This is a genomic window from Caballeronia sp. AZ7_KS35 (assembly GCF_023631045.1).
Lineage (GTDB): Bacteria > Pseudomonadota > Gammaproteobacteria > Burkholderiales > Burkholderiaceae > Caballeronia > Caballeronia zhejiangensis.
In genome coordinates, this window is the sequence record NZ_JALQDV010000048.1 from 286,455 (window position 1) to 343,579 (window position 57,125).

The window sequence follows — 57,125 nt, forward strand, 5'->3', positions numbered from 1 at the left end:
CTTGCCTTATGACCTTGGCGACGCGCAAGCCGAACAGGCTTACGACAGCAACCAGACGTACAAGAAGGTGCTGCTGCAAGGCGTGAAAGTCGACTCGAAGGGCACGATGTACGTCAGCACCGCGCGCTGGGGCGGTCCTGACGTGCCCGCAACGCTGTCGAAGCTTGTTCACAAGAACGGCCGCTGGGAACTGCAGCCCTTCCCGAGCGCTGCAATGAACAAGGTCGGCGACCGTCAGGCGTTGCAATCCGTGCTTGGCTTCGAGATCGATCGGAATGACGTGATGTGGATTCTCGACCAGGGGCACATTGCCGGACAGCCATCGGCACAAGGTGCGGAGAAACTCGTTCTGTGGGACCTGAAGGCAGACCGCGAAATTCAGCGCTACGAGTTCAACGACGCCGACTCCGATAAGAAGTGCTCGTTCCTGAATGATGTCGTTGTCGATAACGATCGCGGCTTCGCGTATATCACCGACTCGGGAATCTTCTGCGACCATCTGCACGGCGGACTCATCGTGTATGACCAGAAGCACAATCGCGCGCACCGCGTGCTCGATCAGACCGTCTTCACGACCGACGAAGCCGACTTCCATTTCCGCATCGATAATGAGGCGGTGCTCAGCAAGACACCGATGCGCACAGGCGCCGACGGTATTGCGCTGTCGGGTGACAAGCGCACGCTTTACTGGACCAACTTGTCTGGCCATACGCTGTATTCGCTCGATACCGCGTTGCTGCGCGACTTTGATTCCAGCGAATCGACACTACGCACCGCCGTCAAAAGAGTCGCGTCGTTGCCCTCGAACACCGACGGCATGATCGCCGACCGCAAGGGCAACCTTTACATGACGGCGCTCGAATTGAATGGTCTCATGTTCCGCGACGCAAAGACAGGCGCCATCTCAACCTACGCGATCCATCCCGAGATGGCGTGGCCCGATACGCTCAGCTGGAGTCCGGACGGGTCGCTTTACGTCGTGTCGGGGCATCTGAACAAATGGGTCGACAACGCAATGGATTTCGATAACCCGGCCGTGCCGAATTTCCGTATCTGGAAGGTGCAGGCGAACGGCCGCAGTTATACCGCGAAGTAGACGGCGAGCAGGACTCACTCGATTGACACCCGATGCATTTTCCCGGAATGCAGCGTCAAACGACCGATTAGGTGTACTACAAACGAAAGGAGCATGACATGGAACTGGCAGAGTTGATCAAGGGTTTCGAGAGTGTGGCGACGGCCTCCGTTGCCGATGCGGTGGATCAGATCGCAGGCGTTCGCGGGTACATGGATGAGTCGATCAAGCCGCGTATCAACGACAAGAAGATCGTCGGGCCCGCAGTGACGATCCTAGAAGCTCCGACGCACGAGAAAGTGCCGCCGCAGCACGCGCTCGACGCGATCGACGAATCGCCCGCCGGTAGCGTGATTGTGATCGGCATCTACGGCGAGACGAACGTCGCGGTGTGGGGCGGGCTGATGACCGCGGGCGCGGTGGCGAACCAGCACGTCGGCGCGATTCTCGACGGCGGCGTACGCGATCTGACGGAAATCCGCCGCGACTACGACTTCCCGATCTATTCGCGGTCCGTGTCGCCAGGCACGACGGTCGGCCGTTTCACGACACTCGCGGCGAACGTGCCCGTCGAGTGTGGAAGCGTGAAGGTGCATCCGGGCGACATTATCGTGGCTGATATCGATGGCGTCGTTGTCGTGCCGCGCGTGCATGCGGAAGCGGTACTGAAGCTCTCGCAGGAAATCGATGAGCGCGAACTCGAACAGGCACGTCTCATCATCGGCGAGAAGTCGTTGCGCAAGGGACTGGCGAAGTATGGCCGCATCTGACATGGCAGCGGAAATCGTCGCGATTGGCGAGCCGATGATCGAGTTCAATCAGACGCAGGCCAATGCCCGCGACTACTTGCAGGGTTTCGGCGGCGACACATCGAACTTTTGCGTAGCGGCAGCGCGACAGGGCGGAAAGGTGGGCTACATCACACGTCTGGGAGATGATGCCTTCGGTCGCAGCTTCCTCGATCTATGGCGCAGCGAAGGCGTCGATACGAGCGGCGTCGCGACGGATCGAGAGGCGCATACCGGTGTGTACTTTGTCACGCACGACGAGCGCGGCCATGCGTTCAGCTATCTGCGCCGGGGATCGGCGGCGAGCCGTCTCTCGCCCGCGAACTTGCCACTGGACGTAATCGGCCGCGCGCGTTATCTCCACGTATCCGGCATCAGCCAGGCCATCAGCGAGAGCGCATGCGACGCGGTTCTTGCGGCCCTCGAGCATGCGAAGCGCGAAGGCATCGCGGTGACGTTCGATTTGAACGTGCGGCTGAAGCTCTGGCCGCTCGCGCGTGCGAGGGCGATCATCGATGCAACGGTGCGTTACGCCGACTACCTGCTGCCGAGTCTCGAAGACGCGCAAACGCTCACGGGTCTTTCCGATCCCGAAACGATCGTCCGGCACTATCTCGCGCTCGGTCCGCGAACCGTTTGCCTGAAGCTGGGCGGCGATGGAGTTCTCGTCGCCCAAGGGGAATCGCGCGTGCGCATCGAAGGGCACAAGGTCGATGTCGTCGATGCAACGGGCGCGGGCGATTGCTTCGACGGTGCGTTCGTCGCGCGTCTGGCGGCTGGCGACAGCGCCGAAGCCGCAGCGCGCTATGCGAACGCCGCTGCCGCGCTGTCGACGCAAGGCTATGGCGCGGTTGAGCCGATTCCGCGCCCCCACGACGTGCGGGCCATGCAGTCCGCGAGCTGATGCGGTGCTAGCCGGTCATTGCGTCTGCGCCGTGGCCGGCTTCTTCGATCAATAACACATCACCGATTCCGCCACAGGGCAGGCGAGGGGACATGTCATGAACGACCATAACGACAATCTTGCACTCGAAAAGCGCACGATGAGAAAGGTGACGCGACGGCTCTTGCCGTTTCTGATCCTGCTGTATTTTTTTGCATTCCTGGATCGGGTCAATGTCGGCTTCGCCGCGCTGACGATGAATAAGGACATCGGCCTGTCGTCGTATGCGTACGGCTGGGCGGCGGGCATCTTCTTTATCGGTTATTTCATCTTCGAAGTACCGAGCAACCTTGCGCTCGCTAAAACCGGCGCGCGCGTATGGCTCGCGCGCATTCTCATCAGTTGGGGCCTCATCTCGGCATGCGGTGCATTCGTCACCGGCCCCACAAGCTTCATGATTCTGCGCTTCGTTCTCGGGGCGGCGGAGGCAGGCTTTTTTCCTGGGGTGATCTTGTATCTCACCTTCTGGTTTCCGTCGCGGTATAGGGCGCAGGTCGTGGGACTTTTCATGCTCGCCAACCCGATCTCGACCGCGCTCGGCTCGCTCGTGTCGAGCTTCATTTTGCGCATGGACGGCCTGTTCGGTATCGCGGGATGGCAATGGCTCTTTGTGATTGAAGGCCTGCCGTCGGTGCTGCTCGGTTTCGTGACGCTGCGCTTTCTTGCCGATTCGCCGCGTCAGGCCGTCTGGCTCGACGACGACGAGCGCCGCTGGCTCGATGCGCGTATAGCTGGTGAAGCCGCCGAACGCGAACTTCATCACAAGGCGAGCGCTTTGCAAACGCTCGCGAATCCGCGCGTGTTGCTGCTCGGTGCGATCTACTTTCTGATCGTCACCGCGAACAATGGGCTCGTACTGTGGCAGCCGCAGATCATGAGGATGCTCGGTGTGGCCGATGAATGGATTGGCCCGGCAAACGCAGTGCCGTTCGTCATCGGCGCATTGACGATGGTCGTGTGGTCGCGCGCCGCCGACCGGCGCGGCAAGTACCGCCTGGATCTCGCATGTGCCTGCGTGGTCGCGGCACTGGGCCTGGCCCTTGCCGCCACTTCCTCTTCGTTGCCAGCGATTTTCCTCGGACTGACGATCGCCGCAATCGGCGGTTATGGCGCGTTGCCCTCGTTCTGGGCGTTGCCGACAACCTTCCTCGGTGGCACGGCGGCAGCGGCCGGTATCGCGCTGGCGAATTCCATCGGCAATCTTGGCGGCTTCGCGGGTCCGTATCTGCTGGGGTATGTACGTTCGACGACTTCCGGATATGCGGTGGGGCTCGGCATCCTGGCGGCCGCTGCGCTGCTCGCGGCGATCGTTACGCTGCTCTCGGGCCGTTCGCGCGAACGTCGGCAGGCATCGGGAATAGGCACGGACCCTGTCGAAGGCCGGCGCACGAACTGACAAGGGGACGACATGAACAACAGCGCTTCAAGCTTGGGCAAACCGGTGCCGCGTCGCCGCTGGTGGATCGGCATTTTCATCGGCATCGGCATTCTGGTGAATTACATCGATCGCGTGACGCTCTCGGTCGCCGCGCCGCAACTGAGCGAAGCCTTCAACCTGACGCCAGGCGATATCGGCATTCTGTTCAGCGCGTTCTCGTGGGCTTACGCGCTCCTGCAAATTCCGGCCGGGGTCGTCCTCGATCGTTACGGCGTGACGCGCGTGGGCCGCTGGGGGGCGTTTCTGTGGGCGGTGTCGTCAGTGATCACGGCGCTGGCGAGCGGCTTCGGCGGACTCGTCGCGGCGCGCTTTCTGCTCGGCGTCGCCGAAGCGCCCGGACTCGCCGCGAGTTCGAAGGCCACGGGCTACTGGTTTCCGCGCGGCGAACGCGCGCTTGCGACATCGATCTTCGACGCGTCCGCAAAATTCGCCAATGTGATCGGCGTGCCGCTGATCGCTTTCGTCGTCGTCACGTTCGGCTGGCGCTGGGGCTTCTGGGTATCGGCGATGCTGAGTCTCGCGTATTTCGCGGGCTTCTGCATCGTCTATCGCGATCCGTCGAAGGACGCGCGGCTCTCTCGCGAAGAGTTAGCGTACATCCAGCGGGGCGGCGCGACGCCGGAGGGACAATCGGCGTCGAGCACGGCCGGCATGCTGAGCTATCTGCTGACCAACCGGAAAGTCTGGGGGCTGACGATCGGCTATTCCGCATACGACTACGCGTTCTACCTGTTCCTGACATGGCTGCCGAGCTATCTCGTGACGACCATGCACATGAGCGTCTTGCACTCCGCGGGTTACGCGATGATTCCCTGGGCATGGGCGACGTTCACCGATGTATTCGTCGGCGGCTGGATCATCGACCGCATGATCGCCCGTGGTCACGACGAAAGCCGTGTACGCAAGGCGGTGCTGATCTTCGGCATGATCTGCGCGCTCGGCATTCTCGGCGTGATCGGTACGAGCGACCCGCGCTGGGCGATCGCGTGGATCTCGATTTCGCTCGGCGGACTTGCCATCGCGGGCGCGGTGACGTGGTCGATTCCTTCGCTCATCGCGCCGCGCGGCGGCGTCGGCACGGTCTCCGGCATCATGAACTGCGTCGGCAACGTAATGGGAGCGGTGGCGCCTGCGTTAACTGGCTTCATCGTGAGCGCAACCCATTCGTTCGAGAACGCGTTCTGGGTCGCGGGCATGGTGATCTTCGTGGGGATCCTGTCGATCGTCTTCGTGCTGGGTCGCATCGAGCCGATTCCCAGTCCGCCAGACGAGCGCGGGCAGGCCGCGGGTGCCGCGACTTGACGAAGCAGCACGACGCGGCGCGAGTCTCGCGCCGCGCAAGTCGGTCGAAAGTTGCGGAGAAGAAGGATCAGTCCACCGGATCGCCGTTTTGCGGACCCGGATAGCGCGCCAGCCAATACGCATATTGCGCGGGCAACAGCGACGACGACCGGGGCACGTTTAACTCCCGCGCCGCGCGGAACGGGTAATGAGGATCGGCCAGATGCGCGCGTCCCATCATCGCGATATCGAGCTGATGCGCGGCGATGGCGCGCTCCGCGTCAGCCGGATCGTCCATGCCCCACGCCGTCGCCACCGCGATTTGCGCTTCCTTGCGCACGCGCGCGGCGATCGGCGCCATGAACGCCGACGACCACGGCACCTTCGCCTGCATCGTCGAGAAGCCCATGCTGACGTTGAGCAGGTCGAGGCCGTCATGCTTCATGCGCCGCACGAGTTCGATCGATTCCGCGAGCGTTTGCTCGTCGCGGCCATCGAATTCGATCACGCCGAAGCGCGCGGTCAGCGGCAGGCGCTCGGGCCACACTTCGCGCACCGCACGCAGCGTTTCGATGAGAAAGCGTCCGCGTCCTTCGGCATTGCCGCCGTATCGATCCGTGCGACGGTTTGCGTGCACCGAAAAGAAGCTTTGGGCGAGATAGCCGTGCGCGAAGTGAAGTTCGAGCCATTCGAAACCGGCATCGCGGGCGCGGACGGCGGCGGCCACGAAGTCGCGCTGCACGCGCGCGATATCATCGAGCGTCATTTCGGAAGGCACCTTGTCGAGCTTGCCGCCGAACGCGATGGCCGATGGCGATATCGTCTGCCAGCCGCGCGCGTCACTGTTCGAGATGTGATCGTCGCCGTCCCACGGACGATTCGCGCTGCCTTTCCATCCCGCGTGGCCGATCTGGATGCCGGGCACCGCGTCCGCTTTCTTGATGGATGCGGCAATGCGCGCCATGCCCTGCGCCTGCGTGTCGTTCCATAAACCCGTGCACGCGGGGGTGATGCGGCCTTCCGGCGAAACCGCGGTGGCCTCGACGATCACGAGGCCCGCGCCGCCGCGCGCTAGGCCCGCGTAATGGACGTCGTGCCAGTCGTCGGTGACGCCATCGACCGCGCTGTACTGGCACATCGGCGGGACGGCGATCCGGTTGCGCAGGGTGATGTCCTTCAGTGTGAAAGGGCTGAAAAGCGCTGACATTGAAACCTCTCGAAAAAGGAAAGAAACCGCGTTCACTCGATCGACACGACTGGCTTGCCCGAGAACGCGCGATGCCTCAACGCATCGAGTTGCTGTGGCAAGGCATCGAACGGCGCGCTCAATATGTCTTCTGCGATGAAACGTCCGCTCGCGACGAGGCCGAGAATCTGCTCGCCGGCATCGACGAGGCGCGCCCAGTCGCGGTCGTCGCCATGAACGTGCAGCGCGCCGAGCGCGACTTCGTGCAACGAGAGCGTGCGGCCGAAGGGCGCGCAGGGCCAGGCATCGGCGCGGCCCTGAATGCAGACGAGATGCCCGCTCGCGCCGAGCGAGGGTGCGAGACGCGCCGCGTGCGGCCCGCTCACGCTGTCGACCACGGCGAAGAATTCGCCTGCGTGATCGTGCGACCACAGCGATGCATCGTCGAGCGGGCCTTCGAAACACATACGCGCCCCGAGCGCGCGCAGACGATCCCAATGCCGCGGATGACACATCACGCTGACATCGAAGCTGCGAAGCACCGCGAGTTGCAGCGCGTAGTGGCCGACCGCGCCGCCCGCGCCGCTGATCAACACGTGCGCCCCGGCACGCGTTGGCAACTTGTCGAGCGCGAGCCACGCCGTGAGCGCGGGGCACGGCATGCTCGCGGCCGTGGCGAGGTTGATCTCCGGCGGAACCATCAGCAGCGCGCGTGCCGCGACTGGCGTGCAATGCGCGAAACTGCCGGGCGTCGCGAGACTCGTGTGATAGGCGACGCGCTTGCCGAGCCATCCGCGTTCGACATCGCCGCCGACCGCCACGACCACCCCCGCGCCATCCACACCCGGCACTTTGCCCAGTTGCCAGTGGACGAGATCGCCGCCGAGCACTTTCCAGTCGACCGGATTCAGCCCGATAGCCGCGTTGCGCACGAGAACGTGTCCGCGTTCGAGCGGCGGCGCGTCGATGCGGTTCAGGGCGAGAGCCCTCGGATCGTCGCTGCCAGTGAATGTCCACGCGGGCCACGAGGGCGGAGGCGCATCGTGCGCCGGTGTCGGCGTATGCATCAGCGGTACGCGCCGGCGGAGTACGTCAACTCGTAACTATGGCTGTAAATCTCGACGATATTGCCGAACGGATCTTCCATGTAGACCATGCGATACGGCTTCTCGCCGGGAAAATATTCACGCACCGGCATGCGCTGCTTGCCGCCCGCCGCGACGATCTTCGCCGCGAGCCCTTCCACGTCCGGGTCTTGCACGCAGAAATGAAATACGCCCGTCTTCCAGTATTCGAAGTTGTTCTCGGGCTTCTGCGCATTCTTGAACTGAAAGATCTCGACGCCGATGCGATCGCCTGTCGAGAGATGCGCGATGCGAAACGACTCCCAGCCCGCGCCGAACACATCGGTGCACATGACGCCGATCGCGCTGTCGTCTTCGTTGATGGTCGTCGGGGGCATGATGAGATACCAGCCCATGATGTCGGTATAGAACTTGACAGCGGCATCCAGATCGGTCACCGAAAGACCGATATGCGAGAAGGCGCGCGGATAGGGTGTGGACATGTTTCGTTAATCCTTTGGGTTAGCGAGGGGGCGAAGCTAAAACGCAAGCGCCGATCGCGAATCAATCGATTGGCGATCGGCTTCAAGACCGCAGCGAGCAGCGTCATGCCGCTGATTGCAGTGGACGACCTTCAGACGATCGCCTGCAAGGTCAGACGCGCGGCCTCTTCGGACGAAGCCGGATTCTGGCCGGTGACGAGGCGGCCATCGCGAATCGCGTGTGCGTGAAAGTCCGGCGCTTTGCGATAAAGCGCACCGAGTTCGCGCAGGCGATCTTCGAGGAGGAACGGCACGCTTTGTGTAAGGCCCGCTGCTTCTTCCTCGCTGTTGCTAAAACCCGTCGCCTCGCGTCCTGCGACGAGCGGTGTGCCGTTTGCGTCCTTGACGTTCACGAGACCCGCCGGGCCATGGCAGACGGCGGCAAGCACTTTCTCTTTCGCCCACGCATCGGACAACAGGTGCGCGAGCGTCGCGCTCGCGGGCAGGTCCCACATCGTTCCGTGACCTCCCGGGAGGAAGATGGCTGCGTAGTTGGACGCATCGGCGGCATCGAGCTTCATTGAGGCTTGTGCCTTTTGCATCGCTTCGGGATCGTTCATGAAGCGGGTCACGCTGGCCGGACGCGCCTCCCCGGCTTCGATCGAATGAGGATCGAACGGAACCGGACCGCCTTTAATCGAAGCAATCTCGACATCAAGGCCGGCGTCCTTGAACACGTAGTAAGGCGTGGAAAGTTCTTCGAACCACACGCCAGTAGAGCGCCCGCTTTCGCCCATCGTTGCGTGCGACGTCACGACCATTAGAATCTTCTTCACGATCATCGTCGTCTCCTTAAGAACGGGCCGCGCGCGCCGCCGCGATCATTCCGTCGAGCCATTCTTGATGACCGTTGATCATGGGATTGGGTCGCGTGGTGGCAAGCGCCTTTGCCGGCGCGCCGTTCTGCGTTTCCTGCGTGAGCACGCGCATGCGTCCTTGCGGAAGGTCTTCGAGCAACCATGCGTGATGCACATCCAGACGGGATTGGGCATCGCCTTCCACCCAGCCGTGCCATGCCACGCGTGCGGGCTGGCCTTCGACGGGTGGCACATATTCGGTCACTTCGGCTTCGACGGGAAATCCGAAAGTCGTAAAGCGAAAGCGTGCGCCGGCAGCAAGTCGCGGACCGTTGGCATCGTGAAACCGGATGTCGGCGCAGTTGCTGTAGTACCTCGGCCACTGAGTCGTGTCGTCAAGCATCGGCCAGACATCGGAGACAGACAAGCCCGCGACGATGACCTCGTTCGACGCAAAATTGTCCGAAAGACCTGGTAGGTAGCCTTGCGGCCAGATGATGTCGTGCATGAGAGTTTGGCGTTCGTTATTTGACGAAACAAATGATGCGCGTGAGGCTGCAATAAATCCAATCGCATGTCATGATTACAGTCATCATGCAGACTGATATCAAAACCGTCGATCTGAATCTGTTGCGCGCGCTCGATGCGCTGCTTGACGAGCGCAACGTCACCAAGGCGGCGCGGCGTTTGTCGCTGACACAGCCCGCCGTGAGCGGCATGCTCACGCGCCTGCGCGAGAGCTTCGACGATCCGCTGTTCGTGCGCACGCAGCGTGGCATCGTGCCGACTGCCCGTGCGCTGGAACTTGTCGGGCCGCTCAAGCAGGTGCTGGGCGAAATCGAAGCGATGTTGCGCCCGCAGGCGTTCGAGCCATCGACAGCGGACGTGACAATCACCATCGCAGCAACGGATTACGCGTTGCAAGTGGTGATCGTGCCGTTGCTCGCGCGATTGCGGGCGCTCGCGCCGGGCGTGCGCGTGGCGGTCGTGCCGGTGCGCAATCAAACCTTGCACGCGCAGTTCGAGCGGGGCGAACTGGACCTCGCGCTCGTCACACCTGAAACCACGCCCGCCGATCTGCATGCGCGTACGCTCTTCAACGAGCGCTATGTTTGCGTGATGCGCAGCGATCACCCGGATGCACGAAGGCGCACGCTGTCGCTCAAGCGCTTCTGCGCACTCGATCATGCGCTGGTGTCGCACGACGGAGGCGTGTTTCGCGGCGTCACCGACGATGTGCTTGAACGGCTCGGCCACGCTCGGCGCGTCGCGCTGTCGGTGACGAGCTTTCTCGTATTGCCACGCATCCTTGCATCCAGCGATCTGATCGCAGTCGTTCCGCGCAGGTTAGTGCAATCCGGCGACGGACTCGTAATCATCGATGCACCGGTCGAGGTGCCCGGTTTTTCGAAGGTGGCTGCGTGGCACGAACGTACGCATCGATCACCGGCGCATCGTTGGATTCGCGAACTGCTGTCCGAGGTCTGCGCGAGGGTGGACTGATTGCGCGCGGGTTGCGGTGCGGCAGACATCTAGTTTCCCGTGACTGGACCGCCGAGCGATATTCCGTCGAAAAGCTCGGGCAGCACAATCGAGTAGGTGACGAAGGGCGCGGCCACGTTGGCTTGCCCGTGCGGCCGTGCGACGGGCTGTTTCACCGGGATATACAGCCGCCGATCGCGGCTGATGAACGAGCCATCGGGCCGGATCAACGTCGGATGCGACGCCAGCACCGCACGCTTGCCTTCGGGCGAAAGCACGGTGATGTGATGCGTCGCCGTTTCTGAGAAGTACATGTTGCCCCGTGAATCCATCGCGCAGCCGCCGGAGAAGCTGATTTCGAAGACGTGTTCTACGTGCGTGGAGAGTTGCGCGTCGGTGAGTCGCATCGCGGAGCAAACGCGTTTCGATGCGATAGAGCGGGCCGGTCGGCGCCGCCCAGAAGAGCCACTTTCCGTCCGCGGTGATCTCGATCAAGTCGCTGTTGGGCGGATGAAACACCTCGCCGCCCTTCACGTGCGCGAGGATCGCCGGCGGCTCGATGGAGGACGCCTTGACCTGCGGATATCCGGAGAGCCGTCGTAGGGTTTTGCCGTTCGATAGTTCATGCACGATCAGTCCGCCTAGACCCGAGTCGGTCAGATACATCGTCGAACCATGGAAGCGGAGGTCGTTAAGTTGCGCGCCGGCGGGCAGGATGGTGTCGTCGAAGCGCAGGACATCGAGCACGCGACCTGAGTGGGGGTCGAGCCGGATCAGCTTTTGCGCGCCTCGGTCGAGCGTCTCATTGACGTACGGAAAGGCTGCCGCGTTCAAGGAACCCTGATCGACACACCAGACGGTGTCGTCCGAGAAGACGTGCAAGGAATTCAGATAGACGAACGCGTCGCGGCCATCGTCGCCTGGCTTCCAAGCGTTCCATGCGTTGCCGGGAAAGGGCTGAAGGGAGCCGTTCGCTTCTCTGCGTGCGATGGACGGCGTCGGTATTTCACGCGCATATCGTGGCAAACCGAGGAACAGCAGATTGCAGCTCGTCAGCGCAACTTGATTCGCCATCCACGGCGAGCTCACGGCGACCTCGAGCGCAAGAGGCCACTGTTCCGCGCGAACTCGTGGGGCGAGACCTGTGCTGCTCGCAAGTGCCATTGCCAAAAAGATTCGACGGTTCATTAAAGGCATCGCCTTGGTATTCGAGGTGTCGAGCAAAAATTGTACGGGTTTTTTCTGATGCGTGAAGTCTGATGCATCAGGCATCATGCATCAATCAATTCACCGAAGCGCGTCGATGTCACTCAATTTCCGATCGCCCGAGGTCGTGCAGGCTTGCCGCAATCAACTCGGCGAGAGCCCGGTATGGGATGAGCGCACGCAGACTCTGCACTGGACCAACATCCACGCGTGTGAGATCTGGTCGTGGGAGGTGTCGGCGTCGGCGCCTGTCGTCCGCACAATGCCGGAGCGCATCGGCGCAATCGGGCTGCGTGAGGGCGGCGGACTGGTGATCGCGCTTGAAAGTGGCTTTGCTACGCTTAAGGCGGACAGCTCGCAACCCGTGCCGATTGCCTCGCTGCCCGATCCTGCCGCGCATACGCGCCTCAACGATGGCCGGGTCGCGCCCGATGGCCGCTTCCTCTGCGGGGGGATGAGCGAGGAACAGCCGCAACGCGCCAACGCCGCACTCTATGCGCTCGACGCCGATTCAAGCGTGCGCACGCTGTTGACCGACATCGCCTGTGCCAACTCCCTGTGCTGGAGCCCGAACGGCAGGACGCTGTACTTCTCCGACATGGCGACGCGCCGCATCGATGCATTCGACTATGCAGACGGCAAGATCGCCAACCGTCGCATATTCGCCGAGCTCACGACGCCGGGCGCCCCGGATGGCTCAATCGTCGACGAAGACGGCTTTCTGTGGAACGCGCAGTGGGGCGGCGGCAAACTGGTGCGTTACGCACCCGACGGATCGGTCGATCGCGAGGTCGCATTGCCGGTGTCGAACCCGACCTGCATGGTTTTCGGTGGACCTGAACTCGACATTATGTACATCACGACAGCGTGGTTCACACTCGATCCCGCGACCCGCGAAAAGGAGCCGTACGCCGGCAGTCTGTTTGCGTGGCGGCCGGGCGTGCGAGGTTTGCCGAGTCCGCGTTTTCAGGGTTGAGCGCGTGGCTGTGATAACGCCGCACGCGCAAACCAGACATATTCGAGGCTAACAAGATGAAGGTTTTCGACAGAGCATCGCTCAGCGAGCAGGTGGAGACTGCGCTGAAGGAAGAGATCATCGGCGGGAAGATGCGGCCGGGGCAGCGCATCAACGTCAGCGATTTTCAGACCGCATGGAAAGTCAGTTCGACGCCCTTTCGCGACGCGCTGCGCTCGCTTGAAATTCAGGGCTTCGTGACCGTCGAAGCACGCAAGGGCGTGTATGTCGCGCCGCTAGACCAGCAAACCGTCAACGAGATATTCGACCTGCGCATCGCGCTCGAATGTATGGCCGTGGAACGCGCAACGCTCGCCGTACCTACCGAGGAGGCCGAGCGGGTTCGCGCCGCTTATCTGGGCGCCGCAGAGGCGCTACACAGAGGCGACGTGGAGCCGATCGCGCAGGCTGACCGAAAAGTTCATGAACTCGCGCATGTGCACTGCGGCAATGTGCGGCTGCAAAAAGCCCTGTCATCACATATGGAACTCATTCGCTGGGCACAACGCGCCATCGTCGACAAGCTAACGGGCGCATACGAAATTGCGTTGCCTGAGCACATTGCCATCGTTGAAGCCGTGTGCCTGCGCGACGCGCAGGGCGCGGCGAGAGCCATGCGAGCGCATCTGGAAAACTCGCGCGACCGCTTGAGCGCCAACATCGATCTCGCGGACCTCAACTCCGAAAACTGAACGCTGACAACCTCAAATCACGACATGAAGATCAGGACAATTCGTTCCTACGTGCTACGCGTGCCGCTCGGCGACAAGCTGTTCTACTCGTCGCAGGCCGCGTTCCCTGAGCGCAATAGTTATCTCGTGCGCATCGAGACCGACACTGGCCTTGTTGGTTGGGGTGAAGGCGGGCAGTATGGCCCGCCGGAACCGGTCGCCGCGTGTATCGATCACGTGCTTGCACCGAAACTGATCGGCCGCGATCCGACCGAGCCGGTCCGCATCTGGGAGGAGCTGTACAACTTCTCGCGCGATTTCGGGCAGAAGGGCACTTACGTGGAGGCGATCTCCGCGCTTGATATCGCGCTCTGGGATATCGCGGGCCAATCCGCGGGGCTGCCGGTGTGGAAGATGCTCGGCGGACGCTTCCGCGACGCCGTTCCCGCGTACGCGACCGGCTGCTATTACCCACAGGATTTCACCCGTCTGCCCGAACTGCTGCGCAGCCTCGAAGAAGAGGCGTCCGGCTACGCCGATGCGGGCTTTGAGATGCTCAAAGTGAAAATCGGTCTGCTGAGCCTGAAGGATGATATTGAACGCCTGAGAGTAATTCGTGCAGCCGTAGGTCCGGATATCGGCATGCTGGTCGATGCGAACCACGCATACAACGCGACGTCCGCGATCCGCATGGGCCGAATGATGGAACCGCTTGACGTACGCTTTTTCGAGGAACCGGTAGTGCCGGAGGACAAGGCGGGGTATCGCCGCGTGCGCGCTGAGAATCCCGTTCCCGTGGCGGGCGGTGAATGCGAGTTCACGCGTTATGGATTTGCCGAACTGATTGGTAGCGGTTGCGTCGATATCGCGCAACCGGATCTGGCGGTGTGCGGTGGTTTCACTGCATTCAAGCAGATTCTCGCGTTCGCGAGCACGCACGGCGTCGGCGTGATTCCGCACGTATGGGGCTCGGGCATCGCGGTCGCGGCGGCGTTGCAGGCCATCGCCACCATTCCGCCGATTCCGCACACGGCCAATCCAATCGCGCTGCAGAACGAGCCGATCGTGGAATTCGATCGCAAACACAATCCATTGCGCGACGACCTGCTCGATCAACGCTTCGCGCTGGCGGAAGGGAAACTCGCCGTGCCGGATGCTCCGGGCCTTGGCGTAACCGTCAACGAAGCCGCGTTGCAGCGCTTCTCTGTTCAATGAAGGAGGACTTCGTGAGTCGATTTGTCAACCAGCGTGTGATTATCACGGGCGCGGCGGCGGGACTTGGGCAAGTCATCGCGACGTCTTTCGCCCGGGAAGGCGCCGATGTTGCCGTACTGGATTTTCAGCGAGCCGATCAGACGCGCGAACTGGTCGAGAAAGAAGGACGCCGCTGCCAGGTGTTTCATTGCGATGTCCGTGATGAGCACGCCGTCGAAGAAGGCGTGAGCGCCGCCGCCCGATTTTTCGATGGGCGCGTGGACGTGCTCGTCAACAACGCAGGCTTCAACGGCCATTACAACCTCGTCAAGGACATGCCGCTCGCGCAGTGGCGCGAGACACTCGATATCAACCTCACCGGCACGATGCTTGTCACACGCGCCGTGCTGCCGCTGATGATCGCGGCGAAGCGCGGCACGATTGTGACGACCGCATCAAACGTTGCGCGGCGCGGATTACCGTTGCGCGCGGATTACGTCTGCTCGAAATGGGCGCTGCTCGGGCTCACGCAGACGCTCGCGCTGGAAAACGCGGAGCACGGCATCCGCGTCAATGCGGTGTGTCCTGGTCCGGTAGAAGGTGATCGCATTGAAGACGTGATGGCGCACCACGCGCAGAAGGAAGGCAAGAGCATCGCGCAGGTCCGCCGCGAATGGGAAAGCGCCGCACCCATGAACCGTTTCGTCACGCCGCAGGAAGTCGCCAACACGATGCTGTTCCTCGCCAGCCCGGATTCCAGCGCGATGACGGGACAGGCGCTGAACGTGACCGGCGGATTTTTGATGACCTGAATCGGGAACTAAGAATACCCAATCAAAGGAGACTAAAAATGTTAGTACGACAAATGAATGCCGCGCGTGTCGCGTTGTCGATCGCATTGGGCGCGGCCAGTTTGATCTTCTCGATGCAGGCCGACGCAAGCAAGGGACTTGTCGCAATGTCGCAATCGGGCATGGAGAACGAATGGCGAGTCGTCAACACAAAGGACATGGAGAAGAGCTGGAAAGAAGCGGGATACGACTTCGTTTGGACCAACGCGAATTGGGACCCTGCCAAGCAGCTTTCCGACATCCAGGATTTGCTCGCGCGCAAGCCCAAAGTGCTGATCGTGGAGCCTGTCGAGTATGAGCCCGCAGCGCCCGTTCCCGGAATGGCGAAAAAGGCGGGGGTTCCGCTCATCGTCGCGGACCGCGCGATGCCAGGGCAACCGGGCAAGGACGGCTGGATCTCGCTTTTGACCATCAGCTATGAAGACACTGGCGTGCGCGTAGGCAACGACGTCGTCGCGCAGATGACAAAGAAAAACGGCAAGCCGCAAGGCAAGCTGCTGCACGTCACGGGCAATACGGGCGCGGCGCCGGTACTCGAAGAGCAGAAGGGACTTGACAGCGTCTTCGCAAAACATCCCGATATCAAGTTCGTCGCGAAGTGCGATGGTCGGTATAGCCGCGAGGGCGGCCGCAAGTGCACGGAAGACTTCCTGCAGTCCTTTCCGAAAGGATCCATCGACGGCATCGTGTTCGATAGCGACGATGAAATGATCGGCGGCCTCACCGCGATCAAGGCCGCGAATCGCGACGACCTGAAGGGCTACTTGTGGGGCAAGGACGGCACCGCCGACGGCCTGCGTGCGATCCTCGACGGCTGGGCGAGCTACACCGTGCAGACTCCGCCGACTTTTGGCGCCCTGGCGTTGAAAGTCTTCAACGACTCGCAAGCCGGCAAGCCCGTCGCGCCCGTCGTGTACTCGGACAAGAAGGAGTTCGATGCACATACGCCAGAGCATCGTGCGCTCATCGAGCAGCGTCTGAAAGAACTCAAGGCAATGGGCGTTGGCTGCTGCTGAAGCCGATGATGCCGCCTCATTCCGCTTAACGGAACGTTATTGTCATGAACCACGAGATTACGGTCCCGCTGCTGCGCATGTCGGGCATCGTCAAGTCGTATCCGGGCGTGCGGGCGCTCAAGGGTGTGGATTTCGATCTGCACGCGGGGGAGATCCATTGCCTGATTGGCGAAAACGGCGCCGGCAAATCCACGCTCATGCGCGTCATGTCCGGCGCGGAAAGACCCGACGCCGGCCACGTGTCGATGGCTGGACGCGAATTCGCCGCGCTGGACCCGGTGTTGAGTCATGAACTCGGCATCACGGTGATCTATCAAGAAACTGACCTTGTGCTGCCGCTCACCGTGACCGAGAACGTGTTTCTCGGTCACGAGCTGGCGAAGCGTGGCGGCCTGCTGGATCGAGCGGCAATGCGGGCGCGCGTCGTGGAGTTGATGGAGCGCTTCAACCTGCGCTTTCCCATCGATGAGCCGGTGCGCCATCTCGGCCCCGCGCAACGTCAACTTGTGCAGATTGTCAAAGCGATCTCGCGCGAAAGCCGAATTATCGTGCTCGATGAGCCTACGGCGTCACTGACGGACAACGAGATCGGCCACTTGTTCGAATTGCTGGATGTCTTCAGGAGGCAAGGGATCGGAATCGTGTATGTGTCTCATCGGTTGCAGGAGATCATCACCATTGGCGATCGCGTGACGATCATGCGCGACGGCACGCGGGTGGCGACGCATGACGTGAAGGACGTGAGCGAGGCCAGTTTGATTCAGGCAATGGTCGGCCGTCCGTTGGAAGACGCGATGCCTGCTCGGCCTGAGACGAAAGCCGGCGCGCAGGTCATCCTGGCGGCACGCAACCTGACAGTCGAAGGCCAGTTCGAGAACGTGAGTTTCGACCTGCGCCAGGGCGAAATTCTCGGTCTTGGCGGCCTGGTCGGCGCGGGGCGCAGCGAGCTGCTCGAGTGCCTCTTCGGCATCACGAAGCCGGATTCAGGCGAAATCATGATAGAGGGCAGGGTGGTATCGTTCGGCGCGCCGCGCGATGCGATTCGCGCAGGCCTCGGACTCGTGCCGGAAGAGCGTCGCGAAAGCGGCCTCGTGATTGGCCGTTCGGTAGAGGACAATATCGCCTACCCGATTCTTAAGCGCGTATCGCGTTTGTCGATGATGCGCCGGGGCCGCTTGCGCCAGATCGCAGAGGAACTTGTGAAGAGCATGCACATCAAGACGCCTTCATTGCAGCAGGCCGTGCGTACGCTCTCCGGCGGCAATCAGCAGAAAGTGGTGCTCGCCAAGTGGCTCGCGAACGATACCCGCATTTTGCTGCTCGACGAGCCGAGCCGCGGCGTGGACATCAACGCGAAGTTCGAGATCCATCAACTCATACGCAAACTCGTGGCCGAAGGCATGTCCGTGATCATGGCGTCCTCCGACATGCTCGAACTCCTCGCGTTAAGCGATCGCATTCTCGTGATGGCGGAAGGACGCGCGGCCGCCGTGCTCGAAGGCGAAGACGCAACACAGGTCGAGGTAATGCGCCACGCGGTGCCCCGATCGAACGCATACGTGGAGGCCGCCGCATGAGTCACGCCACATCTTCATCGAACGCGGCGGTCTCGTCGCATCACGCGCCCGCGCGGCGCGACGTCAAGCGCGTGCTCGCGCGCTACGATGTCTACCTGATTCTGCTGCTCCTGATTGCGCTTGCCTGCGCGGTGAGCCCGCAATTCCTAACGGCATCGAACATCGGCAACCTGCTCACGCAATCAGCGGTACTGGGGATTCTGTCGGTCGCACAGTTTATCGTCGTGCTGACTGGCGGCTTCGATCTTTCCGTCGCGGCCGTCATGGCGCTTTCATCGATCCTACTCGCGCGTTACGCGGACACGAACATCGTGCTGGCGCTCGGCGGGGCGCTGCTCACGTCCGCGCTTTGCGGATTGGCAAGCGGTGTAGCGGTAGTACGCGGACGCGTGCAGCCCCTCATCGCCACGCTCGCGATGATGGGCGTCGCGCGCGGGCTCGCGTTCAGCGTCAGCGAGAAGAGCGTGCTGACCAGCAACGCGCTGATTCAATCGCTCGGAAGCAGCGGCGGTTTGCTTACACCGCCGACGCTCCTGTGGCTTGTCCTCGTGGCGGTGGCCGCTGTATGGCTCGCGCAAACGCGGTCGGGTCTGCATTGTTACGCCGTCGGGGGCAACGAGACGACTGCGCGTCTCGCGGGCGTGCGATCCGACCGGCTGAAACTCGGCGTGTACACGATTGCTGGGCTTATCTCGGGCGTGGCGGGCATCGCGCTGGTCATCCGTTCGAGCAGCGGCGTACCGAATGGCGGCGCCGGCTGGGAGTTGGATTCGATCGCGGCCATCGTCATTGGCGGAGTGCGTCTGTTCGGCGGCGAAGGACGCTTGCTGAAGGCGATGGCAGGTGTGCTCATCTATCAGTTGATCGCCAACGTGATGAATCTCACGGGGATTGATCCGTATTACCAGAGCATCATTCGCGCGGGGGTCATTGTGATCGCCGTGGGGCTTTCCGTGCTACGGCAGGGACGGCAAGAGCGCCGCACGCTCGGCAACAGGGGATGATCATGACGACCTTAGCTCAATCCGCACACGATCCGTGGTGGCGCTCGCCGGTGGTGCGCAAGAACGCCATCGTCTTCGTGTTTGCGTTGTTTCTAATCGTGGGGACGGCCGTCTCACGGGGTCGTCTGGTGGAACCCGGCAATCTCTCGAACATTCTGTTCCAGAGTTCGGTGATCGGCGTGCTCGCGCTCGGCGAGGCACTGGTCATGCTCACCGGAGGCATCGATCTGTCGATCGTCGCACTGATGGTGGCATCGGCCATTTTCATGGGCGGCGCCGGTTCCGAGTTGCAGCAGCAGATGAGCATGTCCAACGCCCTGCCGTATGTCGGCTTTCTGCCGGCCATCGCCATCGCGATGATCGGAGCGGCGGCAGTGGGCCTAATCAACGGGCTGATGGTAGTCGTGCTGCGCATTCCCGCGTTCATCGCGACGCTCGTCATGGCCTTGGTACTTTCCGGAGTGTCGATGCTCTTTACGGGCGGAGCACCGATCTACAACCCAGACGCATTCTTCGCGGACCTGGGAGCCACGCGCATCTTCACGCTGCCGGTGCCGGTCTACATCTTTTTGGTGCTGACCGCGGTGATCGGCGTGCTGCTCGCGCGCAGCAAGCTCGGCGTCGTGTTGTATGCGCTGGGCGGCAACAGTCGCGCTGCGCGTTTGTCGGGCATCGCGGTAGAGCGCACGACAGTGGCCATTTACACACTCTCGGGTTTGCTCTCGGGACTCGCCGGTTTCCTGTTTCTAGCGCGCACGGGTTCGGTCGCGCCGACCTCCGGCGACAACTTCCTGCTAGGAACGATTGCGGCCGTCGTAGTGGGGGGGATCAGTCTCGCCGGGGGCAAGGGTTCGATACGCAACGCCTTCGTTGGCGTGTTGTTCCTCGCGACCTTGAGCAACTTCCTGAACATCCTGCTCGTGTCGCCGCACATACAAGATGCGATCAGCGGCGTCGTCATCATCCTCGCCATCGCGATCAACGCGCGGCTGGATCCGGATGCGTGAAGTCACGGTTGTGCCTGTGCGCCGCACGTCGCGCTAATGGGCACCACACGTGGAAAAGGCGGAGGCGGACATGACGAACTCTAGATGGTGGGGGAACGGCGGATCGCTGACGCTGGTAATGCGCGTCGCCTATCTCGATCGAACTACGCTTCGGGTTGGCCTGCAATTGATCGCGTAGGAGCGGGGATTCGCCGGCGAGCTCTTCGCGGTGAAGGAAGACCTGGCGCACAACCATCTCTAGTGGGGTATCCGGTGGAACGTGCCGGGCAGCGTTCTGACGCACAGGTTCGATCCGAAGTCGCTGGTCATCGGGGCCTTCGCGTTGTTCGGCTGGTCCGAGGAACCGGTCCCGCCCGAGGATCGCGAAGGGCATGTGCAAGTGAAGCGCGCGCTATCGATTCCGGTCGCGGGCGGCGAGTGCTAATTCACGCGCCTCGGCTTTCGCGACATGCTGATCGCACGAGCGCTCGACATCGTGCAGCCGACACCTGCGCGGCGCGCGGTCTGTCCGAGTGCAAGAAGTTTGCCGACATGGCGCAGGCTTTCAGCGTCCACTACAACCCGCACGTGTGGGGGTACGGGCATTGCGATGGCGGCAGCGCTGCAACCGCTCGCCGTGCTGCCGACACAAACGCCCACGTCGCTTGCGCCCATCGAGTCGATGCTCGAATTCGATCGAACCGAACACCCGATTCGCCGCACCTTACTAAAGAAGCCGATCGAGCACATGAACGGCGTCGTGCGCATTCCGGACGGGCCGGGACTCGGCATCGAAGTCGACAGGCACGCACTTGCGCGTTTCGCCGCGCAATGAAGCGGGCAGTACTGCACGATCAATAAACACAATATAGAAGGAGATAACGATGACGCAATCGAAATGGTGGAGCATAGGCGGCTCGCTGATGCTCGGGCTGTGCGTGGCTTATCTGGACCGCACGACATTGTCCGTGGGACTGCAATCCGTCGCGCAGGAGATGGGCTTCGCGGGGGAGCGCTTCGCTGTAACCGCAAGTCTTGCGCTGACGATCTTTCTCGTGGGCTATGCGCTCGCGAACGTGCTCGGCGGCATCCTCACGCGTCGGTTCGATCCGAAGCCCGTCGTCATCTGGACTTTCGCGTTATGGTCCGCCGCGACGGTGTATGTCGGCTTCACGAGCTCGCTCGTCGTGCTGCTCGCTTGCCGGCTGATTCTCGGCGTGGCTGAAGGCATATACTGGCCGCAACAATCGCGCTTCGCGAAGGCGTGGTTCGCACCAGACGAACGCACAAAGGCGAACGCGATCATTCAGTATTATGGACAATATCTCGCGCTGGCATTCGGTTTCATCGTGCTGACGCCGATCTATCATGCGTTCGGCTGGCGTTCGATGTTCTTCCTGATGGGCGGCATCGGCCTGGTCATCGTCGTGCCGCTCTACATGGCGAAGCTGAAGCCCGAATTCGAAGCGCCGTATCGCACGCCGCCCGCGCAATCGGCCGCGGCGGGCAAGCTCACATTCGCGTCGCTCGGTGGTGCGCCGTTTCTGCTGCTGCTTCTAAGCTATGTGACGCAAGGCATGCTGTTCTGGGGCGTCACGTTGTGGATCCCGCTCGCGGTGCAGTCGGTGGGCTTCACGGGCATGTCGCAGGCGTTCGCGAGTTCGCTGCCGTATATCGCTGCAGTGTTGCTCGCCTTGCCGATGTCGCGCATCAGCGACCGCACCGGTAAGCGGGTACTGATCGCTGCGCTCGGCCTGCTGATTCCCGGCGTGCTGATGATGCTTCTGCCGATGGTGTCGAGCGGTTATGCGAAGCTCGGGCTCATTACCGTAGCGCTGGGCCTTTATGCGAGCAGCTATACGCCGAACATTTGGTCGATCGTGCAATCGTCCATCGAGCCACAGGCGATCGGCCCGGCATCGGGCATCATCAATGGCATCGGCGCGGGTGGCGGCGGGACGATCGCGGGATTTCTGGTCGGACTGCTCTATCGTTCGACGGGCTCGTACATGTCGGGCTTCGTGGTACTCGGCGCGCTCGTGATACTCGGCGGCATTTCGTTGCTGGCGTATGGACGCGTGCAGAAGTCGCGATTGCATCGCGATCAGGCAGCTCGCTTCGCGCACGGAACTCGAGAAGCAAACTGAGCATGGACCGGCGCGCAGCGTGCCGATCCATCCTGCTATCAGTGTCTTGCGGTGAACGTCGCGCCCGACATCGACCAGGAAAGCAGCACATTAAAAGTCACGATTGCGTCACGGCAACTGGCGGGCGACAGCGGACCATAGAACGGGTGGGTGCGCGCATCGCTGCGCCGGTGCAGACGCATGAACTTTGGGAAGCAGTCGCCACCTTGGTGCCTTGCCACGGCTGCGCAGGCTGCGGCGGCGTCCAGCGCAGGGAGTTCGTGGGGCTGCTCGAAAAGGGCTGCCCTTGAAGAACGCGCCAGGGTCGCCGGGCGGCCGGGGACTTCGCGGTGCCCCTATTGCTTTTCGGTACAACGGGCGCTTCGCTGTTGTAAAACCCTGATGAACATGCTCGTGCTGCGATTGCGGATGCCAGCCCTGGTGCCATTGGCGCCTTCATATTCGATGGCCTGCCCGACGGAGGTCATATGTGTGGGCGCGAGCCGCCGGGCCGTACAGCATCCTTGAATTCAGACGGTTTCCCTCCAAGTGCCGCCTTGTCTAGCTGCTATCAGAAATGACGTGGCGGCAAGAAGTCTCGCCAAAAAGCCGATTCGTACTTAAGAGGAAGACGGCGCCCATCAAGGGACCCGACGCTTCGGACGGGCGTGATTTCGCCTAAGCAAAAATCTATCGCCAAGGCTGTTTTTGAATAACAAGGCGTAGTTCGCCCCGCCTACACTGGTCTCCGATCACTCGCTGAACTGCCGCGAAAGGCAAGTTTCACGCAACTCGAGGTCCCGCGTCGTGCAGTCCGCGTGGACACCGGAATAACAGAGATTGGAGACTCGAATGAAGAACCTGATGCTCGTCGGCACGGCGGCTACGCGCCCCGACGCACTTGGCACGATGTTCACGCTGCGTCCCGGCGGCGAATGGGAAACCGCGGACGGTATTCCTCACGACGCGTCCGTGCAGGCGATCACGCCGCATCCCGAACAGGAGAATCTGCTCTTCGCAGCCACACGTAAGGGCGTTTATCGCTCGACCAACGGCGGCCAGTCATGGGCGCGCTTGAACGTCACCGCCGACAACGTGCAGTTCTGGTGTGTCGTCGTCAGCCCGCACGACCCGCAGACATTGTTCGCGGGCACCGCGCCGGTCGCGTTCTATTGTAGCAACGATGGCGGCGATACCTGGACGAAATGCAATGCGGATTATCCCGAGCGCTTCAAGATTTCGTTCGGGGCGTCGCGCGTGATGCGCATTGCATTCCATCCCACCGACGCGAACGTGATGTACGCCGTCAGCGAGATCAACGGCTTCCTGCTGAGCGAGGACGGTGGTCTCACATGGCGCGGCGAAAACGACGGCCTGATCGCGCTTTCGAAGCATGCGCACCTCAAGAGCAAGATCGAAACCGACGACGACGCCGAAGGCATGTTCGACGCGCACTCCGTCGTGACGACGCCCGCCGATCCCGACGCGCTCTTCTACATCTGCCGGCTCGGCATCTTCGAGAGCCGCGACAAGGGCAAGACCTTTAGGGACATCGAAGTCGGCAAATTCGCGCCGTTCGCTTATACGCGCGATTGCCGCTTTGTAGCGGGCATGCCCGAGAAGATGTACGCGTGCTTTAGCATCTCGTCGCGCAGCAACGCGGGTGCGCTCTACGGAAGCGACGATCTCGGCAAGACGTGGTATCGCGCGGATGCCGCCGTCGATCCGCAAAGCACGATGCTGGGCTTTGGCGTGCATGCCACGGACCCGGACGGCATCGTCACCGTGACGCGCGGCGGACAAGTCTTCTATACGCTCGACGGCGGGTCGAACTGGACCGAGAAGCGCCTTCCTCAACAAGCCGGCGACGCGTTCTGCGGCGCGATTCTCTAAGCGAGAGGAGGCAGGTCAGACATGGCAGAACGACTCAATGGCGTCATCCGCGCGCTGGAATCCGGACGACGCATCGCCTTCACGTCATTCATTCAGGCCGAAGTGGAGAACGCGGTCAGCTTCGCGCAATCCGCGAACGACGGCGTGGTCTTCGAGATGGAGCACACGCCCTGGGACATTCGGGCATTGCGTGAAGCGATGCAGTTCCTGCTCCTGCGCCAGAAGATCGCGCATGCCGGTTCCGTCGCGTGCCAGATGACGCCGCTCGTACGCATCCCGCCGAGCGGCAGCGAGATGAATCAGTGGTTCGCCAAGCAGGCGCTCGACCTCGGTGCATACGGCATCGTATGGCCGCGCATCAGCACGCCGGAGGAAGCGTATAACGCGGTGGCGGCATGCCGTTATCCGCGGCTGAAGACAGCGCCGCTCTACGATCCGGCCGGCTTGCGCGGCGACGCCCCGATGCCTGCCGCGCGCTACTGGGGACTGTCGCAGCAGGATTACTACAAGAAGGCCGATGTATGGCCGCTCGCGCCCGAAGGCGAAGTGCTCGTCGCGTTGATGATCGAGGATACGGCCGCCGTCGAGAACATCGAGGAGATCGTGAGGCGCGTGCCGGGCATCGGCGTGCTGCTGATCGGCGAGGGCGATCTCACACAGGAACTCGGTTGTCCGCGTCAGTATGACAACCCTGAACTGCTGCGCATGATGCGTCACGTGCTCGAAGTCGGCAAGGCATTCGATATTCCCGTGGGTCATCCGCATGTGACCGAGCAGAACGTCGAACGCGTAATCGAAGACGGGTATCGCTTCCTGATGACGTTCCCGAAGCGCGATTTCTCCGCGCTCGACATGGGTCGCAAACTCGCGGACCGCTGAACGACGCGAAACAAACGGAGCAGACATGGCAAAGAAACTGTCCATCGTGCTGGGGCGGCACGGTCAGGTCGCGGACTTGCGCAGCGGCGCGGTGCAGGTCGAAGGCTACGCGCTCGACTTCATCGACATCAAGCGCATGCCCGATGCCTATCGCGCGATGGCGCGCAGCCAGCCCTACGACATTTGTGAAATGGCGCCGACGTCGTATCTGATGGCTGTCGCCGCAGGCGCGCCGATCACCGCGCTGCCGCTGCCGATGACGCGCCGCTTTCGTCATGCGGGGCTGCAACGGCCGGTGTCGTCGGCGATACGCGAGCCGAAAGACCTCGCGGGGCGACGCGTCGGCGTTCGCGCCTATTCGGTGACGGCGGCCGTTTGGACGCGCGGCATCCTCGCGGACGAATACGGTCTCGATCCCGAAAGCGTTACGTGGTTCACGGAGGAAGAGGAGAACGTCGAAAGCTTCGTGCCGCCGTCGAACGTGCAACGCGTCGGGCAAGGCAGGACGCTTGCCGGCATGTTGCGCGACGGCGAACTCGATGCGGCTTTCGCAGGACTCGCGGGCGCGGGAGACGACGCGGGCGAACTCGTCGATGTGGTCCCCGATGCAAAGGCGAGAGAGCACGACTGGTATCGCAGGACGGGCATCTATCCGCTGCATGGCGTGATCGTCGTGAGAAACGATGTCCTCGAACAGTATCCATCGCTTGCTCGCGCGCTGTTCGAAGCGTTCTCTCTTGCGAAGGAAAGCTATCTGGCGCGCGTGCGCTCGGGCAGCGCGGCAGAGGCCGAAGACAAGCGCTATCTCGCGCTCGCTGAACTCGTCGGTGATCCGCTTCCCTACGGGCTCGATGAGAACGCGCAATCCTTCGAAGCACTCGTGCGCTACGCATATCGGCAGAAGCTGATTCCTGAATTGCCATCGCTCGAATCGATCGTGCATGACCCGCGCACGAAGGCCATCGCTTAAAAGGAGGCGCGCATGAACGCGACCGAAACCATTCACCTGAGCACCATGCTCGGGACTTATCCGAAGACGAAACGGCTGAAGGAAGGGCAGATTCGCTCGCCGCTCGTCACGCTCGACATCGCTAACGTCGATACCGCGCAGAAGGCGTTCAAGGACGTCGTGCGTGGACTCAAATACGACGTGGCCGAACTCGCGATCGTCACGTTCCTGCAGGCCTATGAAGCGGGCAAGCCTTATCGTCTGCTGCCGTTCGTGATGAACGGCATGTTCCATCACAAGAGCATTCTGTGCCGCGCGCAGGACGACCTGGAACCCGACGCGCTCGCCGGTAAAACCATCGCGATGCGCTCGTATGCGCAAACGACGCCCACATGGGTGCGCGGCATCCTTTCCGACGAATACGGCCTCGACCTGCAAAGCGTGAAGTGGCTCAGCCAGGAAGGCGCGCACGTCGCCGAATACGCAGACCCGCCGTGGGTCACGCAGCAAACCGCGGCGCGTGGCCTCGAAGAGATGCTGCTGGCGGGTGAAGTCGACGCGATCATCGCGGGCGGCGCGTTGTCGGGCGATCCCGGCATTCGCACGCTCATCGACGAGCCGAAGGAAGCCGCCCTGCGCTGGCACGAACGGACGGGCGTGGTGCCGATCAATCACATCGTCGCGATCAGGGAAGACGTCGTGCAAACGAGCGACGAGCTCGTGCGCGAAGTCTTCCGCATGTTGTGCGAGAGCCGCGCGGCTGGTGGCGGTGAGACGCTGGCGGGGAGCATCGATTTGCAGCCCGTCGGTTTCGAGAAGTTGCAGGCTTCTCTCGATACCGCGATCCGGTACGCCTGCGAGCAGAAGCTCATTCAAAAGCGTTATACGGTGGACGAGCTCTACGGCAAAGTCGCCGACATTCTCGGCTAGGAAAGAATAAAACGAAGGAGACGGATGTGGCCTCACCCATCAATGGCATGGCTTTTGTCAGGCTCAGTGCGCCCGATCTCGGCATGATGCAGGCGTTTCTCGAAGACTTCGGGATGGTCGTCGCACACAGGGATGACACGCGCCTCTTCATGCGCGGCGTAGGCGATGCGCCGTTCCTGCATGTGACGGAGCTCGGCGATCCGGGCGTGCTCAGCTTCGGCTACGAGTTGCGCGATGCATCCCTGCTCGACGATATCGCGAAGCTGCCCGATGCGCACGGCATCGAAACGCTCGATGCGCCTGGCGGCGGCAAACGCGTGCGGCTGCGCGACCCGAACGGCTTCTGGCTGGAGCTTGTGGCCGGGCAGGAGCGTGCGAGTCCGTTGCCGTCACGCGTCGTCGTGCGGGGGCCGGATGGCGAGAGCCGCGCGCTCGGACCGGCGCGCGTCGTGCGCATCGCGCATACCGCCTATGCCACGCCGAATCTCGCCGACGTGATCGGCTGGTATCAGCGCACCTTCAGTCTCTTGCCGACCGACGAGCTTTTCGTCGGCTCGCCGGACAACGTGATCGGCCAGTTCGACCGGCTCGATCACGGTGACGGGCTTGTCGATCATCACGTCATCTTCCTGATGCGCGGACAGCGCGCGGGGATGCATCACGTCTCGTATCAGGTGGAAGGCGTCGACGACATCTTCTTCGGCTTCGATCACATGACCCGCGGCACGCACGACCATGTGCGCGGCATCGGCCGCCACGCGCTCGGCAGCCAGATCTTCAACTACTGGATGAGCCCGTTCGAGCAGATGCACGAGCACTGGATCTCGCACGAAAAGATGAATGCGTCGAGCAGGTTCAACCGCATACAGATTGGCGAGGGCATGAGTTACGACACCGGCGAGCGGCCGCCCGAGCGCTTCGTGAAGCAGGTGACGCCGATCGTTCCGTGGCCTCTATAACGCATTTCATCCGATACGAACCACCGATACCACAATCATGATCATCGACTGTCATGGGCACTTCACGACGGTGCCGAAGACGCTGCACGAATGGCGGCGTCAACAACTGGAAAACGCAGGCGGTCACTACGGCGCGCCGCTGCACATTTCCGACGACGAACTGCGCGAAGCGCTGGAAAGCAAGCAGCTCAGCGTGCAGCGCGAGCGCGGCCTCGACATGACGCTGTTCTCACCGATCGCGGGCCAGATGGGACATCATCTCGGCACGCTCGCGCACAGCATCGAATGGTCGCGCGTGTGCAATGACCTCATTCATCGCGTGTGCTCGCTCTATCCGGAGAATTTCGCGGCGGTGTGCCAGTTGCCGCAATCGCCGGGCGAAGAAATCGATGCCTGCGTGCGGGAACTGGAGCGTTGCGTGACCGAGCTCGGCTTCGTCGGCTGCAATCTGAATCCCGATCCTTCGGGCGGATACTGGACCGGCAAGCCGCTGACCGACCGCCTCTACTATCCGCTCTACGAGAAGATGGTCGAGCTCGACGTGCCCGCGATGATTCACGTCAGCAGTTCGTGCAATCCGTGCTTCCATCATGTCGGCGCGCATTACCTGAACGGCGACACCACCGCCTTCATGCAATTCCTGCTCGCGCCGCAACTGTTCGAGGACTTTCCGACGCTGCGCTTCGTGATTCCGCACGGCGGCGGCGCGGTGCCGTATCACTGGGGACGCTATCGCGGACTCGCGCAGGACATGGGCTTCAAGACACTCGCCGACGGCCTGCTCAAGAACATCTTCTTCGATACCTGCGTGTATCACCAGGCGGGCGTCGATCTGCTGACGAAGGTCGTGCCGCATCGAAACATCCTGTTCGGCTCGGAGATGATCGGCGCGGTGAAGGGCATCGATCCGGAGACCGGCCATCACTACGACGACACCGGGCGCTATATCGCCGCGACGCCGCATCTGTGCGATTGCCACCGGCAGGACGTGTTCAGCAACAACGCGCTCGATGTCTATCCACGGCTGAAGGCATTGCTTCCGGCCTGAGGCCGCGGGAGAAAGAACCATGGACTTGGGAATCGCAGGGAAGAAGGCGCTCGTATGCGCGTCGTCGCGCGGACTCGGGCTCGCGTGCGCCACGGCGCTGTCGCGCGAAGGATGCGAAGTCTGGATCAACGGACGGCACGCCGATGCGCTCGACACCGCCGCGCAGCAGATCGAAGCGGTGACGGGCAGGCGGCCGCACGTGGTTGTCGCCGATCTCGGCACCGAAGCCGGGCGCGCGGCGCTTCAGGATGCTTGCCCGGAACCGGACATCCTCATCAACAACAACGCGGGACCGGAGCCGGGAAAGATCGCGGACTGGTCGCGCGAAGACTGGCTCGCGGCCGTCGAAGGCAACATGCTCGCGCCGGTATTCCTCATCAAGCATTACGTGCCGGGCATGCGCAGCCGCCGCTTCGGACGCATCGTCAACATCACGTCCGCGATGGTCAAGTCGCCCAGCGCGACGATGGGTCTGTCCGCCGCCGTGCGTGCCGGGCTCACGGCGCTCAGCAAATCCGTGCAGCGCGACTCCGTGATCGACAACGTGACCATCAACAACATGCTGCCCGAGCGCTTCGACACGGATCGTCAGCGCTACATGGCGGATCGCATGTCGAAGAAGGAGGGCATCACGGTCGACGAGGCGAAGAAGCGGATCGCCGCGACCATCGCCGCGAAGCGACTCGGCGATCCGGGCGAATTCGGCGATGCCTGCGCGTATCTGTGCAGCGCGCAGGCAGGCTTCATCTCCGGACAGAATCTGCAACTCGACGGCGGCTCGTACGCGGGCCTCGTTTAACACGCTACAAGGAGAATCATTCGTGAAATACGCGAGTTTCAGTATCGGCAATCGCAACACGTGGGGCGCGGTGACGAGCAATGGCGTCGTCGATCTCGGCAAGCGCTTCGGCGATCGCCACGCGAGCCTGAAGGCGTTCATCGCGGCGGGCCTGCCGCGCGAAATCGCGGAAGCGGCTTCCGGTGCAGCCGATTACCGCATCGACGAAGTGAGCTTCCTGCCGCCGATCGCGGACCCGGTGCATATCTGGTGTCTCGCGCTCAATTATCCCGAGCATCACAACGAAGTGCAGGCGGCGGGACGCGTGCAGGAGTTGCCGAAGTCGCCAGCCTTGTTCGCGCGCGCGAGCGATTCCCTCATCGGCCACGGACAGACGCTGCGTCATCCGCAAGTGAGCGAGCAGTTCGACTACGAGGGCGAGCTCGTCGTCGTGATCGGCAAGGAAGGATTTCAGATCCGCCAAGAAAACGCGTTCGATCACATCGCGGGATACACTGTGATGAACGAGGGAAGTGTGCGCGACTGGCAGTTTCATACGCGCCAGATCACGCCAGGCAAGAACTTCTATCGCAGCGGCGCCATCGGGCCGTGGATCGTCACGAAGGACGAGATCGCGGATGTCGATGCGCTGCGCATCAAAACGACGCTCAACGGCGAAGTCATGCAGGACGAATCCGTGAGCGCGATGGTGCACAAGATCCCGCGTTTCATCGAGTACGTGTCGAGTATCGCGCCACTCTATCCCGGCGATATTCTCGCGACGGGCACGCCGAGCGGCGTCGGCTTCTCGCGCAAACCGCCCGTGTTCATGAGACCGGGCGATGTGTGCGAGGTGTCGATCGAAGGCATCGGCAAGTTGAGCAACCGGGTCGCCGCGCAATAACGGAAGAAGGGCGGCGCTTCGAATTCAGATACGGGATCGCGATGGGAAAGGTCGAGCCGGCAGCCTGCGAGAAGATCGAGAAAGCGGCGCAGGAACTGCCTAGCATCTGGCAACTGAGAGTGTTCGAGGCCGTGGCTCGGCACGAGAACGTCACTCAGGCGTCGCAGGAACTGCTGCGCTCGCAGCCGGCGACCACATCATCCATCGCGGCGTTCGAGGCGCTGCTCGAAGTCACGCTGTTCGACCGCTCGACGACCGGAACCTGGCTCACGCCGGTCGGCGTCGCGGCGCTCGTGCGCGCGCGGCGCATTCTGCAGGCCGCCGAGGAAGCCGTGCTGTTGCTCGGCAGCACGCGCAAGGCGTCGCCGCTCGCGCTCGCAAGCGGCATCACGCGTACGCAGATTCGCTGTCTCCTCGCGATCGAGGAGCGCGGCTCGTTTCGCGCGGCGGCGCGCATGCTCGGCATTACGGAAGCCTCGCTGCAGCGCGCGGCGCGCACGCTGGAGCAGAATCTCGGCGCGCAGCTCTATCGGCATACGGCGGCGGGCGTCACGACGACGGACACCGGCAAGGCCTTCGCGCAGCGTCTCAAACTCGTCTGGGAGCAGATCGCGGCGCTCGTTCAGGCAGTGCGGGCGTATGAGTTTCCGAAGGAGCGCTCGGTCACGGTGGGCGTGCTGCTGCTCGATCCGGCCATTCTCATCGTCAATGCGATCCGCGCGCTTTCGGCGCAGTTTCCCGATACGCGCGTCACCGTATTGAGCGGCACTTACGAGGCGCAGCTCAACAAGCTTTCGCGCGGCGAGATCGATTTCATGATCGGCTTGCTGAAGAATCCGGGCAAGGCCTTCGATTTCGTCGAAGAGCCGCTGTATCGCGAACGCTACTTCGTGGTCGCGAGTCGCGATCATCCGTTGATGCGCGAGCGCGACGTGTCCGTCGAATCGCTCAGGCGGTATCAGTGGGTGTTGCCGCCGAAGGGCTCGCCGCGCCGCGAAGCCTACGAAAACCTCTTCTCCGAAGGCTCGCCGCCGCCCGCGAGCATCGAGACGTATTCGCTCTCGACCATCCGGATCACGCTGACCGATTCCGACATGCTCACCGTGCTCAGCTGGACGGAGATATTGAGCGAACGGCGCTTCGGCTTTCTCGCGCCGCTGCCGGTGGACGTGCCGTGGAAGGGCCCGATGTTCGGCATCACGTTACGGCGAGGCTGGACGCCTAACGAAGTGCAGGGCGCGTTCCTTCGCAACCTGAAGCAGAACGCCGCGGCGATAGCGGGGGATTCGGATCCGGACTGAGATTTCATCTCCGATGGCCAAGGAAACAAGCGGATCATCTATTTCGGGATCCAAAATAAAATGCAGTAAAGGAGACATATCATGCTACAGGCGCAATTCGGGCGCAGCCCATTTCAGGATCAGGCCACGCTCTCAGGCAATCAACGCATGCTGATCGGCCTCGTCGGAATCGGCAGCATGCTGGAGTTCTGGGACGCGTTTCTCATCGGCTTCATTATGGCGTTCCTCATCAAGCCATGGGGATTGACCTACGGCATCATGGGTGCGGTGCTGCTGTCGTCGGGCGTGGGCGCGATCATAGGCGGCGTAGTCTGGGGCGCGATGGCCGACCGCTTCGGCAGAAAGCCCGTGTTCGTCGTGTCGCTGCTGCTGCTCGCGGCGGCGAGCATCGGTCTCGCGTTCACGCCAGAGCGCGGCTGGATCTACATGGCGGCGCTCAGGACCGTCATCGGATTCTGTTCGGCGGGATACTTCATCCAGATCGCGCTCGTGCAGGAGTTCACGCCTCCGCGCAGGCGCGGCATGCTGACGGGCGTCGTTTCGGCGATCACCACCGGCGGCCTGCTGCTGGGCGCGTTCAGCGGCGCGTGGGTGATTCCCGCGATCGGCTGGCGCTGGACCTTCGTGCTCGGCGCGGCGCCCGCGCTCATCGCGTTGATCGGCGCGTTCTACATTCCGGAGTCGCCACGCTGGCTCAGTCTGCAGGGACGTCATGACGATGCGAAGCGGTCCGTCACGTGGGCGCTCGGCAGCACGGATTTCGAACTCGAACGCGCAATCTTGCAGCCGGCTCGCTCGCAAAGCTGGTTCGAGATCTTCCAGTGTCCGCGCCCGATGCTCACGGCGACGCTCATCAACATCGGCCTGATTTCCGGCTACTACGGCATCGTGCTGTGGGCGCCGACGCTGATGGCGCAGATCCAGCAAATGGCGCCGGTGCACGCGTCCAAGGTGATGATCGGCTTCAGCGTGCTCGGCATCGCGTCGCGGCTCGCGGCCGCGTCGCTCGCCGACAGGGTCGGCCGCAGAAAGACGGGCGGCTGGTTCGCGCTCGCGGCGGCGGCGGCGCTCGTCGTGGCGGGCTACATCGGTCATGGGGATATCGGCTCGCCCGCGTATTTCTGGCTGCCGCTCCTGCTCGCGTTCGTGATCGCGGACGGCAGCCTTTCTGTCTGCGCGGCGTATTCGACGGAAATCTGGCCGTCGCGACTGCGCGGATCGGGCTCGGGCTACGCGGGGCTCGCGGGGTCCGTCGGCAAGATCGTCGGGCCGCTCGGCCTCGCGCTGACGGCGGGATCGAGCAACGTCGTGATGCCTTCCGCGACTGTCTCGGTGATCGTTCCCGCGTTCGAGTTCCTCGCCTTCTGCCTGTGCGTATGCGGAGTGACCTATCTCACGATTGGCATCGAGGCGCGCGGCAAGACGCTCGAATCACTCGACGACACCGCCGAGGACAGCGCTCCCGTGCTCGAAGAATCGCGCCAGCGCGGCTGACGCGCGTCGTTTGCGGATACAGCAAAAACATATGGCGACGGCGCGTTTCCGATTGGGCCTGCAAGCCGCGTCGCCATAGACTGATTTCGAACCTGGCAACACGAAACGAGACAAGAGGAATCCATGAAGCGTTTGCGAGTGGGCATGATCGTGCCTTCGTTGAACACCATCGCCGAGGACGATTTCAGGGCGTTCTGCCCGAACGAGGTGTCGTATCACGTGCATCGCATCAGGCTGCGCAAGGAGGCCGGCCGCGTGACGATGGACGCGCTGACGCGCGCGTATCTCGAAGCAGTCGATGAAGCCGGCTTCGTGAAGGATATGTCGCCCCATGCGATCGCTTTCAACTGCACCGGTGCGAGCGTCGCGCACGGCAAGGGTTGCGACGTCGCGCTGGCCGCGCGCATGAGCGAGCGGGTCGGTGTGCCGTCGACCAATACGATGGTCGCGATCAAGGAAGCGCTCGCCTTCGTGCAGGCACGGAACATCCTGCATGTGTGCCCGTTCGGCGACGAGTTCTCGCGCGTCGAACGTGCATCGCTGGAAGAAGCCGGATTGACGATTCAGGGCACGGTGTCGCTCGGCTTCACCGATGCGAAAGTGGCCGCCCAGATGCCGCCGGGCGAGATCGCGGACGTCGTGATGAAACAGGTGGACGACACGACCGGCGCGGTTCTCCTGTCGTGCGCGAACGTGCGCGCCTTCGAGGCTGTTCAGGAACTCGAGGAGTCGCTGGGCATGCCGGTTGTGACGAGCAATCAGGCGATGCTCTGGTCGGTGCTTCAGGCGGCGGGCTGGCGCGGCAGTATCGCGGGCGCGGGCAGGCTCTTCGGCGGCAACTGATCCGCTCATACGAATACAACAGACAACAACACTCATGCAGATCGTAGATGCTCAAGTTCACGCCTGGGCGGACGGAGAATCGACCGGGCACCATCGGCGCACGCCCATTACGAAGGACGTGCTCGAGTCCGAGATGAGGCAGGCGGGCGTAGCGCGCGCGGTGCTCGTGCCGCCGCTGTGGGATGCGCGTCGCAATGCCTATTCGCTCGAACTCGCGCAAGCCGCGCCGGACCGCTTCGCAGTGATGGGCCTGCTCGACGTGCCGCCCGCAGACACAGAGCGCGCCGCGCAACGTTTGCGCACATGGCGCGAGACGCCGGGCATGCTCGGCATGCGCTTTCTCTTCAATACCAAAGAGCGCATCGCGCCCTTGCTCGACGGCCATTACGACGCACTCTGGCCGATCGCGGAGGAGACCGGCCTCGTCGTCGCGTTGCTGATTCCAGGCGCGCTCGCGGAAGTGGCGAAGATCGCGCAGCGGCATCCGAAGCTGCGGATCGTCGTCGATCATCTCGGCGTGCCGCGCGGCGCGACGGGGCCGGGCGCATTCGATCATCTGCCCGAGCTGCTCGCGCTGGCGCGTTATCCGAACGTGCATGTGAAGGCCGTCGCAGTCGGCGATTACGCACTCGATCCCTGGCCGTTCCGATCGCTCGACGCCACGCTTCGCCGCGTCTTCGATGCCTTCGGCCCGGACCGCATCATCTGGGGAAGCGATTTGTCGCGGCTGCATCATCCGTATCGGCAGTGCGTCACGCATTTCAGCGAGAGTCTTGCGTGGCTGTCGGGCGCGGACCTCGAACGCATCATGGGCCGCAACCTGATTCGCCTTCTGGAGTGGAGGCAACGCTAGCGGCCGCTTTTTGAGTTTGATAAAACCATACGAGAAAATGAGCCGGCAAAAGACCGGCCATCCTTAGGAGACGAAGATGCTCACAGCCGGAAGCTGGCCCTGCATCATCCTGTTGTACATCTACGGCACCGTGGCGACGTCGCTCGTCACGCAGTCAGTGCCGGTTATCGGCGATATCGCCACGTATTTTCATCTTTCACATGCGGCGTCGGGCTGGGTCATTTCGATACCATCGCTGATCACCGCGCTCGGCGCGCTGTTCGCCGGCTGGCTCGTCGACCGCATCGGCGACAAGCGCGTGATACTCGGCGGCTCGGTGTTCGCTTTCGCGGGCAATCTCGGCGTGTTCTTCGCGCACGATCTGACCGCGCTCTTCGTGAGCCGCCTGCTGGAAGGCGTCGGCTATCTGTCGCTGACGGTCGGCGCGGTGACGCTCATCATGCGTACGACGAGCGGCGCGCGCCGTAGCATCGCGCTCGGGCTGTGGACGTCGCATACTGCGGTGGGCATCGGCATGACGCTGTCCTTCGTCGCGCCGCTCGCCCAGCGCGGCGAGATGTGGCGCTGGGCGTTCGGCGGCCACGCGATGCTGATGGCCGTGCTCGTCGCGCTCGCGTTCCTACTGCCGCGCAAGCACGCGAACACGCAGGACCGGCGTCTCTCCGACATCTGGCTCGTGCTGAGAAGCCGTGCGCCGTATCGCGTCGCGCTGGCGTCGGGCGCGTCGGCATTCATCCAGACGGGCATCATGGCCGCGCTGACCGTCTATCTCGCGAGGCGCTTTCAGATCTCGATAGCTTCGGCCGCGGGCATCGGCACGCTCGCCGAGGTGTTCGTCGCGATCGGCTGTCTCTCGGTCGGGCATTTGCTCAAGGCGGGCGCGAAGACGTGGATGCTCGCGATCACGGGCGGCATCGTGATGCTCGCGGGAGGCATCGTGATGTATCTGCCGGCGACGGCGCTCGTTGGTGCAGCGGTGGCCGTGTGCGCCTTCTCGCTCGGCATCGGCACGGTGAACGGCACCATCTGGACGATGGTGCCCGGCGCCGCGCCCACGCCCGCGACACTCGGGGCGACGAGCGGCCTCGTCTCGCAGGCGACATATCTCGGCGTGCTGCTCGGGCCGCCCGCCATTTTTGCGACCTTCTACGAAGGCGGATGGACGGTACGCGTCACGCTCGTGGTCGTGGCGACCGTGCTGCAACTCGCGCCGATCCTCATGGGATCGCGCTCGAAAGACGCCGACGAACTTCCTTCCGGCGACGTGCAGGCGCTCGGACATCGCTGAGCCGCCGCACGGCGCTATCCACTCACTGACGCGCAGGTCATTTCCGGCGGCTTCGCCGGACGGGCAGGCGCACGCCCGAAAATATCGCGACAAAAAGCGGATTACATAAGGAGACAGAAAGTGAAGGAGATCACGCAACGATTCAATGCAAGCGCGACGCGCGCCATCGTCGGCATTGCCGGCGTGGCGATAGGGCTGTCGATCGCAGGAACGGCACACGCGCAAAGCAGCGTGACACTGTACGGCGTGCTTTCGACGACACTGGAATTCGTGAGCAACGCGAAGGGCAATCACCTGTACGCGCTGTCGAACGGGGGCATGATGCCGCCGCGCTGGGGCCTGCGCGGGGTCGAGGATCTCGGCGGCGGCACGCAGGCGATCTTCACGCTGGAAAACGGCTTCAACATAACCAATGGCGCGATGCTCGGCGGCATGTTCGGACGTCAGGCCTACGTCGGCCTGAGCAACCGGTCGCTCGGCACCGTCACGCTCGGCCGCCAGTACGAAGAGATGACGAACACGATGTGGTTTGCGACATCGGCGAACGTGTTCGCGGGCTACGGCGCGCACATCGGCGACAACGACAACATGTTCTTCACGAACCGTTTCAACAATGCGGTGCGCTATGCATCGCCGAATTTCGCGGGCTTCAGCTTCGCGGGAAGTTTTGCGTTCTCCAACTCGACGGAGTTCTCGAACAATGACGGCTACAGCGGCAGCGTCACTTATGCGCGCGGACGGTTGAAGGTCGCCGCGGCGTTCACGCAGTTCAACCGGCGCAGCAACGCGAATCCGTCTAATCTTACGAGCGGCGCGGTGGACAGCACCGGCTGGGGCTTCAGCTCGCCATTCGTGACGAGCCCGGGCGGTGCGGGTACGAACCAGCAGCGCATCATGGGCGTGGGCGGCACGTATGACTTCGGCTGGTTCAACGTGCTCGGCAACTACACGAACGTCCTGTTCAACTACTCGGATTCGACCGGTCTGCGTCTGCAGAACCTCGAAGGCGCGGCGTACAGGTACATCACGCCGGCGTGGGAAATGGGCGTCGCGTATGTGTACACGCACGGCGACTATTCGATCGGGCGCTCGACGCACTACAACCAAATTGATATCGCCTCGCACTATTTTCTGTCGAAACGCACGGATCTTTTTCTGATCGACATTTATCAGCGCGCGAGCGGGCCGAACGCATTCGCGCAGATCTACACGACGAGTCCGTCATCGGGGAAGAATCAGACGCTCGTCGAAGCGGGAATCATGCACAAGTTTTGAGCGTCACGATGCCTACTTTCCGCGCCCGGATGCCTGACTGACAAAGGGCGCTCCGCCGATCGCAGAGTCGACGGAATCGTTCACTTTCGACGCAGCGGCGAGTTGCACGCGCCGCTGCGCTGCCTCCATGTTGGCCGGATAGGACGGATCGTTTTCTGAAGGCGTGTATCCCATCTGCTCCAGTTGACGGAGCTCGGCGACAACCTGCGTGCGGTCGACAGTGTTGTTCCCGGCAGCGACGGCGGCGATCGGCAGGCTGAAGGAAATGCATAGAGTGAGAGCGATGCGGAGAGTCATTTTGAGTAGCGGCATAAGTCGCGAATTAAAGGGGTTTTCATTCTAGGGTTTTCCCTTAATCTGCATAGCAGCTTAAGCATTTGTCGATCGCGTCGGGCATGGAATCTATGGTGCACGTCGCTTTTTGCGGGATCCCCCCTCTTGGATGCATCGCGTCCACGGACATAGATCTGGGTCTCACGGTGTAGGGGCGTGTAGGGTTTTTACTTTGAAATGCACGCTGTCGGCCGAGTGCGTCGCGACGCACGGGCCTCATTCGCCGCAGCCGATCTTCAGCCTACGCGTGGATCGGCCCTAGGCCGCCGATATCGAGGCATGCTATGCGAAATCACACCTATCCCATCTAAAACGTTTATCGGCTTCCCTGTCGAAAGAGACGATCAACTGCGGCCGAAAGGCCGGCGACTTGGAACTTGCGGAGCTGCGACGCGAGGTCGACCAGGTATCGCAACTGGTTAACCCCATTCTCTACCGTTAGGCCACTCAAGTTATGTTCTTGCATCAATGAAATCGTGCTCAGTCAGGGGAGGCCGTACAGATGCAAACGCACTCACATACGCCCGGCATCGAGTCATCCGGTCATCGAATTTCCACATCTGAATCGCCTGCGTCGATGCGCATGACGCTCCGTGCCGGTGCGGCCGGCGGCTTCGTCGGCGCCGTGATTATCTGGATCTACGAAGCGCTTATTTGGGTGGGCGTACAGCATCTGATGCCACTCGCGGGCATTCCACGAAACGCAACCGGCTTGGTCTTCGGGAAGGCGTTTCAAGAAGCGATCGGTATATGGTCCTATATGATCGGCACGAGCATTCACTTCGTATTCGCCGCCGCGTGGGGCATCTTGTTTGCGATGCTGTGGCCATACTTTCGTCGACGCGGATTTGAGGCCACCTTTATTGCGCTGTTCTATGGAATGTTCGCGTGGATCGTGATGCACGTCGCCATCATGATCGCGTCGACCAATCATCCGAACTACTACGACCCCAACGTGATCATTGGCGGCTTCATGTCGCATTTCTGCTTCACGGTGCCGCTCGCGCTGGTCGTCAAGCGTATGTTGGGCGGCGCCCAATAGGACAGTCTCGTCGCGAGTGTCTTATCGACGGTGCTGGTGCAAAAGCGATGACGGAACGGGCAATATTTCAGGATGGCAAACACGGCAATCGAAATCTAATCAGCGTTGCAACATTTTTATCTGGCCGCGACAGCCTAGAGAAAAGTGTCGCCGGTTGTCGATGGACAGGAACGTTGTTGGCGAAGTCCGGCAATAAAGAGCTTGGGATGGCGCTAGAAAACTGAGCCGGAGCAGTCATTTCTGGTGGTAGAGGCCATAACGATTGCCGAGAGATTTCGATCACCAGAGCGTGATTTCCGTTTTTTTTCGAAAGCCCTGATCACCGATCATGTGCAGGCCAGAATGAACCACGAAGTTCTTGTCTTTGACAATGATCCCGTCGCCCGCGATCTCCTCTCTCGGTTCCTTCGCGCCAACGGATTTTATGTGTCGGTGCTTCATGAGATCAAAGATCTCCGCCGACGCCTCGAAAAAAAACGCCCATCGGTCATCGTTCTCGACACCATGACGCCCGGCACAGACGGCTTGGCCACTTTAGCAGCACTTCGCAAGTCTCGCGATGATATCCCCATCGTACTTATTTCGGCGCGAGGAGCAGTCGAGGATCGTATCGCCGGACTCTCCCTCGGTTGCTGATGATTATGTCGTCAAGCCATTTGATCCGGGCGAGTTGGCAGCTCGCATTCATGCGGTTCTCCGACGGTGCGGCCCCTCTCCAACAAATGTGCCTGAAGCACTGTCGAGAGCTTGCTTCGGGCCATTCGAGCTTGATTTCACGACACGCACCTTTCTACGTGATGCTCAACGCATTGTTCTGCGCGATAGCGAGTTTGCCTTGCTGAGGGTATTCGTCAAGAACCCTTTCAAGGTTCTGACACGTGAACTGCTTCATGATCTTCTTCACCACGGCGAAGTTCCGTTTCGGGATCGGGGACTCGACGTCCCCATTTGGCGACTTCGGCGTATCATTGAGACCGACCCGTCGAACCCGCACTTCATTCAGACCGTGCGCCGTAAGGGCTTCGTGTTCATGCCGGAGGGCGGGAATACCAGGTAGCAGCAGACGGCTACGCAGTAAGTCGAGTCAATTTTCGTCCGCGAAATTACTGTATTCGCCCGTTTGGCGCCCCAGCGGAAGCAATTTTTGAAAAACGTCGGCGGCGTTCTCGCCTGCACGATCGACATGTACGGCTACTCGCGCAGATTGCGGTCATAGACGAGCGCCGCAGCCGCAAGGTCTTCGAGTGCCGTGCCCACCGCCTTGAATTGGGTGCGTTCCACATCGTTCGAACGGCCCGGCGCCTGCGCGCGGCACAGTGCTCCGAGCGTCGGCCATTGTTCGGGGTTCGCTAGCACGCCGCGCTGCAAAGGCCCGAGCAGATCCCCGACTTCTGGAACGCCTCGGGCGTGTCGACGAAAATCGTCGCGTTCGTGAGAGCAGGCGTCGTCGGCTTCGCGCATAGCGGACGTGAAGCCGCCGATCAGGTCTAGACGTGAAACCCGGTGGGAGCCATTTGCCTTGCACGACGGGCGCGGTGGCGAGGTCGCGCACGTGACCACATCGGCGCGCGCGACGCTCTCCGGCAGATTGTCGACGACGCGCGCGCGAACCCGAGTTCGGCGAGACGGGCGGTCAGCTGCTCCGAAGCCGCGGGCGCCGCGTCCCATAGCCCGACTTCGCGAATCGGCAGCACCGCGCGATACGCCTGCGGCACTACACTGCCGACGCGCTCAGCGCCGAGCAGCGTCATGCGCGAGGCATCCTTGCGCGCCAGATAGCTCTCCGCCAGCGCCGATGCCGCCGATGTGCGGCGCGAGGTGATCTCGTTGCCGAAATATGTGGTCGGCTTCACGTTCGCGCAGTTCGTCGTGCATGTTCCGCTGGTCGTGTTCATGCTGTGGGTGTTCGCGCCGACGCTGACCTATCACTTCCCGGTCATGCCCTGAGATTGCCGACTCGTCGATTGATCAGCGTACTCTTCATGCGCGGCTGAACGGCAGCGGGCACTTGGCGGCTGCCATAGCGGTATCCCTGGCAAAATCGACGCGTTTGCGTTGCACCTGTGAAGATGAAATGATTTCCGACGATATCGCCACGCGATTGAATGAGGTCGTGCATCGTTGATAACCTCCTGGAGGTAGTTATCCGCCTCTTAGGCATTCAGGCGACCGATTTCTGCCCGGCATCCACATGAGCCGGATCCAGCGTATCTCGTTGGATAATCGGGTGTCGCACGAAAAAATGATAGGCGATTGCGCCAAGCACCGACACTACCGCCGACGACAGGAAGACGAAGGTGAAAGAATGCATGGCATCGACGATCATGCCAGCAACCAGCGGCGACAGCGTCGCGCCCAGAAATCCGCCGAAGTTCTGCACGGCGCCTGCCGACGCGACGGTTGAATACGTCGTGACTTCGGCGGGCAGCGACCATGCGTGCGCCACCACGGCGCCGTTGAATCCCAGCGCGAATGCCATCAGGATGACCGCGACAGGCAGGCCCGCTGACTGGCCGAACACCGCGTTGAGCGGCAGCAGTGGGAGTACGATGGCCTGTAGCAGCAGCGCAGCAACAATGGTCACCTTCTTCGCCTTGAGTGTCGTCCATCCCGAACGTTCGGCCAGTTTGCCGGACATGATGCCGCTCACGATATCGCCGATGATCGCGCCCACCCACGGCACGCTGGCCGCAAGACCCAACGAAGAAAACTTGACACCGAACTGCTCGATGATAAACATGGGAATGAAGACCAGAAAGATCTGATACACCCAAAGATTGCAGAAGAAGCCCGCCATCATTCCCCACATGCTCTGGCGCTTGAACATGGCGGTCCAGGGCACGCGCACCGTGTTGTTGGCGGCGGTGGCGGCAGCGCGAACGTCGCCGTCCTTTGCGATATAGGCACGTTCTTCCTTGCTCAAACGCGTGTTTCGATCGACGTCTCGATAGCAGAGCAAAAACACGACGGCTACGATGACGCCGGCCACGCCCGCCGCCATATACATCGTGCGCCAGCCGAACTCGGCGACGACGAAGACGAGCGCGAAGGTCAGAAACGCCGGGCCGACCTTCAGCGCCGCATCCCAACTGGCGTTGGCGATGCCTTGCTCCTTTTTCGGAAACCATTGCGTGACGATCTTGTTCGTCGAGGGCAGCGAGGGCGATTCGGCCGCGCCCAGCCATGCGCGCGCGAAGAGAAACGCGCCGAACGAATGCGCGGCGCCCATTGCCGCGGTCGCGGCGCTCCATACCACGACGGATACGCCCAGCAATTTGCGCGGACCGAAGCGATCGACGAACCATCCGGACGGCAACTGTCCGAATGCATAAAAGAGTGAGAACGCGCTGCCCAGCAAGCCGATGTCGGTCGCCGTGAAGCCGAGTTCATGCTGCATGGCGGGTGCCGCGATCGACAAGGTCAGGCGGTCGATGTTGTTGACGAGCGCGATCAGACAGAGAAGGGCGAGGACCATCCATCGCTGTCGTCCGGCGGTCCAGAACGCAAGCAGCATGAACGCGAAGCCGATGCCCGCCATGACGCGGAACGCGTAGTAGAGCAGCGGCAGTGCGGGCGGCTGATCGTCGCGGGCGAAGTCGGTCAGTCCTTTCACCTGTCCGTGCAGCGAGTGCGTGCCGAGCACGCTCAGCATGCCGGGCACCTCGATGGACCAGTCGTTGCGTTGCGCCTCCCGGTCCGGCCAGGCGAGCAGGGACCAGGACGCGCCTGTGCCCGGCGCATTCGTCTTCCAGTGCCCTTCGATGGCCGCGCCCTTCGCAGGTTGTGTCTCGAACACACTCACGCCGCTCGAATCGCCCAGCCAGATCTGCAAGGGCGCGACGAACACCAGCACCAGCAGCGCGAGACGAAACGAGCGCACGAAGAACTCCGGATGACGCCGCCGGTAGAGATTCCACGCTGATATGCCGGCGATGACGAACATGCCCGTCTCGATGGCCGCGACCCACATGTGCCCCACGCCCCAGACCATGTCGGGGTTGAAGATCGCCGCGAGAAAATCCGTCACGACGATCTTTCCGTCGACGATGGAATAGCCCGCCGGAGTCTGCATCCACGAGTTGGCGACCATGATCCAGAACGCCGAGGTGCTGGAGCCGAGCGCGACCATCGACGTGGCGAACAGGTGCACGCCGCGCGACACCCGTCCCCAGCCGAGCAGCATCACGCCGATGAAACCTGCTTCGAGCATGAAGGCCATCGCGCCTTCGAAGCCCAAGATATTGCCGATGAACTGGCCGCTGAACTGCGAGAAGCCGGCCCAGTTGGTGCCGAACTGGAACTCCATCGGAATGCCGCTCACGACGCCGACCGCGAAGTTCAGCACGAGCAGCTTGCTCCAGAAACGCGCGTGCCGGTAATACGCAACGTCGCCGGTGCGGATCCACAGCACTTCGACGAGCACGAGAAACGCGGAAAGGCTGATCGTGAGAATCGGCCAGAGTATGTGGAAGATCGCGGTCATCGCGAACTGCGCGCGCGACAGGTCGAGTACGTGATCAAGCATGATGTCCGGTTCCGTGTCGTTGATCGGTGGCGCTCGAGGCATAATCGTCGACAGCGCCGCTACGCACGACCTTGACAGGCACCGACTTGTAGGCAGGCGTGCGGCTTTGCGGGTCGAACGCATGAAGCGGCACGAGCGGATTGACTTCCGGGTAGTACGCACCGCAGCACCCGTCGGGAAGCGCGTACTCGACGATCTTGAAGTTGCGGATGACGCGCTCGATACCGTCTTGCGCAATGGCCCGGATATCGACGCGATCGCCCGCACGCAGCTTGCGTTTCGCCAGCTCGCGCGCGTTCATGAACACCACGTCGCGCTGACCGAACACGCCGCGATAGCGATCCGAATGCGAATAGAGCGTCGTGTTGTACTGATCGTGGCTGCGCATCGTCGTGAGCGAGAGCGCTTCGGGATCGTCCTGCGCGGGATCTTCATCGAGACCGTCGAAAACGAGGAAATTCGCGCGGCCGGTGTTCGTGTCCCACACGCGCTCGCGCGCCGGCGAGCTCAGATGGAAGCCGCCCGGCACGCGAATGCGCGCGTTGTACGCCTGAAAGATCGGAAAGACGATTTCGATCGCGTCGCGGATGCGGTCATAGCTCGCGACGAGATGCTCCCAGGGCACGCGTGACTTCTCGCCGAGCGTGGCGCGCGCCATGCCCGCCACGATGGCCGGCTCGCTCATCAAATACGGCGATGCGGGCTCGTTGCGCCCGGCGGACGCATGCACCATCGACATCGAATCCTCGACGGTGACCGACTGCGGCCCGTCCGCCTGAATGTCGATCTCAGTTCGGCCGAGGCAGGGCAGTATCAGCGCGTCCTTGCCATGTACGAGATGACTGCGATTGAGCTTGGTCGCGATATGCACCGTCAGATTCAGCTTGCGAATCGCGCTTTGCATGCGTTCCCAGTCGGGAATCGCCGCCGCGAAATTGCCGCCCAGCGCGATGAAGACCTTCGCTTCGCCGCGCATCATCGATTCGAGCGTGGCCACTACATCGTTGCCATGCGTGGGCGGCGGCGTGAAGCCGAACGCGCGCTCGATGCCCGCGATCAGTTGCGCGCTCGGCTTCTCCGTGATGCCGACCGTGCGATTGCCTTGCACGTTCGAGTGTCCGCGCACCGGACAGATGCCCGCCCCCGGCCGCCCGACATTGCCGCGCAACAGCGCGAGGTTCGCGATCTGCTGCACTGCCTCCGTGCCGCGGCGATGCTGCGTGATGCCCATGCCGTAAACAAGGATCGCATTGTTCGCGCGCATGTAGATGTTCGCCGCGTTCGTGATCTCGTCGCGCGTGAGTCCTGCGTGACGTTCGATCGCGTCCCACGGCGTCGCGCGCAGATCGGCGAGCAGCGCTTCGATGCCGTGCGTATGGCCTTCGATGAACTCGATATCGAGCACGCGCGGCTGATCGCAGGCGAGGGCGGCATCGTCGGCTTCGACGATCGCCTTCATCATGCCCTTGAGCGCGGCCACGTCGCCACCCACGCGCACCTGATAGAGAAACGAGCTGATGTTCGTGTAACCGAGCGTCGCCATCTCGACCGGATTTTGCGGCGATGCGAAGCGTTCCAGTGCGCGCTCGCGAAACGGATTGAACGACACGATCTTCGCACCGCGGCGGGCTGCGGCGTGCAGGTCGCTCATCATGCGCGGGCTGTTGGTGCCGGGATTCTGACCGAAGATGAAGATCGCGTCCGCATGCTCGAAGTCTTCGAGCAGCACAGTGCCTTTACCGACGCCGATGGATTGCGGCAGGCCCACGCTGGTCGCCTCGTGACACATGTTCGAGCAGTCGGGGAAGTTGTTGGTGCCGAATTCGCGCACGAAGATCTGGTACAGAAACGCCGCTTCGTTCGACGCGCGGCCGGACGTGTAGAAGTCCGCCTGATCCGGATGTTCGAGCGCGTCGAGATGACGGCCGACGAGGGCGAACGCATCGTTCCATTCGATCGGCACGTAGCGGTCCGATTCCGGGTCATAGACCATCGGGTGCGTGAGACGGCCCGCCATCTCGAGGTCGTAATCGTTCCATGCCGCAAGCTCGGAGACGCTGTGCTGCGCGAAGAACTCGGGCGTGCAGCGCATCGCGGTGGCCTCCCATGCAACCGCCTTGGCGCCGTTTTCGCAGAACTCGAACGACGAAGTATGTTTCGGATCGGGCCATGCGCAGCCGGGGCAGTCGAAGCCTTGCGGCTGGTTCATGCGCAGCAGCGTCTGCGCGCCCGACACGGCAATGCCCTGGATCTTCAGCGCCTCGCCGGTGGCCTTCAATGCACCCCAGCCGCCCGCAGGCTCGCTATAGATGCGTATTGCTTTCTTCTCGCTCATTTCCTTCGCCTCGCAAACAATGCCATTCGTTGGTTTGGTAAACGTGATGATCGTCGTTCGCATACGAGGGGTTTTGCATAAAAGCCGGGCCGTTTGCGATCCGCACGAATTGCGAAAGCGGGCGTTGCCGCTTCGCCATCGCCGTGCATACGCTAAAACACTGGTTGCATCGAAAAGACCGGGTTTCGATGGCCGTGAATACTCCTTCCCTACGCGACGGACCCGCCGCGTTACGCGCCGTGCCGAACATCGACTGCATGAGCGGCGCGCCTGATCGAGCATTCAAGGAGCTATTGCAATGGCCACATTCACACTGAAAGACGGAACCGAACTGTTTTACAAGGACTGGGGCTCGGGCCAGCCGGTCGTCCTGTCGCACGGCTGGCCGCTCAACGCGGACGCGTGGGACGCGCAAATGATGTATCTCGCCGAGCGTGGCTATCGAGTGATCGCGCACGATCGACGCGGCCACGGGCGCTCGGGCCAGACGTGGGCCGGCAACGACATGAGCCGCTATGCGGACGACCTCGCGGAGCTGATCGATCACCTCGATGTGCAAGACGCCGTGTTCATCGGCCATTCGACGGGCGGTGGGGAAGTCGCCCGTTATATCGGCCGTCACGGCACGAAGCGCGTGAAGAAGGCCGTGCTGATCTCGGCGGTGCCGCCTTTGATGCTCAAGACGGAGGCCAATCCCGGCGGCCTGCCGCTTTCCGTTTTCGACGATATCCGCAAGGGCGTTATCGGGAACCGCTCGCAGTTCTTCAAGGATCTGGCGACGCCGTTCTTCGGCTTCAATCGCGAAGGCGCGCACGCTTCGCAAGGCACGATCGACTGGTTCTGGCTCGCGGGCATGCAGTGCTCGATCAAGAGCGCCTACGACTGCATCGAGGCATTCTCGGAAACGGACTTCACCGAAGACCTCAGGAAGATGACGATGCCGACTCTGGTGCTGCAAGGCGACGCCGATCAGATCGTGCCGCTCGACGACTCCGGCAAGCTCTCCGCGAAGATCGTCCCCGACGGCACGCTCGTCGTCGTTCCCGGCGCGCCGCACGGCATCTGCACAACGCATGCCGATATCGTGAACGAGCAACTGCTCGCGTTCATTCGCAAGTGATGGTGAGAGCCATGAAAGACATTCCGGAATCTCACCCTCCATTTCCACCGTTCTCGCGCGAGACGGCTCTCGAGAAAGTGCGTCAGGCCGAAGACGGATGGAACTCGCGCGACCCCGATCGCGTATCGCACGTCTATTCGCTCGACACGCAATGGCGCAATCGGGCGGAGTTCGTTCACGGCCGCGAGGACGTGCGCGCGTTTCTCGACAGAAAGTGGCGCAAGGAGTTGGACTACCGCCTCATCAAGGAGCTGTGGGCGTTCGGCGGCAATCGCATCGCCGTGCGCTTCGCTTATGAATGGCGCGACGATGCGGGCAACTGGTTCCGTTCTTATGGCAACGAGAACTGGGCGTTCGGCTTCGATGGTCTGATGAGACATCGTCATGCGAGCATCAACGACGTGCCGATCGCCGAAAGCGAACGCAAGTTTCATTGGCCGCTTGGCCGAAGACCGGACGATCATCCGGGGCTCAGCGAGTTGGGGCTCTGAGCAAAAGAGGCCGCGCGCCGGGCAACGCGGTGCGGGGTCGCATTCCCTATGCGATCGACGAGAGAGCGCAATGAGAATCGAGCGAGTCTGGAGCGTACTTGCCACAATGGCGCTCTTCCTGATAGCCGCGTTCATCGGCAAGACCTTGTGGGATCACTACATGGATGCGCCGTGGACGCGCGACGGCCGCGTGCATGCCAATGTCGTCACGATCGCGCCCGATGTATCGGGCATGATCGTCGGCGTGCCGGTGCACGACAATCAGTTCGTCAGAAGAGGGGATCTTCTGATGCAGATCGATCCGTCGCATTACCGCATCGCGGTCGCCGAGGCCGAGGCGAAGGTCGCCGCGAGCAGGGCGGAACTGGCACTGCGTCGCGACGATGCGAAGCGCCGCGCGGCTCTCGACAATGAAGTCGTCTCCGACGAAGTCAAGCAGAACTCCGGCCTTCAGGCCGATGCCGCGAAGGCTGCCCACGACCAGGCGCTAGCCGCGCTCGATGCTGCGAAGCTGAATCTTTCGCGAACGCGCGTCGTTTCTCCGGTCGACGGCTACGTGACGAACCTGAACACATGGCAGGGTGACTACGCGAGCATTTCGACGCCGAAGCTCGCGGTGGTCGATCGAAACTCGTTCTGGGTCTATGGTTACTTCGAGGAAACGAAGCTGCCGGAAGTGAAGGTCGGTCGGGCGGCGGAGATCCGCCTGATGAGTGGAACGCTGCTGCGAGGTCATGTGCAAAGCATCGCACGGGGCATCTATGACCGCGACAACCCGCAAAGCTTGGACCTCACCGCGAACGTCGACCCCGTCTTCAATTGGGTGCGGCTCGCGCAGCGCGTGCCGGTGCGGATCGGCATCGACAGCGTGCCGGAGGGCGTCGAGCTGACGGCGGGGACGACATGCACGGTCGTCGTCGACAGTGGGCTATCACAAGGGCATATCGTTCGATATGCGAATGAAGTCATCGCGCGTGTGCAGAGTGCGTTGTAATGCGAAACGCGGCGATCGAATCCCGTCGTACGCAACGCAGCACGCTGCGCCTCGGGCTTGCTCACTGGGCGGCGACCGATGGTCTCGTCTGGCTGCATCTGGCAAAGACACTCACTGCCGCGTTCATCGCCATGGGCATCGCGATGAAGCTCGACATCCCCACGCCGCGCACGGCGATGACAACGGTTTTCGTGCTGATGCAGCCGCAGAGCGGCATGGTGCTATCGAAGAGCTTTTACCGGATGGTCGGCACGATCATCGGAACCATCGTCGCGGTCATGCTCGGTGCGCTGTTCCCGCAGCAACCGCCGCTTTATATCGGTGCGCTGACGCTGTGGGTGTCGCTCTGCACCGCCGCCGCGCTGCGCTATCGCAACTTCCGCTGGTATGCGTTCGTGTTGGCGGGCTATACGAGCGCGCTTATCGGCATTCCCAGCGTGACCGATCCGAACGGGCTCTTCATCGCCGCGCTGAACCGTTCGGCGGCCGTGTTGCTCGCCATCGTCTGTAGCGGGGTGGTCAGCGCGATCGTGCTGCCGCAATGGTCGTCCGCGCGGCTGAAACATATCCGTCGCGAGCGCTTCGTATCGTTCTCGAAGTTCGCGGCGCAAGCGTTGCGCGGCGAGATCGACAACGAACGCTTCCTGACGAAGTACGGCGAGTTTATCGACAGCGTCATTGGCTTCGAAGCCACGCGCGCATTCGCTTCTTTCGAAGACCCCGAAGTGCGATCGCGCTCTCGTCGTCTCGCGCGCCTCAATGCTGCGTTCATGGATCTGTGCACGAGGCTGCATGCGCTGCATCGTTTCCTGGCGACGCGTCGTGGCCATGCGGTCGACGTGGTTGCCGCCTATTGCGCGGAACTCGCGACTTTGCTGGACGTCGCGCGCGATGCCGGAATGATCGATGAGGATACGATCAGCCGCAGAGCCGCGCTCGTCTCGGCTTTTGGCGTGCGTCTGAATGCGCGGGCGGAAGCGGATCGCGAGGAACTCGCGCGCACCGTGAGCGCGCAAGCACTGATGGATTTCGATGCTGCCGTTCAATTGCTGTCTGACTACGTGTCGTCTTGGACGTACTATGCCGGTGCGTATGTATCGCTCGTCTACGAGAAGCACGTCTTCGAAGAGTCGGACATCAAGCGCGTCTTTGTCACGAACACGAGCGTGATCGCAGTGACGTTCCTGATGACGTGTGCGGTGCTCGGAACGATCGGCGCCTGGTGGTTGTCGAGCGACTGGCCCGCCGGTGGCTACGCGATCATCGGCGCGGCGGCCGTGTCGGCGTTGGGATCGAATTCGCCGACACCCATCCGGTTCTCGTTGCAGATGGCATCGGGCGCGGCTGTATCGACGCTCGCGGCGTATCTGGTGCTGGACTACGTGTATCCGGCGATCGACGGCTTTCCACTGCTGTGCTTCGTCCTCACTCCCTTGCTCGGGCTCGGCGCATTCCTCGCGACAAGACCGAAGTTCACCGGCTTCGGCCTCAGTTTCTGCATCTTCTTCTGTATCCTCGGCGGACCGGATCGCGTCATCCGTTACGCACCCGAGCCGCTGTTGAATAGCGGCATCGCGCTTACGCTCGCGATGCTTGCATGTGCGGTCGCATGGACGTTCGTGTTTCCTGTCGAGAAGCCGTGGCGCGTCGCTGCGTTGACTCGCGACCTGCGACGTCAGATGAACGTCGCATGCACCGCGCCGCTCGACGACGCGAGGCAGCTCTTCCAGTCGGGCACGTTCGATCTCATCGCTCAGATACGCGCGCTGCTTCCGCAGCCAACGGCACAGTATCGTCAAGCGCTTTCGTGGATTCTGGTCGTGCTGGAACTGGGGCACGCATCCATCGAATTTCGCATCGATAGTCGCGATGTCGATGCGGTTCGCATGGTGGCTGCGGACTGGCGCGCATCGACGGAAGAGACGATGCGGCGTTTGATGCAACTTCTCGATACGCCGTCGCACAACACGCGCGACGCGAGCCTTCGCGCGATCGACAGCCAGATTGAAGTCGCGATGCACGGCATCGAAGCGATGCGTGGCGCGGACCACGAGATCCTGCGCATGCGCAGCTTGCTCGCGCGGCTGCATTTCATGCGTAGCGCGCTGATGGATGTCGATTCGCCCTTTTTACGTAGTTATACGCAAGCCTAAGCAATAGCAAAGCGATCGACGGTCGAGGCGAGACCCGCTGCGGAATGCGGCGCTGCGTCGAAGCGGTTCTGAAATGAGGATGCGAGCAACTCGACGAAGGTTCTGGTCTTCGCATCGATATGCTGTCGCGACGGATAGACCGCATATACGCACGCCGTTCGCAGCGCGTGATCGGGAAAGACCCGCACGAGTCGCCCGGACGCGATGTCGTCGGCGACGACGTAGTGCGGCATCGCACCGACGCCGGCGCCCGCGAGCAGGGCGGCGCGCATTGCTTGTGCATCGTTCACCATGATCTGACTGTCGTTTTCGGCTCTGCTGCCTGAGTCCGTGGCGAATTCCGAGTGCCAGTCGCACGGGTGTCCGAAAGGCGCGCTGATGCGCGTGCGCGCGTGCGTCGGCAAATCGCCAAGGGATTCCACCGCGTGACGCCTGAGATAGCCGGGCGCGGCGACGAGCACACGCTCGAAGCGCCCGACGATCCTGTACGCGTTGCCCGAATCGGGGAGCGCCGCCGCCGCCAGCACCGAGACGTCGAACTGTTGGTGCACGAGATCCGGCATGCCCGGCAGCAACTTCAGATCGACACTCACTTGCGGATGCGCGCGCCGGTATTCCACCACGGCCGACATCAACTGCGCGAGACCCAGGTCCGGCGAAGCATGCACGCGCAGGCGTCCACGCGGGACGGTGGCGGCGTCGCTTGCCTCGGCTTCGGCGCTGTCGATCTGAGCGAGGATCTCCTTGCACTTCTGGTAGTAACGTTCGCCGCTATCGGTGAGGGACACGCGGCGGGTGGTGCGCTGCAAGAGCCGCGTGCGCAAGCTGTCTTCGAGCGAAACGACCGCGCGTGAGACGATTCCGACGCTGCAATCCATGCTTTTCGCGACGCCGCTGAAACTGCCGGTCTCGGCGACGCGCGAGAACACACGCATGCTGAAGAGCTTGTCCATGTCGGCTTTGTCTCCGGGCTGAAATTCAGGCGCGCTCCTGCCGCGCGATGGACTCACGATACGTTCGCAACGCGCTCGACGCCATCAGTCGTGGATACAGTCAGGTCATCCTTGCGTATAGGGTGAAGACGGATCAACTTGAACTCGAAACGCTGCAGGTGTGGCATATGTACTTTGCTCAAGGACGACATTTGAACTTGGGACCTACAATACAAAGCACGATAATAAAGCTTATGTAAAGTCAGTTAGAAAGGCGGCAGACGAAAGCTGCCGCACACACCGCCGAGGCGCCATGAAGAAAACCGGGATGAGCAGCGACGCTCGCACGGCCCTGCGAGATCGATCCGCCGCCTAGTGCCCGAATCGTCGCACGAAACGATAGAAGATCCACGGATGAATCTTCAGCATCGCCATGACCAGCGACAGCTTCGGCCGATGGTCCGAAACCATGCCGAGCAAGTGCCTGAGACGAAGCCTCTGCGCGACGCTATCCAGAATAGGCTCGGCTGACCGATACGTCGGCGCCTTGATCGCTGCCTGAAACGCGATGGTCCGAAAGCCATAGACATATTTCAGCCTGAAGAAAAGCTTCCGGTAATTTCTTATCGGCATGGACGCCGTGCTCTTCTCTACCCGATCCATGATCGCAAAGATGTCAATGATCTTCGGATTGAATCGTGTCGAGATGCCCGATTCGCGATACATGTACGAATACAAGGTATCGGGCATGAGACGAACGACGCTGGCTTTACCGAGCGTCTGGACCGAAACACAAATATCCTCGTAGATCAGCCCCGTCGGATGCTCGATCGCGAGGAAGATCGAGCGGCGTACTAACTTGTTGAAGCAATACGCCTGCAACGTCAAGTCGAGAATTTTCTCTACGGCTTCAACACCGCTCATGACGGTATCGCCGGCTTCGACGCGATAATTGATCTTGCCGTCCGGGCTAATATTCTCGGCGGCAAAAATTACGATATCCGCATTGAGCTTCTCCGCTTCTTCGGCGACCCGGCGTATGAGATCGTGATGAACGTGATCATCGCTGTCCACGCAGAGCACATATTCGCCGCTCGCGGCGAGTGCCGCAATCCTGCGAGTCTCTGCGAGCCCCTTGTTTTCAGCGTTTTTGATGAACTTCCAGCGAATTCTGCTTTGCTGTTCGAGGATGCGTAAGGTCATTTCCCCGGAGCGGTCAGGACTGCTGTCGTCGACGGCGATGATTTCGAAATCGGTGGAAGTCTGCGACAGTAGTGAGTCGAGGCATTCTTCGATATACGGCTCGACTTTGTACACGGGCACCAGCACACTGATTTTCGGCGGTTCTGACATGAAGTTTCGTTCCTATAACTGCACGTGAGTGCTTTATTCAGGAAAACGACTAGTGCCAGAGGAGTTTACCCGATGAACGGCGTGAATGTGCGGCTTTGGGCGAAGACAGACCGGAGGCTCGGACGTCTCACGTTCCGATAAGTCGCCTGCACCACGCGCGCGCATGATGTGAAAAAGGGCGCTTTCGCGCCCTTCTTATCCGATGAAGGGCAAATGCCCGCTTACTTCGCCCCCAGCAAATGCGGCAGAAACTGCGGGATATGCGGGAAGAAGATGATCAGCAGCAGGTCGATCACCAGCGCGAAGATGAAGGGAAGAATCGCGCGTGTCGCCTTCTCTACCGACACGCCGCCGATCGAAGCCGCCGTGAAGAGACAGAAACCTATCGGCGGCAGATTGATGCCGATGGCCGAGTTGATCAGCACGATCACGCCGAACACGACCGGATCGATGTGCATCTGCACGACGAGCGGCAGGAACACCGGAATCACGACGGCAATGCTCGAGATCGTTTCCAGCACGGTATGCGCGGCGATGAGAAACAGGTTGATGAGGATCAGCAGCACGATCGCGCTCGTGGTGATCGCGAGAAAACTATTCGCGACGTGCAGCGGAATCTGCGCTTCGATCAGATAGCGCCCAAGCACGAACGCGAGCCCGAGCAGGAACGAGACACGCGTGGTGTTCACTGAAGTTCGCACCAGAATGTCCTTGAAATGCGAGAGCTTCAGCGTCCGAAAGATAAACGCGCTCACCAGCGTCACATAGACGGCCGCGACCACGCCCGCCTCCACCGGCGTGAAGATGCCGCCGAGGATGCCGCCCAGAATGATGACCGGCGTGAGCAGCGCCCAGAACGCTTCGCGGAAGGTCGTCCACAGCTTGCGCCCATCGAACGGCTCGACGGCGCTGTAGCCCTTCTTCACCGCGGTCACGTAATTGACGATCATGAACGACGCGACCACCAGCAGCATCGGAATGATGCCGGCGATGAACATCGTGCCGACCGACACGTTGGCCGTATAGGCATAGACGAGCATGCTCATCGACACGGGCGAGAGCAGCCCGAGCGAGCCCGCCGCCGATTGCAGCGCCACCGCGAACGCGCGGTTATAGCCCTTCTTCACCATGCCGGGAATCATCACCGAGCCGATGGCTGCCGTGTCGGCCGTCGCCGAGCCGGAAAGGTCCGCGAAGAACATGCTCGCAACGATCGTCACCTGACCGATGCCGCCGCGCATGAAGCCCACCAATGCCTGCGAAAATTCGATGATGCGCTTTGACACGCCGCCCGAATCCATGATCGCGCCCGTCAGCATGAAGAACGGAATGGCGAGCAGGCCGACGTTGTTGAGGTTCGAAAAAAGCTGCTGCGGAATCACGAGCAGCGACGTGCCGTTGATCGACAGCGCGAGCGTCGCCGCAATGCCGATGCAGATGGCCACCGGCACGCCGAGCCCGAGCAGCCCTGCTCCAAATGCGATTGCCCACATGATGTTTTTCCTAGAGATGTTCGGACACGCCCTCGACGAGCGTGGCGTCGGTCTGCGTCTGCGGCGCAAGATGCGAGACGGCGATCCGCACCAGCGAATGAAACGCGAGCAGCGCGCCGCACACCGGAATCGAGAGATACGGATAGACCATCGAGATCGGAATCGACGCGGCGGTTTCGGTGCCCATCAGCGCGAGCATGTCCGTGCCGTACAGGACGAACACCGCGCCGAGCGCAAGGATCGCGCAGTCCGTGAAGTCCTTGAGCAGCGGCGCGAATGCAGCCGGCACGCGATCGGCCAGCACGCGCACTTCCGGATGCGCGCGCAGCTTCACGCCGGCCGCGGCGCCGAGGCACGTCAGCCACACGAACAGATACGCCGACACCTCGTCGGACCACGACAGCGAATCGTGCAGCACGAAGCGGAAGATCACCCCGAGCCCCGCGACGATCACCGCCCCGAGCAAAAGGCAGCTACAGACGAACAGATTGATCTTCAGCACGATGCCGTCAACGAACATCAAGCCGCGCGCGAGCTTTTCCATGCGTGTCGCCTCCCGTGGTGCCTGGGTTGTGCGGTGGCCGTCGTTCGCATCCGTCATTTCGATGCGACCGCCGGCGCCTGCTTGGCCGAATTGATCTCCTGATACAGCGCCGGGCCGTCCGGAATCTTGCCGATCAGTTCGTCGCGCGCGGTCTTGGTCGCTTGCGCCCACGGCGCGGTATCGACCGTCGTGACCTGAATGCCCTTCGCTTTCATCGCGGCGATCGCGGCGTCGTATTCGCGCTTGTACTCCTTGAGATCGAAGTCCGCCGCGATCTTCGCCGAGTCCTGGAACGCCTTCTGATCGGCGGGCGAAAGCTTGTCCCACGCGCTCTTGCTCATCGCCAGCACGACCGGCAGATAGTTCACATGCGTCACGTAGAAGTGCTTGGCGACGTCGGAGAACTTGTCCTGAACGAACTGCTCGGGCGAAGTATCGGCGCCATCGACGAGACCTTGCGACAGCGCGAGAAACAACTGGTTGTAGGCGAGCGGCGTCGGATTCGCGCCGAGTGCCTTGTAGCCCGCGATATAGCCGGGGCTCTGCATCACGCGCACCTTGAGGTCCTTCATGTCCGCGAGCGACGTGACCGGACGTTTGGTCGTGAACAGGTTGCGTTCGCCGACCGCGAGCCACGTCAGGCCGATCATGTTCACCGGCTTCATCATGTCGAGATACTTGCGCCCGACCGGGCCTTGCAGCACGCCGTTCGCCTCGTCCATGCTGGAGAAGAGATACGGCATATCGAAGATCTGCCATTGCTTGATCGTGTTGTCGATCGGCGCCTGCGCGGAGATCATCAACTCTTGCGTGCCGGTGCGCAGCGCCTGCGTCATCTGCACTTCGCCGCCGAGCTGCGATTGCGGGAACAGTTGAATCTCGATGTGACCGTGCGTGCGCGCGGCGACTTCCTTCGCGAAGACCTGCGCGGTCAACTGATAGTGATTGTCCGGCGCCAGCGTGTGACCGAGCTTCATCACGACCTTGTCCTGCGCGCTCGCGCCAGACGACGCCGCCACGCACATCGCGGCGAGCGCCGCGCTCATCGCCATGCGCAGCATGCTCTGCGCTCTGAAAAGCGAACTCATGTTGTCTCCTTGCTCGATATGGATACCGCCCGGCGAGTGCGCCGCATCGTTCGGTGCGAGTGCCCGGTGCGAATGCGGAGCCGGCGGGTTGACGCAAGTATTTGTGATCGCGGCGAGGGTGCGTTAGGACCAGTCGTCGAATTTCTTGGACTTTTTTACGCTGCCCTTTCGCATCGCCGGGTCCGATGCAAAAAAGTCCAAAAGATCGCGCGAACCGTCCTACCGGTTGCCTGTAACGCGTCTTTAAAGTGACTTCCAAGCCGGCGATGCAACATCAGCACGCATCGTTCAGCGTTAACCCCAACTCATCCGAGAAGAAACATCGACATGGCCAAACGCCCTCATATGGATTGCTATGCAATCGGCGACACCGCCGATTTCGCCAAGACGGTCTCCGAATACGATATCTACGGCTTTGCCGGCATCGTCGGCGATTTCTACGCCGTGCATCTCAACGAGGAATACGCGAAGGGCACGCGCTTCGAAAAGCGCATCGCGCAGGGCTGCCTGTCGGTCGGCTTCCTTTCCACGGTGATGGGATACATGGCGGCGAAAGCGCCGAGCCCCGGCGCCGTATCGTATCGCTACGACATCACCTTCAACGCGCCGGTGTTCATCGGCGACACGGTGAGCGCGCGTCTCACGCTCGAAGAAAAGGATGAAGAGCGCAACGTGTGCATCTTCGCCGCCGACGTGACGCGCCAGGACGGCGTGGTCGTGGCATCGGGCAAGACCTATCTGAAAGTGCTGTGACGCCATGACGAACGACACGCTTCCCGTTCTCGCGTCGCAGCATGGCGCGCTGCGCCTCCTGACGCTCAATCGCGCCGACAAGCTCAACGCGTTCACGCCCGACATGCTCGCGGCGCTCGAAGCCGAAATCGCCGATGCGCTCGCCGACGACGCGACGCGCGTGATCGCGCTCACCGGCAGCGGCGCAAAGGCGTTCGCCGCGGGCAACGACATCGAGCGGCTCGTGTCGCTCGACGGCGTCTCGGCTTATCGCGACATGGTGGCCGGACAGCGCGCGCTGTTGCGTCTGCATGAAAGCGCGAAGCCGACCATCGCGATGGTCAACGGCTACGC

Annotated in this window: 53 protein-coding genes and 3 pseudogenes (2 of these 56 cut by a window edge); 39 read left to right on the forward strand and 17 right to left on the reverse strand. The window is 62.1% G+C overall.

All coding sequences use genetic code 11. The annotated features are described in order from the left end of the window. From NCT05_RS30880 to NCT05_RS30900, 5 genes are all read left to right on the forward strand, one after another. Positions 1-1,096: the 3' portion of an L-dopachrome tautomerase-related protein gene (locus tag NCT05_RS30880; RefSeq protein WP_250437199.1), read on the forward strand. The gene continues 47 nt to the left of window position 1, outside the view; only the last 1,096 of its 1,143 coding nucleotides appear in the window; its start codon lies off the left edge, out of view; its stop codon occupies positions 1,094-1,096. A 98-nt stretch (positions 1,097-1,194) separates the two neighbouring features. After that, positions 1,195-1,845, forward strand: coding sequence for an RraA family protein (locus NCT05_RS30885; RefSeq protein ID WP_250437200.1), 651 nt, complete (start codon positions 1,195-1,197; stop codon positions 1,843-1,845). After that, positions 1,832-2,767, forward strand: coding sequence for a sugar kinase (locus NCT05_RS30890; RefSeq protein WP_409017238.1), 936 nt, complete (start codon positions 1,832-1,834; stop codon positions 2,765-2,767). Before NCT05_RS30885 ends, NCT05_RS30890 begins: the two co-directional genes overlap by 14 nt. Before the next feature lie 97 nt (positions 2,768-2,864). Then, positions 2,865-4,202, forward strand: a complete 1,338-nt coding sequence (locus NCT05_RS30895; protein ID WP_250437201.1) for an MFS transporter — start codon at positions 2,865-2,867, stop codon at positions 4,200-4,202. A 12-nt stretch (positions 4,203-4,214) separates the two neighbouring features. Then, positions 4,215-5,546, forward strand: a complete 1,332-nt coding sequence (locus NCT05_RS30900; RefSeq protein WP_250503931.1) for an MFS transporter — start codon at positions 4,215-4,217, stop codon at positions 5,544-5,546. A gap of 67 nt (positions 5,547-5,613) precedes the next feature. On the opposite strand, the gene NCT05_RS30905 is transcribed toward NCT05_RS30900, so the two are convergent. The 5 genes from NCT05_RS30905 to NCT05_RS30925 form a co-directional block, all read right to left on the reverse strand. Beyond that, positions 5,614-6,732, reverse strand: coding sequence for an NADH:flavin oxidoreductase/NADH oxidase (locus tag NCT05_RS30905; RefSeq protein WP_250503932.1), 1,119 nt, complete (start codon positions 6,730-6,732; stop codon positions 5,614-5,616). A 32-nt stretch (positions 6,733-6,764) separates the two neighbouring features. Further along, entirely contained in the window at positions 6,765-7,778 is a 1,014-nt protein-coding gene (locus NCT05_RS30910; protein WP_250503933.1) for an alcohol dehydrogenase catalytic domain-containing protein, read from the reverse strand. After that, complete coding sequence (locus tag NCT05_RS30915) at positions 7,778-8,278, reverse strand: lactoylglutathione lyase family protein (protein WP_250437205.1); 501 nt, start codon at positions 8,276-8,278, stop codon at positions 7,778-7,780. The genes NCT05_RS30910 and NCT05_RS30915 overlap by 1 nt, the downstream gene beginning before the upstream one ends. A 131-nt stretch (positions 8,279-8,409) precedes the next feature. Then, positions 8,410-9,093, reverse strand: coding sequence for a type 1 glutamine amidotransferase domain-containing protein (locus NCT05_RS30920; protein ID WP_250456892.1), 684 nt, complete (start codon positions 9,091-9,093; stop codon positions 8,410-8,412). A gap of 16 nt (positions 9,094-9,109) precedes the next feature. Further along, positions 9,110-9,622 carry an SRPBCC family protein gene (locus tag NCT05_RS30925; protein ID WP_250456893.1) on the reverse strand — a complete coding sequence of 171 codons (513 nt, stop codon included), beginning with the start codon at positions 9,620-9,622 and terminating at the stop codon, positions 9,110-9,112. A gap of 86 nt (positions 9,623-9,708) precedes the next feature. Here NCT05_RS30925 and NCT05_RS30930 point away from each other — a divergent pair, with 86 nt between their 5' ends. Next, the gene (locus NCT05_RS30930; RefSeq protein WP_250503934.1) at positions 9,709-10,617 is read left to right on the forward strand and encodes a LysR family transcriptional regulator; all 909 of its coding nucleotides are present in this window, start codon (positions 9,709-9,711) and stop codon (positions 10,615-10,617) included. On the opposite strand, the gene NCT05_RS30935 is transcribed toward NCT05_RS30930, so the two are convergent. Next, positions 10,558-11,871, reverse strand: a complete 1,314-nt coding sequence (locus tag NCT05_RS30935; protein ID WP_250503935.1) for an NHL repeat-containing protein — start codon at positions 11,869-11,871, stop codon at positions 10,558-10,560. The two genes, NCT05_RS30930 and NCT05_RS30935, sit on opposite strands and share 60 nt — an antisense overlap. A 28-nt stretch (positions 11,872-11,899) precedes the next feature. Here NCT05_RS30935 and NCT05_RS30940 point away from each other — a divergent pair, with 28 nt between their 5' ends. The 11 genes and pseudogenes from NCT05_RS30940 to NCT05_RS30990 all read left to right on the forward strand — a co-directional run bounded on the left by NCT05_RS30940 (position 11,900) and on the right by NCT05_RS30990 (position 22,263). Further along, on the forward strand, positions 11,900-12,778 hold the full coding sequence (locus NCT05_RS30940) for an SMP-30/gluconolactonase/LRE family protein (protein WP_250503936.1): 879 nt from the start codon (positions 11,900-11,902) through the stop codon (positions 12,776-12,778). Positions 12,779-12,834: 56 nt separating this feature from the next. Continuing rightward, entirely contained in the window at positions 12,835-13,509 is a 675-nt protein-coding gene (locus NCT05_RS30945) for a GntR family transcriptional regulator (RefSeq protein ID WP_250437215.1), read from the forward strand. A gap of 24 nt (positions 13,510-13,533) precedes the next feature. Beyond that, entirely contained in the window at positions 13,534-14,703 is a 1,170-nt protein-coding gene (locus tag NCT05_RS30950; protein ID WP_250503937.1) for a mandelate racemase/muconate lactonizing enzyme family protein, read from the forward strand. Continuing rightward, positions 14,700-15,494: an SDR family NAD(P)-dependent oxidoreductase gene (locus tag NCT05_RS30955; RefSeq protein ID WP_250437217.1), complete on the forward strand. Its 795-nt coding sequence runs from the start codon at positions 14,700-14,702 to the stop codon at positions 15,492-15,494. The genes NCT05_RS30950 and NCT05_RS30955 overlap by 4 nt, the downstream gene beginning before the upstream one ends. 38 nt (positions 15,495-15,532) lie before the next feature. Next, positions 15,533-16,549, forward strand: coding sequence for a substrate-binding domain-containing protein (locus NCT05_RS30960; protein ID WP_250437218.1), 1,017 nt, complete (start codon positions 15,533-15,535; stop codon positions 16,547-16,549). Between the two features lie 44 nt (positions 16,550-16,593). After that, positions 16,594-18,126 (forward strand): sugar ABC transporter ATP-binding protein, encoded by a 1,533-nt coding sequence (locus NCT05_RS30965; RefSeq protein WP_250503938.1) that lies wholly within the window; start codon positions 16,594-16,596, stop codon positions 18,124-18,126. Next, on the forward strand, positions 18,123-19,130 hold the full coding sequence (locus NCT05_RS30970; protein WP_250456901.1) for an ABC transporter permease: 1,008 nt from the start codon (positions 18,123-18,125) through the stop codon (positions 19,128-19,130). The genes NCT05_RS30965 and NCT05_RS30970 overlap by 4 nt, the downstream gene beginning before the upstream one ends. A 2-nt stretch (positions 19,131-19,132) precedes the next feature. Continuing rightward, positions 19,133-20,137 carry an ABC transporter permease gene (locus NCT05_RS30975; RefSeq protein ID WP_250456902.1) on the forward strand — a complete coding sequence of 335 codons (1,005 nt, stop codon included), beginning with the start codon at positions 19,133-19,135 and terminating at the stop codon, positions 20,135-20,137. 259 nt (positions 20,138-20,396) lie between these two features. After that, positions 20,397-20,561 (forward strand): hypothetical protein, encoded by a 165-nt coding sequence (locus tag NCT05_RS30980; protein ID WP_250456903.1) that lies wholly within the window; start codon positions 20,397-20,399, stop codon positions 20,559-20,561. 15 nt (positions 20,562-20,576) lie between these two features. Further along, positions 20,577-20,951 (forward strand): annotated as a pseudogene (locus NCT05_RS30985) (enolase C-terminal domain-like protein); the annotation flags it as partial. A 49-nt stretch (positions 20,952-21,000) separates the two neighbouring features. Further along, a complete protein-coding gene (locus NCT05_RS30990) occupies positions 21,001-22,263 on the forward strand; it encodes an MFS transporter (RefSeq protein WP_250456905.1) in 1,263 nt (420 codons plus the stop codon). Positions 22,264-22,360: 97 nt separating this feature from the next. On the opposite strand, the gene NCT05_RS37065 is transcribed toward NCT05_RS30990, so the two are convergent. After that, entirely contained in the window at positions 22,361-22,702 is a 342-nt protein-coding gene (locus NCT05_RS37065; protein ID WP_350029141.1) for a carboxylesterase family protein, read from the reverse strand. Positions 22,703-23,094: 392 nt separating this feature from the next. Between NCT05_RS37065 and NCT05_RS30995 the strand changes: the two genes are divergently transcribed. The 14 genes from NCT05_RS30995 to NCT05_RS31060 all read left to right on the forward strand — a co-directional run bounded on the left by NCT05_RS30995 (position 23,095) and on the right by NCT05_RS31060 (position 37,636). Continuing rightward, entirely contained in the window at positions 23,095-24,135 is a 1,041-nt protein-coding gene (locus NCT05_RS30995) for a WD40/YVTN/BNR-like repeat-containing protein (RefSeq protein ID WP_250503939.1), read from the forward strand. 21 nt (positions 24,136-24,156) lie between these two features. Further along, complete coding sequence (locus NCT05_RS31000; protein ID WP_250503940.1) at positions 24,157-25,014, forward strand: aldolase/citrate lyase family protein; 858 nt, start codon at positions 24,157-24,159, stop codon at positions 25,012-25,014. Between the two features lie 25 nt (positions 25,015-25,039). Then, complete coding sequence (locus NCT05_RS31005) at positions 25,040-25,984, forward strand: ABC transporter substrate-binding protein (protein WP_250503941.1); 945 nt, start codon at positions 25,040-25,042, stop codon at positions 25,982-25,984. Positions 25,985-25,996: 12 nt separating this feature from the next. Next, complete coding sequence (locus NCT05_RS31010; protein WP_250503942.1) at positions 25,997-26,893, forward strand: substrate-binding domain-containing protein; 897 nt, start codon at positions 25,997-25,999, stop codon at positions 26,891-26,893. Between the two features lie 26 nt (positions 26,894-26,919). Then, the gene (locus NCT05_RS31015; RefSeq protein WP_250503943.1) at positions 26,920-27,852 is read left to right on the forward strand and encodes a VOC family protein; all 933 of its coding nucleotides are present in this window, start codon (positions 26,920-26,922) and stop codon (positions 27,850-27,852) included. A 37-nt stretch (positions 27,853-27,889) separates the two neighbouring features. After that, entirely contained in the window at positions 27,890-28,900 is a 1,011-nt protein-coding gene (locus NCT05_RS31020; protein ID WP_250503944.1) for an amidohydrolase family protein, read from the forward strand. Positions 28,901-28,919: 19 nt separating this feature from the next. Beyond that, on the forward strand, positions 28,920-29,699 hold the full coding sequence (locus NCT05_RS31025; RefSeq protein ID WP_250503945.1) for an SDR family oxidoreductase: 780 nt from the start codon (positions 28,920-28,922) through the stop codon (positions 29,697-29,699). 22 nt (positions 29,700-29,721) lie between these two features. Beyond that, positions 29,722-30,582, forward strand: a complete 861-nt coding sequence (locus NCT05_RS31030; RefSeq protein ID WP_250437238.1) for a fumarylacetoacetate hydrolase family protein — start codon at positions 29,722-29,724, stop codon at positions 30,580-30,582. A 41-nt stretch (positions 30,583-30,623) separates the two neighbouring features. Continuing rightward, positions 30,624-31,883: a LysR family transcriptional regulator gene (locus NCT05_RS31035; protein WP_250503946.1), complete on the forward strand. Its 1,260-nt coding sequence runs from the start codon at positions 30,624-30,626 to the stop codon at positions 31,881-31,883. Positions 31,884-31,964: 81 nt separating this feature from the next. Further along, positions 31,965-33,377 carry an MFS transporter gene (locus NCT05_RS31040; RefSeq protein ID WP_250503947.1) on the forward strand — a complete coding sequence of 471 codons (1,413 nt, stop codon included), beginning with the start codon at positions 31,965-31,967 and terminating at the stop codon, positions 33,375-33,377. A 123-nt stretch (positions 33,378-33,500) separates the two neighbouring features. Then, positions 33,501-34,220, forward strand: coding sequence for a maleate cis-trans isomerase family protein (locus NCT05_RS31045; RefSeq protein ID WP_250503948.1), 720 nt, complete (start codon positions 33,501-33,503; stop codon positions 34,218-34,220). A gap of 34 nt (positions 34,221-34,254) precedes the next feature. Further along, positions 34,255-35,073 (forward strand): amidohydrolase family protein, encoded by an 819-nt coding sequence (locus NCT05_RS31050; RefSeq protein WP_250503949.1) that lies wholly within the window; start codon positions 34,255-34,257, stop codon positions 35,071-35,073. Between the two features lie 76 nt (positions 35,074-35,149). Next, positions 35,150-36,361: an MFS transporter gene (locus NCT05_RS31055; RefSeq protein ID WP_250503950.1), complete on the forward strand. Its 1,212-nt coding sequence runs from the start codon at positions 35,150-35,152 to the stop codon at positions 36,359-36,361. 120 nt (positions 36,362-36,481) lie between these two features. Beyond that, a complete protein-coding gene (locus NCT05_RS31060) occupies positions 36,482-37,636 on the forward strand; it encodes a porin (protein ID WP_250503951.1) in 1,155 nt (384 codons plus the stop codon). Between the two features lie 12 nt (positions 37,637-37,648). Here the strand turns inward: NCT05_RS31060 and NCT05_RS31065 are convergent, their stop codons facing one another. Then, positions 37,649-37,933: a DUF4148 domain-containing protein gene (locus NCT05_RS31065; protein WP_250503952.1), complete on the reverse strand. Its 285-nt coding sequence runs from the start codon at positions 37,931-37,933 to the stop codon at positions 37,649-37,651. Between the two features lie 613 nt (positions 37,934-38,546). Here NCT05_RS31065 and NCT05_RS31070 point away from each other — a divergent pair. Further along, positions 38,547-39,011 carry a hypothetical protein gene (locus NCT05_RS31070; protein WP_250437327.1) on the forward strand — a complete coding sequence of 155 codons (465 nt, stop codon included), beginning with the start codon at positions 38,547-38,549 and terminating at the stop codon, positions 39,009-39,011. A 342-nt stretch (positions 39,012-39,353) separates the two neighbouring features. Further along, a pseudogene (locus tag NCT05_RS31075) lies at positions 39,354-40,068 on the forward strand (response regulator). 134 nt (positions 40,069-40,202) lie between these two features. Here the strand turns inward: NCT05_RS31075 and NCT05_RS37070 are convergent. The 4 genes and pseudogenes from NCT05_RS37070 to NCT05_RS31105 all read right to left on the reverse strand — a co-directional run bounded on the left by NCT05_RS37070 (position 40,203) and on the right by NCT05_RS31105 (position 45,871). Beyond that, positions 40,203-40,864: pseudogene (locus NCT05_RS37070) on the reverse strand (hypothetical protein). An 83-nt stretch (positions 40,865-40,947) separates the two neighbouring features. Then, positions 40,948-41,130 carry a hypothetical protein gene (locus NCT05_RS31090; protein ID WP_250437247.1) on the reverse strand — a complete coding sequence of 61 codons (183 nt, stop codon included), beginning with the start codon at positions 41,128-41,130 and terminating at the stop codon, positions 40,948-40,950. Between the two features lie 42 nt (positions 41,131-41,172). Beyond that, the gene (locus NCT05_RS37280; protein WP_502801808.1) at positions 41,173-43,536 is read right to left on the reverse strand and encodes an MFS transporter; all 2,364 of its coding nucleotides are present in this window, start codon (positions 43,534-43,536) and stop codon (positions 41,173-41,175) included. Then, a complete protein-coding gene (locus NCT05_RS31105) occupies positions 43,529-45,871 on the reverse strand; it encodes an FdhF/YdeP family oxidoreductase (protein WP_250503953.1) in 2,343 nt (780 codons plus the stop codon). The genes NCT05_RS37280 and NCT05_RS31105 overlap by 8 nt, the downstream gene beginning before the upstream one ends. A gap of 298 nt (positions 45,872-46,169) precedes the next feature. Between NCT05_RS31105 and NCT05_RS31110 the strand changes: the two genes are divergently transcribed. From NCT05_RS31110 to NCT05_RS31125, 4 genes are all read left to right on the forward strand, one after another. Then, entirely contained in the window at positions 46,170-46,991 is an 822-nt protein-coding gene (locus NCT05_RS31110; RefSeq protein ID WP_250437248.1) for an alpha/beta fold hydrolase, read from the forward strand. Positions 46,992-47,002: 11 nt separating this feature from the next. Further along, the gene (locus tag NCT05_RS31115) at positions 47,003-47,482 is read left to right on the forward strand and encodes a nuclear transport factor 2 family protein (protein ID WP_250503954.1); all 480 of its coding nucleotides are present in this window, start codon (positions 47,003-47,005) and stop codon (positions 47,480-47,482) included. Between the two features lie 70 nt (positions 47,483-47,552). Next, positions 47,553-48,476, forward strand: a complete 924-nt coding sequence (locus NCT05_RS31120; RefSeq protein WP_250503955.1) for an efflux RND transporter periplasmic adaptor subunit — start codon at positions 47,553-47,555, stop codon at positions 48,474-48,476. Then, on the forward strand, positions 48,476-50,629 hold the full coding sequence (locus NCT05_RS31125; protein WP_250503956.1) for an FUSC family protein: 2,154 nt from the start codon (positions 48,476-48,478) through the stop codon (positions 50,627-50,629). The genes NCT05_RS31120 and NCT05_RS31125 overlap by 1 nt, the downstream gene beginning before the upstream one ends. Here the strand turns inward: NCT05_RS31125 and NCT05_RS31130 are convergent. The 5 genes from NCT05_RS31130 to NCT05_RS31150 form a co-directional block, all read right to left on the reverse strand. Further along, entirely contained in the window at positions 50,626-51,582 is a 957-nt protein-coding gene (locus NCT05_RS31130; RefSeq protein WP_175980131.1) for a LysR family transcriptional regulator, read from the reverse strand. The two genes, NCT05_RS31125 and NCT05_RS31130, sit on opposite strands and share 4 nt — an antisense overlap. Positions 51,583-51,933: 351 nt before the next feature. After that, the gene (locus tag NCT05_RS31135) at positions 51,934-52,914 is read right to left on the reverse strand and encodes a glycosyltransferase family 2 protein (protein ID WP_008346637.1); all 981 of its coding nucleotides are present in this window, start codon (positions 52,912-52,914) and stop codon (positions 51,934-51,936) included. Between the two features lie 221 nt (positions 52,915-53,135). Next, a complete protein-coding gene (locus tag NCT05_RS31140) occupies positions 53,136-54,407 on the reverse strand; it encodes a TRAP transporter large permease (protein WP_008346639.1) in 1,272 nt (423 codons plus the stop codon). A 10-nt stretch (positions 54,408-54,417) separates the two neighbouring features. Next, on the reverse strand, positions 54,418-54,951 hold the full coding sequence (locus tag NCT05_RS31145) for a TRAP transporter small permease (protein ID WP_008346641.1): 534 nt from the start codon (positions 54,949-54,951) through the stop codon (positions 54,418-54,420). 53 nt (positions 54,952-55,004) lie between these two features. Further along, positions 55,005-56,039, reverse strand: coding sequence for a TRAP transporter substrate-binding protein (locus NCT05_RS31150; RefSeq protein WP_008346643.1), 1,035 nt, complete (start codon positions 56,037-56,039; stop codon positions 55,005-55,007). Between the two features lie 327 nt (positions 56,040-56,366). Between NCT05_RS31150 and NCT05_RS31155 the strand changes: the two genes are divergently transcribed. Both NCT05_RS31155 and NCT05_RS31160 read left to right on the forward strand, forming a co-directional pair. Then, positions 56,367-56,792, forward strand: a complete 426-nt coding sequence (locus NCT05_RS31155; RefSeq protein ID WP_033535795.1) for a MaoC family dehydratase — start codon at positions 56,367-56,369, stop codon at positions 56,790-56,792. A gap of 4 nt (positions 56,793-56,796) precedes the next feature. Further along, positions 56,797-57,125, forward strand: the 5' portion of a protein-coding gene (locus NCT05_RS31160) for an enoyl-CoA hydratase/isomerase family protein (RefSeq protein WP_008346647.1). 484 nt of this gene lie beyond the right edge of the window; 329 of the gene's 813 nt are visible here — the first part of the coding sequence; its start codon is at positions 56,797-56,799; the stop codon falls past the right edge of the window.

Bases quoted from the DNA above. Each gene is read 5' to 3' on its own strand.
- NCT05_RS30885 (WP_250437200.1), top strand. From the start codon at position 1,195: ATGGAACTGGCAGAGTTGATCAAGGGTTTCGAGAGTGTGGCGACGGCC.
- NCT05_RS30890 (WP_409017238.1), top strand. From the start codon at position 1,832: ATGGCCGCATCTGACATGGCAGCGGAAATCGTCGCGATTGGCGAGCCG.
- NCT05_RS30895 (WP_250437201.1), top strand. From the start codon at position 2,865: ATGAACGACCATAACGACAATCTTGCACTCGAAAAGCGCACGATGAGA.
- NCT05_RS30900 (WP_250503931.1), top strand. From the start codon at position 4,215: ATGAACAACAGCGCTTCAAGCTTGGGCAAACCGGTGCCGCGTCGCCGC.
- NCT05_RS30905 (WP_250503932.1), bottom strand. From the start codon at position 6,732: ATGTCAGCGCTTTTCAGCCCTTTCACACTGAAGGACATCACCCTGCGC.
- NCT05_RS30910 (WP_250503933.1), bottom strand. From the start codon at position 7,778: ATGCATACGCCGACACCGGCGCACGATGCGCCTCCGCCCTCGTGGCCC.
- NCT05_RS30915 (WP_250437205.1), bottom strand. From the start codon at position 8,278: ATGTCCACACCCTATCCGCGCGCCTTCTCGCATATCGGTCTTTCGGTG.
- NCT05_RS30925 (WP_250456893.1), bottom strand. From the start codon at position 9,622: ATGCACGACATCATCTGGCCGCAAGGCTACCTACCAGGTCTTTCGGAC.
- NCT05_RS30930 (WP_250503934.1), top strand. From the start codon at position 9,709: ATGCAGACTGATATCAAAACCGTCGATCTGAATCTGTTGCGCGCGCTC.
- NCT05_RS30935 (WP_250503935.1), bottom strand. From the start codon at position 11,871: ATGATGCCTGATGCATCAGACTTCACGCATCAGAAAAAACCCGTACAA.
- NCT05_RS30940 (WP_250503936.1), top strand. From the start codon at position 11,900: ATGTCACTCAATTTCCGATCGCCCGAGGTCGTGCAGGCTTGCCGCAAT.
- NCT05_RS30945 (WP_250437215.1), top strand. From the start codon at position 12,835: ATGAAGGTTTTCGACAGAGCATCGCTCAGCGAGCAGGTGGAGACTGCG.
- NCT05_RS30950 (WP_250503937.1), top strand. From the start codon at position 13,534: ATGAAGATCAGGACAATTCGTTCCTACGTGCTACGCGTGCCGCTCGGC.
- NCT05_RS30955 (WP_250437217.1), top strand. From the start codon at position 14,700: ATGAAGGAGGACTTCGTGAGTCGATTTGTCAACCAGCGTGTGATTATC.
- NCT05_RS30960 (WP_250437218.1), top strand. From the start codon at position 15,533: ATGTTAGTACGACAAATGAATGCCGCGCGTGTCGCGTTGTCGATCGCA.
- NCT05_RS30965 (WP_250503938.1), top strand. From the start codon at position 16,594: ATGAACCACGAGATTACGGTCCCGCTGCTGCGCATGTCGGGCATCGTC.
- NCT05_RS30970 (WP_250456901.1), top strand. From the start codon at position 18,123: ATGAGTCACGCCACATCTTCATCGAACGCGGCGGTCTCGTCGCATCAC.
- NCT05_RS30975 (WP_250456902.1), top strand. From the start codon at position 19,133: ATGACGACCTTAGCTCAATCCGCACACGATCCGTGGTGGCGCTCGCCG.
- NCT05_RS30990 (WP_250456905.1), top strand. From the start codon at position 21,001: ATGACGCAATCGAAATGGTGGAGCATAGGCGGCTCGCTGATGCTCGGG.
- NCT05_RS37065 (WP_350029141.1), bottom strand. From the start codon at position 22,702: ATGAAGGCGCCAATGGCACCAGGGCTGGCATCCGCAATCGCAGCACGA.
- NCT05_RS30995 (WP_250503939.1), top strand. From the start codon at position 23,095: ATGAAGAACCTGATGCTCGTCGGCACGGCGGCTACGCGCCCCGACGCA.
- NCT05_RS31000 (WP_250503940.1), top strand. From the start codon at position 24,157: ATGGCAGAACGACTCAATGGCGTCATCCGCGCGCTGGAATCCGGACGA.
- NCT05_RS31005 (WP_250503941.1), top strand. From the start codon at position 25,040: ATGGCAAAGAAACTGTCCATCGTGCTGGGGCGGCACGGTCAGGTCGCG.
- NCT05_RS31010 (WP_250503942.1), top strand. From the start codon at position 25,997: ATGAACGCGACCGAAACCATTCACCTGAGCACCATGCTCGGGACTTAT.
- NCT05_RS31020 (WP_250503944.1), top strand. From the start codon at position 27,890: ATGATCATCGACTGTCATGGGCACTTCACGACGGTGCCGAAGACGCTG.
- NCT05_RS31025 (WP_250503945.1), top strand. From the start codon at position 28,920: ATGGACTTGGGAATCGCAGGGAAGAAGGCGCTCGTATGCGCGTCGTCG.
- NCT05_RS31035 (WP_250503946.1), top strand. From the start codon at position 30,624: ATGGGAAAGGTCGAGCCGGCAGCCTGCGAGAAGATCGAGAAAGCGGCG.
- NCT05_RS31040 (WP_250503947.1), top strand. From the start codon at position 31,965: ATGCTACAGGCGCAATTCGGGCGCAGCCCATTTCAGGATCAGGCCACG.
- NCT05_RS31045 (WP_250503948.1), top strand. From the start codon at position 33,501: ATGAAGCGTTTGCGAGTGGGCATGATCGTGCCTTCGTTGAACACCATC.
- NCT05_RS31050 (WP_250503949.1), top strand. From the start codon at position 34,255: ATGCAGATCGTAGATGCTCAAGTTCACGCCTGGGCGGACGGAGAATCG.
- NCT05_RS31055 (WP_250503950.1), top strand. From the start codon at position 35,150: ATGCTCACAGCCGGAAGCTGGCCCTGCATCATCCTGTTGTACATCTAC.
- NCT05_RS31065 (WP_250503952.1), bottom strand. From the start codon at position 37,933: ATGACTCTCCGCATCGCTCTCACTCTATGCATTTCCTTCAGCCTGCCG.
- NCT05_RS31070 (WP_250437327.1), top strand. From the start codon at position 38,547: ATGCGCATGACGCTCCGTGCCGGTGCGGCCGGCGGCTTCGTCGGCGCC.
- NCT05_RS31090 (WP_250437247.1), bottom strand. From the start codon at position 41,130: ATGCACGACCTCATTCAATCGCGTGGCGATATCGTCGGAAATCATTTC.
- NCT05_RS37280 (WP_502801808.1), bottom strand. From the start codon at position 43,536: ATGCTTGATCACGTACTCGACCTGTCGCGCGCGCAGTTCGCGATGACC.
- NCT05_RS31105 (WP_250503953.1), bottom strand. From the start codon at position 45,871: ATGAGCGAGAAGAAAGCAATACGCATCTATAGCGAGCCTGCGGGCGGC.
- NCT05_RS31110 (WP_250437248.1), top strand. From the start codon at position 46,170: ATGGCCACATTCACACTGAAAGACGGAACCGAACTGTTTTACAAGGAC.
- NCT05_RS31115 (WP_250503954.1), top strand. From the start codon at position 47,003: ATGAAAGACATTCCGGAATCTCACCCTCCATTTCCACCGTTCTCGCGC.
- NCT05_RS31120 (WP_250503955.1), top strand. From the start codon at position 47,553: ATGAGAATCGAGCGAGTCTGGAGCGTACTTGCCACAATGGCGCTCTTC.
- NCT05_RS31125 (WP_250503956.1), top strand. From the start codon at position 48,476: ATGCGAAACGCGGCGATCGAATCCCGTCGTACGCAACGCAGCACGCTG.
- NCT05_RS31130 (WP_175980131.1), bottom strand. From the start codon at position 51,582: ATGGACAAGCTCTTCAGCATGCGTGTGTTCTCGCGCGTCGCCGAGACC.
- NCT05_RS31135 (WP_008346637.1), bottom strand. From the start codon at position 52,914: ATGTCAGAACCGCCGAAAATCAGTGTGCTGGTGCCCGTGTACAAAGTC.
- NCT05_RS31140 (WP_008346639.1), bottom strand. From the start codon at position 54,407: ATGTGGGCAATCGCATTTGGAGCAGGGCTGCTCGGGCTCGGCGTGCCG.
- NCT05_RS31145 (WP_008346641.1), bottom strand. From the start codon at position 54,951: ATGGAAAAGCTCGCGCGCGGCTTGATGTTCGTTGACGGCATCGTGCTG.
- NCT05_RS31150 (WP_008346643.1), bottom strand. From the start codon at position 56,039: ATGAGTTCGCTTTTCAGAGCGCAGAGCATGCTGCGCATGGCGATGAGC.
- NCT05_RS31155 (WP_033535795.1), top strand. From the start codon at position 56,367: ATGGCCAAACGCCCTCATATGGATTGCTATGCAATCGGCGACACCGCC.